Genomic DNA, 41,898 nt, shown 5'->3' on the forward strand with positions numbered 1-41,898 from the left:
TCGTTAGACAGAGACGAAATTTCTGCTAAAAGTTAATTAGATATAGTTATAAAACTGCATTGGCTTTTCAGATCCTTTTCTTGTGGATCAGCCTTGTTTTAATAAAGGAAATCTCATGACAATAAGAACATTGCTTTTAGGCTCGGTGCTTGCTTGCGGTACGTTTGCTGCGAGTGTTGATGCGAAAGTATCGCAAGCTGAGGCCGATAAACTGGGCAAGTCCCTTACGCCGTTTGGCTCTATAATGGAAGGCAATGAAGCGGGTACGATACCTGCTTGGAATGGTGGTCTAAAGACGCCGCCGGCTGGATATGAAGGGGCAGGGCACCATCATGTAGATCCTTTTCCCGATGACAAAATTAAATTCAGCATTGATAAAAGCAACTATCCAGGCTTTGAGAAATATATGACTCCAGGGCAATACGCCTTGATGGAAGCTTATCCAAATAGCTTTTCAATGGATGTTTACCCAACTCGACGCACACATGCTATGCCGGATTGGGTAAATCAAAATACGAAAGAAAATGCGACGACCGCTACCTTGTCAAAGGGCGGTGTGGGAATTAATGACGCATACGGTGGCATCCCATTTCCAATACTTCATGGCAGCAATCAAGACAAAGCTTTGCAAGCGATCTGGAACCATTTAACACGTTGGCGCGGTATTTTTCTTGAAGGTCGCTACACAGAGGTTGCCGTTCAAAGAGATGGCCGATTCACGCCTATAACCAAGCAACAAGAGGTTTTCTTTAACTTCCATAACCCAGAGGGAAGCTTTAAAGAAATGGATAACATCTTGTTCTATTTCTTAACCTTTAACAAAGCGCCTGCGCGACTTGCTGGTGGTGCTTTGCTTGTTCACGAAACATTAGACCAGTCTGAAGATGCACGCCAAGCATGGGATTACAATGCTGGACAGCGCCGTGTGCGTCGTGCTCCAAACTTAGCTTACGATTCTCCGATTGCTTCATCGGATAATACTCGTACCGCTGACGACACAGATATGTATAATGGCGCGCCTGATCGCTATGATTGGGAATATAAAGGCGTTCAGGAAATCTTTATTCCGTACAATAACTATAAGATTGGGCGTGAGGGTGTTAAATACGATGACTTAGTTATGCCTGGGCACTTGAACCCAGAGTATGTGCGCTGGGAATTACACCGAGTGCATGTCGTAGAAGCAAACCTCAAAAAAGGAGCTCGCCACATATACAAGAAGCGAGTGTTTTATATAGATGAAGACTCTTGGAGTATTGCTTTGGTTGATCAGTATGACAACCGTGGTGAGCTTTGGAGAGTAAGCGCTGCAATGCTGAAAAACTATTACGAATTGCCGGGCACTTGGACTACCTCGGATGTTTTTCATGACTTGCAGTCGCGTCGATATAGTGTCAATGGATTGTACTCTGAAGAACGACAGGCCCCTTTGTTTGAAAGCAAGGTTCCTGGTAAACGTTATTTTAAGCCGCAGTCTTTGCGTCGCCGAGCACGATAACCAACTTATAGTTACATGACGCTCCATTAAATGGGGCGTTTGAACGTTTTAAGGATAATAGATGAATTCTATTTTTCATCGCTGTTTTGGTCTTCTAGGGGGACGAAAGCTAGCGCAAGCATTTATAGGGGCGAGTGTTGTAGGTAGCTCGTTTTCGCTTCACGCAATGGATGTATTAAATACTCCTTCCTACCCTTCTGAATTAGCCTCTGAATATTTATTGGTTGATATTGAAAATCTTGGTCAGCGTTTAGTTGCTGTTGGCGCGCGAGGCCACATTATTCATTCTGATTCGCGAGGATCTTCTTGGCAGCAAGCGGATGTTCCTGTATCTGTTTTACTCACTGCTGTTGATTTTGTCTCGTCGGATAAAGGGTGGGCAGTTGGTCATGGCGGAGTCATTCTGCATTCAAATGACGGTGGTTTAAGCTGGGTGAAACAGTTTGATGGTAACCAAGCTAATCAATCCATCATAGAGCAAGCCGAAGCTTACATCGCTGAGTTAGAGTTTGAATTAGATGAAAGTGGTGGCTCAGACGAAGATCTCGAGTATGAACTTGAAGATGCTCAATATGCGCTCGAGGATGCTGAACTTGATGCTGAAATTGGTGCGTCAAAGCCTTTCTTAGATGTTGCATTTTTGACTGACACGCATGGTTTTGCAGTGGGTGCTTATGGGTTTTTGTTCGAAACGACAGATGGTGGTCGCACATGGGAAAATGCCGGCGACCGTCTGGATAACTTAGATCGTTTTCATTTGAACGCGATTAAGGTTCTTGAAGGTGGCAATTTGATCATTGCAGGTGAAGCGGGTGTGTTGTTTACCTCAAGTGATAAAGGTCAATCTTGGGATACGGTAAATAGTCCGTATGAAGGTTCGTTTTTCGGTGTTTTGCCTCTCAAGGATAAAAACAGCGCCTTGGTATTTGGTCTCCGTGGAAACTTGTTTAAGACCGTCAATGCTGGTCGCTCGTGGTCAAAAGTTGATTCGGGCACAGAAAGTTCACTGATGGGCGGTGCGTTAGATGGTAATAAGCAAATTAGCATTACTGGTAATGCAGGGACTGTGATAGTCAGCAATGATGGCGGTGAAACATTCTCTTCGTATTCCCGCGCAGATCGTTTAGGTCATACTGCGATGGTTTACATTACCCGTGATCGTTTGGCGCTCGTGGGTGAGTCTGGCGTGGAGTTAGTTAGTCCATCAGGCAAGAATCTTTAGACAATTTTTACTAGTGATAGTGTAAGAGGATTTACGAATGGCAAATGCCGATCAAAGTTCTGCGGGAACGAACAATAGTGTTGGTTCCGGTACGGTCGCGGAGCGCTTAATATTTAAAAATCGCCCAGTGATTCTGGGGATTTTTCTTCTAATAACCGCTTTTTTAGGCTTTAACGCAGCCCAAATTAAACCCGATGCATCTTTTGAGCGATTGATTCCGTTAGAGCATGAGTTTGTTCAAAATATGATGGACAACCGTTCTGATTTGGAGAATTTAGGAAACTTTATTCGTATTGCTGTAGCAGCGAAAGATGGAGATATTTTTAACAAAGCGTACATGGAGACGCTTAGTGAATTGACTGATGAGGTGTTTTATCTCTCGGGTGTTGACCGATCATCTTTGAAGTCTCTTTGGACGCCAAACGTGCGTTGGGTCGAAGTAACCGAAGATGGTTTTCAGGGTGGCCCTGTTATTCCTAACGGTTATGATGGTTCTCAAGCATCATTGGATCAGTTGCGTGCCAATATATTGAAGTCTGGTCAGGTTGGTAGTTTAGTTGCCGATGACTTCAAATCGACCATCATTTATGCGCCGTTATTTGAAATTAACCCAGAAACTCAAGAGCCTCTCGATTACCAAGCGTTCTCTAAAGAGCTTGAGGAAAAGGTTCGCGAGAAATACCAAGCATCTAATCCAAATATTTCGATTCATATTGTAGGCTTTGCGAAAAAAGTCGGTGACTTGATTGACGGTATTGGTGCGATCGCGACGTTCGCGCTTGTTACTATCGGTTTAACACTTAGCTTCTTGTATATCTATTCTCGCTGTCCAATCGCGACAGTGATTCCAATTGTGACTTCTATTGTCGCTGTTATTTGGCAGCTCGGTTTATTGCGTTTGTTTGGTTATGGGCTCGACCCGTATTCGGTGCTAATTCCATTCCTGGTATTTGCGATTGGTATTAGCCACGGTGTTCAAATTGTAAATCAGATTGCTGTTCAGCAAGCCTCGGGCCTAAATGCGCTTATGAGTGCACGCATGGCATTTCGTAACTTAGTGCGTCCGGGCATTTTGGCTTTAGTGAGTGATGCGATTGGTTTCTTAACGTTGTTCTTCATTGAGATTGAAGTTATTCGTGACCTAGCTGTTGCCGCAGGTCTAGGTGTCGCTGTGATCATTGTGACGAACCTTATTTTGCACCCAGTGATGATGTCTTATACCGGTTTGAGTAAAGGCGGACTGAAGCATGCGAAGAAGGTTGAAATGAGTGATCATAAACCATGGCGTGTACTTTCATTTATGTCTCATCAGAGTATCGCACCTATCTCTATTATGATTGCGATCCTAGGCTGTGTAATTGGTCTGTACTATCAAAAAGATCTAAAAATTGGTGACTTAGATCGTGGTGCTCCGGAGCTAAGGCCAGACTCCAGATACAACCTAGATAATGAATTTATTATTGATAACTACAGTACCAGTGCTGATATTCTTGTTGTGATGGTGAAAACTCCGCCAGAGCAATGTGCTTCGTATGAGTTATTGGACGTAATGGATCGCATGCAATGGCGTCTAGAGAATGTTGAAGGTGTGCAATCTACAGCGTCGCTCGTAACGGTCTCTAAGCTTGTTACTAAAGCATTGAACGAAGGTAGTTTTAAGTGGTTCGAATTATCGCGTAATCAGTCGATTATCAATTCATCTATTCAACGAGCGCCATCGGGCTTGATGAATACGGACTGTAGTATGACGCCAATGATCGTGTATCTCGATGACCATAAGGCTGAGACACTTGATCGTGTGATACAAGAGATGCAGGTCTTAATTGAAGAGTACCCGAGCGAAAACTATGAGTTCCTGCTCGCGGCAGGTAATGCCGGTGTTGAAGCCGCAACTAATCAGGTGATTGAAAAAGCGAAAACTGTGATGCTGCTTTCTGTTTATGCAGTGGTCAGTATCTTGTGTTTGATTACCTTCCGTTCGATTGCGGCAGTTGTGTGTATCATCACTCCTCTAGCCTTAACTTCAGTTCTGTGTGAGGCGCTAATGGCGCAATTAGGCATTGGTGTGAAGGTGGCAACTTTGCCAGTTATTGCGCTTGGTGTGGGTATTGGTGTCGATTATGGGATCTATATTTACAGCCAGCTAGAGACTAAGTTGAAAGAAGGCTTGGTTTTGCAGGAGGCTTATTTCCAAACACTTCGTACGACAGGTAAAGCAGTAAGCTTTACTGGTGTTACTTTGGGTATTGGTGTTTGTACCTGGATCTTCTCTCCGATTAAGTTCCAAGCAGATATGGGAATCTTGTTGTTCTTTATGTTCTTGTGGAACATGATCGGTTCAATGTGGTTGCTTCCAGCGCTTGCGCGTTTCTTGGTGAAAACCAAGAAAACGGCATAAATTCTTGAGTACAGCGTTCGATCTAGATATCGGGCGTTGTTCTCACAAATTATTAAATATGGCCGACTTTTATAGTCGGCTGTTTCATTTTGGAGCGAATCGTATAAAATCCGCTCTCTTTTATTTTTTATACCATCATGTGACCCATTGTAGGGGCCACCACTGAAGCGAGGTTGATGTGCCAGTAATTACTCTTCCCGACGGTTCTAACCGTTCTTTTGATAAAGCAGTCTCCATTTTAGAAGTTGCGCAGGATATTGGTCCTGGTTTAGCTAAAGCGACCATTGCAGGCCGTGTTAATGGCGAATTAAAAGACGCTTGTGATCTCATCGAAGGCGATGCAGAGCTTAGTATTATTACCGGTCGAGATGATGAAGGCGTTGAGATTATTCGTCATTCTTGTGCGCATTTATTAGGTCATGCGATCAAGCAATTGTGGCCTAACACGAAAATGGCAATCGGTCCTGTTATCGAAAATGGTTTCTATTATGACATCGATCTTGAGCACAAGTTAACGGACGAAGATGTCGAAAAACTCGAGAAGCGTATGCTCGAGCTTGCTAAAACGGATTATGACGTTGTTAAGAAAGTGGCAACTTGGCAAGAAGCTGTTGATACCTTCAAAGAACGTGGTGAGACATATAAGTTAGAGATTCTGGAACGTGATATTCCGAAAGATGCGACGCCGGGTCTTTATCACCACGAAGAATATATTGATATGTGTCGTGGGCCGCATGTACCGAACATGAAATTCTGCCATCACTTTAAGTTGATGCGAGTTTCAGGTGCCTACTGGCGCGGTGATTCTGACAACAAAATGCTGCAACGTATTTACGGAACAGCATTCGCGGATAAAAAACAGCTTAAGCAGCATTTAAATCGTTTAGTTGAAGCAGAGAAGCGTGACCATCGTAAGATCGGTAAGAAACTTGATTTGTTCCATATGCAGGACGAAGCGCCTGGATCAGTTTTTTGGCATCCGAAAGGTTGGAAGCTCTTTAATAGCCTTATTGGCTACATGCGTGTGCGTCAAGAGCGTGCCGGTTATATTGAAGTAAATACCCCAGACGTTATGGATCGGAGCCTTTGGGAGACTTCAGGTCACTGGTTTAATTATCGAGAAAACATGTTTACGACTGATACTGAAGATGGTCGTAATTTCGCACTTAAGCCAATGAACTGCCCTGGCTCAGTGCTGATGTTCTCACAAGGTCTCAAGAGCTATAAAGACTTACCTTTGCGCATGGCAGAATTCGGCAAGGTGCATCGCTATGAGCCTTCAGGTTCTTTGCATGGCTTAATGCGCGTTCGCCACTTTACGCAAGATGATGCGCACATCTACTGTACTGAACAGCAGATGGAACAAGAGTGTATTGATGTTGTAGCTCTTGTTTTGGATATCTATAAAGACTTCGGATTTGATGATGTAGTAATCAAATTGTCTACTCGACCAGAAAAGCGTATTGGTAGTGATGAGGTATGGGACAAGTTGGAGGGCGCTTTAAGTAAAGCTCTTGAGGCTATGGACTTGGATTATGTTTTGTACCCGGGTGAAGGCGCTTTCTACGGCCCGAAGCTTGAATTTGTGCTAAGAGATGCGATTGGTCGAGATTGGCAGTGCGGTACCTTACAGGTCGATATGAACTTGCCTGAGCGCTTTGATATTTCTTATGTCGATGAAGAGGGTGAGCGTGGCAAACGGCCGGTGATGTTGCACCGAGCTTTGTTCGGCTCTTTAGAACGTTTTATTGGTATATTGATTGAGCATTACGAAGGTGCGATGCCGTTTTGGTTAGCTCCAGAGCAGGCTGTAATCTTAAATATTACCGATAAACAGTCAGAATATTGTGAAATATTGCGAGAAAAGCTATATACACAGGGCTTTAGGGCTCACTTGGACTTGAGAAACGAGAAAATCGGCTTTAAAATCCGCGAGCACACAATTGCCAAGGTTCCTTATTTGCTTGTTGTGGGTGATAAGGAAATGGAAAGTGGGACCGTGGCTGTCCGAACACGCAAGGGTGAAGACCTTGGTGTGATGATTCAAGATCAAGTACTAGAACTATTTGAAAAAGAGTCTAAAAATAAAGGACGTAGCACAGACACTAGTGAGTAGCGTTTAGCTTACTCACGGCTGTCTTTTTGTTTTTGATTAATTGGAGAATTCGACATTAAGCGAAATAACCAAATGGGGAAGGCGAAGAAGGCCACCATTAATGAGAATATCGTAGCGGACGAAGTACGTTTAATTGCAGAGGATGGCGAACAAGTTGGTATCGTTCCTCTTAAAGATGCTCTTGCAAGAGCGGAAAGCGTGTCTTTGGATCTTGTTCAGATTGCAGATAGCGATCCTGTTGTGTGTAAGATCATGGACTACGGCAAGAAGATATTCGAAGAGAAAAAACAAAAGGCAGCTCAGCGCAAGAAGCAAAAGCAGACCCAAGTTAAAGAAATTAAGTTAAGGCCAGGGACGGAAGAAGGGGATTATCAGGTAAAACTGCGCAACCTGATACGTTTCCTTGAAAATGGGGACAAGGCTAAGGTGACGATTCGTTATCGAGGTCGTGAAATGGCCCATCAGGAGATCGGTATGCAAGCACTTGAAAGGATCGAACGTGATCTTGAAGAGTACGGCACTGTCGAACAGCGACCAAAAATGGAAGGTCGTCAAATGATGATGGTTCTAGCCCCTAAAAAGAGAAAGTAAAACACAGCTGTGGTTACTCGCCACAACTAGGCGCTTTGTTTTACTCAAATATTGATCCAATGCGGAGTGAGTTATTATGCCTAAGATGAAAGTAAAAAGCGGTGCGGCTAAACGCTTTAAAAAGACAGCCAACGGATTCAAGCATAAGCAATCCTTTACTAGCCACATTTTGACCAAAAAGTCGCCAAAGCGTAAGCGTCAGCTTCGCGGTTGCAAGCAAGTTGCAGACGCGGATCAAGCGTCAATCAAGCGCATGTTGCGTATCTAATTGGTTCAAAAAATTTAGTTTAGGAGAACACTATGCCTCGCGTAAAACGTGGAGTTACCGCGCACCGTCGCCACAAGAAAGTATTAAAGCAAGCTAAAGGTTACTACGGAGCTCGTAGCCGAGTATTTCGTGTAGCTAAACAAGCAGTTATCAAAGCTGGTCAATATGCATACCGTGACCGTAAGCAGCGTAAGCGTCAATTCCGTCAATTGTGGATTGCACGTATCAATGCTGGTGCGCGTTTGAACGGTTTGTCATACAGCCGTCTTATTGCTGGCTTGAAAAAATCAAACGTTGAAATCGATCGTAAAGTTCTTGCAGATCTCGCAATGAACGATGCGCCTGTATTTGCAGCGGTTGTTGAAAAGGCTAAATCAGCATTAGCTAACTAAAAGCCGTTTGTGAGGAACTGTTGAAAAGCTAATTTAGATTCAGCAGCCCGCACGAATCGAGCACATTTTAATAGGGGGCTATGCCCCCTATTTTTGTTTTCGGAGAACAATAAATGGAAAACCTAGATCAACTCGTCCAGAGCGCGAACAAGGCGGTATCCGACGCCTCTACTATCGCTGAACTGGATCAGGTACGCGTTGATTATCTTGGTAAGAAAGGCCAAATCACTGCATTACTTAAAGGTCTTGGCAAGCTAGATCCAGCAGAGCGACCAGCAGCTGGTGCTAAGATCAATGAGGCCAAAGAAGCCGTCATGGCTAACCTCAGTACTAAAAAAGATTCTATGGAACAGAAAGCGCTTGAAGCACAGCTCATGTCTGAAGCGGTTGATGTTACCTTGCCTGGTCGAGCTACCGACCTTGGCGGCCTTCACCCGGTAACAAAAACGATGCGTCGAATTGAATCGTTTTTTGCTAAGGCGGGTTATTCAGTTGAAGTGGGTCCTGAGATCGAAGACGACTACCACAACTTTGAAGCGCTTAATATTCCTGGGCATCACCCAGCGAGAGCGATGCATGACACCTTCTACTTCAACGCCAATACTCTTTTGCGTACGCACACTTCACCTGTGCAAGTTCGCACGATGGAAAAGGGTGAACCTCCATTTCGTATGATTTGTCCTGGACGAGTTTATCGTTGTGACTCAGATCAAACGCATACACCGATGTTCCACCAAGTAGAAGGTTTATTGGTTGAGGAAAAAGTTAGTTTTGCCGACCTTAAATCAACGATTGAAGAGTTCTTAAAAGTCTTCTTTGAAAAAGATTTAGAAGTGCGTTTCCGTCCTTCATATTTCCCTTTCACAGAACCATCGGCTGAAGTCGATATCGAATGGGGGCGCAATGCAGACGGCTCTACTAAGTGGCTTGAAGTAATGGGATGTGGAATGGTGCACCCGAAAGTTTTTGAAGCTAGCGGCATTGATGCAGAGAAGTATTCTGGCTTTGCATTTGGTCTTGGTGTTGAGCGTTTAGCCATGCTCCGCTATGGCGTAAATGACTTAAGAATGTTCTTTGAAAACGATCTTCGTTTTCTTCAACAATTTAATTAAAAATAGAAAGTGGAATCTCAATGAAGTTCAGCGAACAATGGCTTAGAGAGTGGGTAAATCCTGCAATTGAAACCGAAGCACTTTTGCATCAAGTTACGATGGCAGGCCTTGAGGTCGATGGTATAGAACGTGTTGCAGGCGAGTTTAGTGGCGTTGTCGTGGCAGAGATCCTTTCTGCTGAACAGCACCCGGATGCTGATAAACTCAGAGTTTGTCAGGTGAGTGATGGCAAAGAAACATTTAATGTGGTGTGCGGAGCTCCGAATGCGCGCGCAGGCATCAAGATTCCTTTTGCTCAAGTTGGTGCGCTATTGCCAGGTAATTTTAAAATCAAGAAAGCGAAACTAAGAGGCGTAGAGTCTTTTGGGATGTTATGTGCAGAAGCGGAACTTGGTTTGGCAGAAAGCTCAGATGGTTTGATGGAATTGCCGCTCGATGCACCTTTAGGTGAATCGGTGTATGAATGGCTAAAGCTCGATGACAACACGATCGAAGTTGATTTGACTCCAAATCGTAGTGATTGTCTCTCAATTGCAGGCCTTGCGCGTGAAGTCGGCGTTTTGAACAAAGAAGCGGTTTCCGCTCCGGTTGTTAATGCACTTAGCGCGACCATTGATGATACCTTCCCGGTCTCACTGACGGCCTCCGAAGCTTGCCCTAAGTATTTAGGACGTGTCATTCGTGGCGTAAATCCAAATGCTGAAACACCATTATGGATGGCAGAGAAACTTCGTCGTTGTGGTCTCCGTAGCATTGAACCCGCTGTTGATGTAACAAATTACATTTTGCTTGAGCTGGGTCAACCTATGCACGCATTCGATTTGAATACATTGAATGGTTCAATCGACGTACGTTTCGCCAAAGCTGGTGAAAAGTTAACGCTTCTAGATGGCCAAGAAGCAGAACTCAGAGATGATACTTTGGTGATTGCTGATGAGAAAGGACCTCTTGCGATGGCTGGCATTATGGGCGGTCAAGACACTGGCGTGACCTCGAAGACTCAAGATGTTTTTCTTGAGTGTGCGTTTTTCTCTCCTTTGGCTATTGCTGGCAAAGCGCGTTCATATGGTCTTCATACTGATTCTTCGCATCGTTATGAGCGAGGTGTCGACCATGAATTGCAACGTACTGCTATGGAACGTGCGACAGAATTACTGCTCCAGATTATGGGCGGCGAAGCTGGTCCAGTTGTTGATACTTCAGATACAGCTAATTTGCCTGAAAAGAGAACGGTACGGTTACGCGCCGAGAAACTTGAGTCTCTGCTAGGTATTTCTATTCCGAGTGATGAGGTTGTAGACATTCTTACTCGCTTAGGTTTGGAGCTTCTTTCAAGTGACGATGTATCGTGGGAGTTTGCGATTCCATCCTATCGTTTCGATATTTCCATCGAGCCAGATTTGGTTGAAGAGGTAGGTCGAATTTATGGTTATAACAATCTTCCTAAAACGACCACTCAAGGCGGATTAAATCTAGTTGCTGATGATGAAGCGACCACGCCGTATCACGTCCTTGAAGATAAGTTGGTAAGTCTCGGTTATCAGGAGGCAATAACGTACAGCTTTGTTGAGCAAACGCAGCAAGATGCATTGGCTACGAATGAAACGGCAATTCCTTTAGCAAACCCAATCTCGACAGATATGGGCGTAATGCGCACTTCGCTCTGGACTGGTCTACTGAATGCCGCTTCATATAATCAGAAGCGTCAACAATCACGAATTAAGTTCTTCGAAACCGGACTCAAGTTTATTGATGTCGATGGTGAGATTGTTCAAACGCGAATGCTCTCGGGCGTTGTCGTCGGAAATGTCGCTGAAGAAAACTGGTGTAACGAAAAACGTGTTGTTGATTTTTATGATGTGAAAGCTGATTTAGAGGCACTACTCTTTAGTATTGATAAATCAGTCGCGTTTGAGAAAGGTCAAAATAGTGCTTTGCACCCTGGCCAGAGCGCTCAGATTGTGAAGCAAGGTGAAATTATCGGTTATTTCGGTAAATTACACCCTAAATTGCAAAAAACTTTCGATTTGAATGGCTCAGTCTTTCTCTTTGAACTACGCTTAGATGAAACAGTAAAAGGCCAAGTGTCTAATTTTACTGAAGTTTCGAAGTATCCTGGTGTAAGACGCGATCTAGCGATTCTTATAAAAAGTGATGTTTCTTACCAGGATATTGAATCAGTAGTTCGCGAAAATGCGGGTGAAGACTTAGTCGATTTGAACGTGTTTGATGTATATGTTGGCGACAACCTAGGTGATGGTTTGAAGAGCATCGCGATGGGGATGAGTTGGCAGCGTGTGGATCGTACGTTGAATGACGAAGAGATAACTCAATCGTTTGACAAGGTTGTCACTGCACTTTCTGCGAGGTTTGATGCAAAAATAAGGAGTTAGAGCATGGGAGCTTTGACCAAAGCAGATATGGCGGAAAGCCTATATGAGGAAGTTGGTTTGAATAAGCGCGAATCCAAAGAGATGGTTGAAGCGTTTTTTGAAGAGATTTGTGATGCCTTGGCCCACAATGAACAAGTCAAACTTTCTGGTTTTGGTAACTTCGATCTACGCGATAAGAAACAGCGCCCGGGCAGAAATCCCAAAACGGGGGAAGAGATTCCCATTTCTGCTCGTCGTGTGGTAACGTTTAGACCCGGTCAAAAATTAAAAGCAAAAGTAGAAGAATATGCTGGAACCCAGTCATAATCACGAATTGCCGGTTATTCCCGGAAAGCGTTACTTCACAATTGGTGAAGTAAGTGAACTATGTGGCGTCAAAGCCCACGTACTTAGATATTGGGAGCAAGAATTCCCTCAGCTATCGCCTGTTAAACGTCGCGGAAACCGACGTTATTATCAGCGCCAAGATGTCTTGATGATCCGACAGATTAGAAGTCTGTTGTATGATGAAGGTTATACCATTGGCGGAGCGAAGCAGAAGTTGGCGAGTGATTCGGATGGTTCTGATAACGAAAAACCAAATCAGCTAATCAAAGAAATGATTGCTGAGTTGGAAGAAGTATTGGAAGTTCTAAACGCTTAAATTTTCGCGCCTCTTACAACATTATAAAAGCACGCTTCGGCGTGCTTTTTTGTGTATCAGGTTTATTTCTTTTTGGGCCTAAGTTATTATTGCGCCGTCTCACAAACGCTCGTTTGTAGTCTCTTCGGGATGTAGCGCAGCCTGGTAGCGCACCTGCATGGGGTGTAGGTGGTCGGAGGTTCAAATCCTCTCATCCCGACCATTTTTCTTTTCTAAAGTTGTTTCTCTTTGAATCGATTTGGAACATCGTAATGGAATTGTTCGATCGCATAATCGGAATACTCGGACCAATCATTTTAATTGTGGGAGTTGGTTTTTTCTTTGCGAAAAAATCACAGCCTGATTTGTCAGTTGTGAATAAGCTGAATTTAAATCTATTTACTCCTTTTCTAATTTTTTCAGTACTGTCGCAAAAAAATATTGAGCTTGATCAGTATTTGCTATTCGCATTTGTTGCGGTGTTGGTTGTACTCCTACCTGGTCTGTTATCGATCCCTTTAACGAAGCGTTTAGGTGTTTCTTGGAGAACTTTTCTTCCTCCAATGATGTTTCGAAACTCTGGAAACTTAGGGTTGCCGACACTGTTACTTGCATTTGGCGAACAGGCTATCGCAGCAGCTGTGATTTTATTTTTGATTGAAAATACACTGCATTTTTCTTTGGGAATGCGGATGTTAAGAACAGAATCATCTTTATTATCGTTACTGAAAATCCCGATCTTGCAAGCAACGCTCGTGGGTGTTGTGGTCGCTCATTTAGATTTTTCTGTGCCGCAACCAGTAGCTATTGGCGTTGAAATGCTAGGTCAGATATCCATCCCGCTAATGCTGTTATCGCTAGGTGCGCGAATGGCCCAAACGCAACTTTCTGATATCCGTCTCGGGCTCGTTTCAGCAATCTGGGCACCACTTTCTGGCTTATTGAGTTTGGCATTGGTGCTCGCAATGGTTTTGCCTTTCACAGGTTTATCGAAAGATCTCATTGCGATGCTTGTGATCTTTGCCGCTTTGCCTCCAGCAGTACTGAATTTTTTGATCGCAGAGCAGTTGAATCAAGAGCCTGATCGTGTTGCATCTATCGTGTTGTTAGGAAATCTATCGGCGCTTATTACTCTCCCGATCGTGTTCACTTTTGTCCTTTAATGAATCTAATTACGCTTTTTAGCGTGACGGTTTTAACCACATGCCTTGTTTTGGTTTTACAGTGGAGCCATCAGATTGTATGAATCGGAAGGGCACAGATTTCATCGTACCTTGGTCGTTGTATTGAATCACAAAGTGTAAATGTGGGCCGGTCGAAAAACCTGAGTTACCAGAGCGACCAAGCAAATCGCCAGCTTTGACTTTATCTCCTACTGCGACATCTATCTTGCCCATTAATAAGTGGCCGTACATGGCATAGGTGCCATCTTCATGAAGTACTTGCACGTAATTAGCTTTGTCTAGAAAAAAGCCGCTATTGGTCCCTGCGTAGGAATAGTTGTTTTTAATGCTGATTACGATGCCATCGCGCGCAGCGCTAATTGGTGTTGCAATGGGCATGGCGATATCCACAGCATGTATTTGAGGTTCCTGTGCATGGCTGAAGCGCCCGTTGAAACCTTGAGAAACCTCTAAAAGGCGGTGGCCTTTGAACGGAACAAGGTAAGTTGCAGTGGCGTCTAGTCTTGTATGTGGATCTCCGAGTATGCACCAGAATTCTATCTCGTTTGTACGCATGTGAGTGCGATCAGTTTGCAAGATAACTGTGTTTGAGAATGCTTGAACAAGGTAAGTGTTAGGTTCTTCCTCGGGTAATTGAACTTCGCAATGAACTGAGGTTAGTAGCTTGTTTTCGATACGAAACTCCGCCTTGTCCCCGGTGATAGTTTTGCTTAATGAAACCTCTGGAGGAGAATCTTTTTTCGTCTTTCTTATGTTGATGGATTGAGCGTTTTTGGCCTCAGGCTTTTTATCTGTAAAAAGCCAGTTTCCATTCGCGTCCTGGTATTTGTATATCTTTGCAACAACATGTTGCGAAACGAGGATAAAGGAAAGAGCAAGAGCGCTAATTATTATTTGCACGTTCTTTGAATCTCTGCGCGTAAGTCTTTTTCGCGTTGTTCCCGTTCTTGTTCTGTTACTTTCACGAATTCACCGTGTTCATCATAAAAAACGACGGGACCTTGAATGTCGGCTAGACGCTTCGCAGCTTCTTCACAATACTTCTTTTTGGCGGCTTGAATTTCGGCATTTTGTTTTTCTAAGAGAATTTTTTGCTCTGCGGCTTGGATTTTTTCAGCACGCCATTGTTCTTTGGCATTCTTAACCATTTCAGGATTGCTGAGATCTGTTGAGATATTAAGAGGCTGGATGTCATCACTGATATTTGTAGCTGATGTTCCAGTTGGAGGTCGATCTCCAAAGTGCGTTTTACCTTCATCATCGACCCACTTATAGACTTGTCCGTGCGCGAAATTAGTCAACATGATGCTAAAAGTGCAGGCTATGAGGTATAGGTTTTTGTTGCGTCGATTTGGCATTTAAAGTCCTTTTAAAGCGTTCTTCCTTAATGAATGAAATATGCTACGTGGCGCAAAAACTTCTAACAAGTCCGATTTCATCAATTATTTGTGATGGGCTAGAAGTATCGTCATTCCTAAATTAGTGTTTACTTCAATCAAGTTACGCATTGACTCGTAAAAAAATAAAAATACGGGGGAGGAAATATGGCTCAGTTCGATATTGCGATCAATCATGGGATCTTGTTTGATGGCTCAAAATCTCATTCAAAGATAAAACATGTCGGGATCAAGGATGGTGTCGTGGCACAGTTGAGTGATCAGCCGATTACGTCAGCAGATAGTGTCATCGATGCTTCAGGAAAATGGGTGACCCCCGGATTTATCGATACACATACACACTATGATGCAGAGTTGATTGCGTCGCCGGGCTTGAAAGAATCTGTTCGCCATGGCGTCACGACGGTCACTATAGGCAATTGTTCCATTAGCATGACGTCATTAGATGCTGAGGATTGCTCTGATCTATTTACGCGTGTTGAGTCTGTTCCCAGAGAACATGTTCTTCCCTTGTTGAAGGAAAAGAAAACTTGGACCAACGTAAGTGAGTACGTTGAATTTCTAGAACAGCATCCTCTAGGGCCAAACATTAGTAGCTTTATTGGTCATTCTGAAATTAGGGCTGCTGTCTTAGGTTTGGGGCGTGCAGTAGATCGCAACGCAGATATTTCAGAGCATGAATATCAAAAGATGGAATCCATGCTGGATGACGCCTTGAAACACGGTTTGCTAGGTATGTCAGCCATGACGACGTCTTGGGACAAGTTAGATGGAGATCGTTATCGTAGCGCTTCACTGCCTTCGACCTATGCTAAGTGGAAAGAATTTCGTCGTCTAAATGCTGTGCTACGTAAGTATGATGCGATTCATCAAGGCGCACCCAACATCGTCACAAAGGTAAATATGTTCCTTTTCTTCTGGGAAAGTATGGGGCTATTTTTCAGAAAGCCACTCAAGACAACCTTGATTTCTTTGATGGATTTGAAAGCCAATCCAATGCTTGTATCGGTTGTTGCGCCAATTACACGTTTGATCAATAAGCTAGGTAAAGCTGATTTTCGTTGGCAATCTTTACCCAACCCGTTTGAGGTATATGCCGATGGCATCGACTTAGTTATTTTTGAAGAGTTTGGTGCAGGTGAGGCAGCCTTGCATTTAAGAGATGAAGTTGAGCGTAATACCTTAATGAAAGATGAAGGGTATCGACGAAGATTCCGAAAAGAATATGACAAAAAATGGGGGCCTCGTGTTTGGCAGCGAGACTTCAATGACGCAACGATTGTTGAGTGCCCAGATCAGAGCTTAAAAGGTATGAGTTTCGGGCAGGTCGCAAAGCAGCGTTCTCTGCATCCTGTTGATGTGTTTCTTGATTTGGTTGTCGAATATGGAACGCAGTTGCGCTGGCATACCGTGATCGCAAACTATAGGCATTCAAAGTTAGAGAAGTTAGTAAGCGAAAAAAGCCTGTTAATTAGTTTTGCAGATTCTGGGGCGCATATTCGTAATATGGCCTATTACAACTTCCCTCTGCGTTTGTTGAAGCTTGTGCGCGATGCAGGGAAAGAGGGGCGCCATATTATGACTATGGAGGAAGCTATTTGGCGTGTAACTGGTGAACTAGCAGATTGGTTCAATATCGATGCGGGCTATATTCGAGAAGGCAGTCGTGCTGATATCGTTGTACTTGACCCAGAAGGACTGGACCAAGAGCTAGATTTATACCATGAAGCGCCTATTGAGGAGTTTGGCAATATAGATCGCATGGTTAACCGTAATCCAGGCTTGGTAGATGCTGTGCTTATTAACGGAAATATAGCGTTTGAGAACGAAGAAATTGTCGAGAGCCTCGGTAAAGAGCGAGCCTTCGGTCAGTTCTTAAGAGCGGCTTCAGGTACTCAGGTGTAAATATGTTTGTTGAAGTTGGCAATGCTCCGATTTATGTCGATGTGGTAGGTGAGGGAGAGCCTGCTTTATTTTTGCATGGAGTTCCCGATTCAGCGGAACTATGGCGGCCTCTTCTAAAAGAGGTGTCGTCTGACTATCGATGTTATTTAACGGATCTTCCCGGTTTTTATCGCTCTGAAATTCCTCAGGATTATCGTTTCGAGTTGAAAGCGTATGGGCAGTATGTAAATCAGCTTGTTGAGACCTTGGAAATTCCTACGCCATTCACGCTTGTCGCACATGACTGGGGCGGGATTTTTGCCTTGTCTTTCGCGTGTCAGTTTCCCGAGAAAGTGAAACGTGTTGTTGGTGGATCTTTCCCTTTTAGTCATCTGTATAAGTGGCACCCTTGGGCGAGAGTTTGGCAAACGCCAATACTCGGAGAGTTATCCATGCTACTGGCGAACAAGCACGTTTTTCGATGGGAAATGAAGCGCGGAGGAGCGTTGCTAACGACAGAGCAGATAGATCACACTTACTCCCATAAACTGTCACAATGGAAGACTAGATCGACCATTTTGAAATTGTATCGCTCTGCCGATCCACGCAAGTTTTTGGTGTTTCAAAATGACCTTGAGCGCTTATCTGCTCGATGCAATATTGAGGCTGTTTGGGGGCAGAAAGATAAATATGTTCCGAGTTACATGGCAGATATGATGCACGCGCATACGAAAAACATATTGCCGGAAGCGGGGCACTGGGTGCCTTTGGAGGCACCCGAAGAGCTAGCGGCAGTATTGCGTTAAAATTTGGAGCACTCTGCCGTTGAGTTTATTAATTTAAGCATTAAAGCTCAGCGTTGTGGTAGACGTTTTGTACGTCATCTAAGTCGTTAAGCATATCTAAGAACTTCTCAAACATTTCAACATCATCACCGCTTACTGGTGTGGTCGTTTGAGGTACAAATTGAATTTCATCAACGTCGAATTCAATTTCGCCTAGTGCGTCAATGAGCGCTTGTTTTGCTTTGAAAGACTCTGTGTGTGGTGCAAATACGGTAATTTTCCCGTCTTCTGCCTCGACGTCATTTACGTCCACATCTGCTTCCATGAGGGCTTCTAATACTGCATCTTCATCGTCTCCAGAAAACACAAGAATGGCGCTATGGTCAAACATATGGTTAACGGCGCCTTGTGTACCAATTTTCGCTTTCGTTTTGGTGAAGCATTGGCGAACATCGCCAAAGGTGCGATTTGGATTGTCAGTTAAGCATTCAACAATGACCATGCAATTGCCTGGACCAAATCCTTCGTAGCGTGCTGGAGAGTAGTCTTCACCACCACCGCCTTTTGCTTTGTCGATAGCTTTATCAATAACATGCGTTGGAACCTGATCTTTCTTTGCGCGATCAATTAAGCTACGAAGCGCAAGATTTCCATCGGGGTCGATGCCGCCCGCTTTTGCGACAACATAAATCTCACGACCATATTTACTGTAAACCTTTGTTTTGGCTGCAGCAGTTTTCGCCATTGACTCTTTGCGGTTTTGAAAGGCTCTACCCATTACCAGATTCCTTAACGTTGATCTAAAAGCGGGCTTATTCTACAGCGATTTGAACCGAAACTAAATTTCTCGTCCACAAATTCGCAAACTTCATTCTAAGTGTCGAAATAATTTACATCTTTGATTTCCTGGTCTTTTCCACTTTTTCTTTAATGCATGAAAAACATCACAAAAATATTAGTTGGCCTCAATCATGCTTGTTTATAGCTATTGTTCTTTATAGTGTGTAGTAATAAGGGAAAAATAATGAAAACGTTAAAAAAGGCATTCGCTGCTGCTGCGCTCTTAGTTGCTTCAACGGCTAACGCGACATTGATCGATTTTACGAACGATGATCATTGGGCGAGTAATGGAGAAAAAACTGCCTCTCACACATATGATAGCGGTCTCGAAGTTACAATCACTTCGCATCCTGGTGCATTTACAAATAAAACCGAAGGCAAAGCATGTTCGACTGCTTTGACTGGGTTGATGTGCCAAACTGACGGCTTAGGTGTTCGTGATGACGAAATTTCCTTTGGGAACGAGTATATCAAAGTTGAATTCAGCCAGTCAGTTGATGTTGATTGGATTGCATTTTTAGACTTATTTATCGAAGGACCTAACCTGAATACACCAGAGCTTGCCAAAGTTCGAGTTAACGGTGATGAAAATTCTGTGTTTGGCTTTGAGGGTGATCAAACTCGAAATACAGTTGGTTGGTTCCAAACAAGCGGCGATAACTTTTTCAGCGGTGTAACCATGTTGGAGTTTTTTGCAGATGCAAATTCAGGCGATGAAATCAGTCCGGGCAATACCGATTTCGCACTAGCAGCGATCAATGTCACTGAAGTTTCTGAGCCAGGTACATTGGCCTTAATGGGGCTAGGTGTGCTGGCCTTAGTTGGTGCTCGTAAGCGTATACGCTCGTAATAGCGAATGATTGAAAAAAACCGGCTTAATGCCGGTTTTTTTGTGCATGTTGTTTTTGATGCTTGTGTATCGATTTGCACAGTACTAGAGTGAGCTAAGCACCATCGCTGGTTGACTATGAGATAAGGAGAGCTCCTTGCGTGTCACGGAAAATAGTTGCTTGGTCATTTTTGGCGCCTCAGGAGACTTAGCCGCACGAAAACTGATTCCCGCCTTACTGCATTTATTTCAAGCTAAATACCTACCAGAAGACCTCTATGTTCTGGGCGTTAGTCGTTCAGATTACGATGATCAACGCTACAGAGAACGTTTGCTTGCTTTTATTGAGCAAGAAACTGAGATTGATCACTCAGTCGTTATCGAGTTTTTGGAGCGGGTTTATTATCACGCAATGGACCCCGCAAGCGAGAGTGCTTATCCATCTCTTAAGCAAAGGCTCAGTCATCTCGCTACTGAGCATAATACTTCGAACAATGTTCTTTATTACCTGGCGACACCTCCTAGCTTATTTCAGGTGATTCCTGAACATCTTTCGCAACATGGAATGACGCAGGCAGAATCTGGCTATAAACGCTTGGTAGTCGAAAAGCCAATAGGATACGACTTGCGTTCAGCAGAAGAATTAGATGCCTCGTTACATCATTATTTTGATGAAGAGCAGATCTATCGCATTGATCATTACCTAGGAAAAGAAACCGTACAAAACTTACTAGTGTTTCGTTTTGCGAATGGCATGTTTGAACCTCTCTGGGGGCGCCATTATGTGGAATACGTCGAAATAACTGGAGCAGAATCTCTTGGTGTGGAGGGACGCGGCGGATATTACGAAAATGCAGGCGCTTTACGAGATATGTTCCAAAATCATTTGCTGCAGGTATTGGCAATGGTTGCTATGGAGCCGCCGATGGCGATTAATGGCGATGCTGTGCGTGATGAAGTGGCTAAGTTGTTGCAAAGTTTGCATCCATTAAGTTCTGACGATTTGGAGAATAATTTGGTCTTAGGACAATATACCGAATCGAAAGTCCGAGGAAATGCGCTGTTGGGATACCGACAAGAAGAAGGCGTTGCTCAAGATTCTCGCACCGAAACCTTCGTTGCTTTAAAGTTGCATATCAATAATTCCCGTTGGAATGGCGTGCCATTTTTTATTCGATCAGGTAAACGTTTGCCAACTCGTGTAACAGAGGTAGTGATTCATTTCAAACCTAGCCCTCACCCTGTGTTCACGGATAAAGCCCCCAAAAATAAGCTGGTCATAAGGATTCAACCTGATGAAGGGATTGTGATGAAGTTTGGTTTGAAGCGGCCTGGAGCTGGCTTTGAAGCAGAGGAAGTCGCTATGGATTTTCATTATCAAGATTTGGGTGAAACCAAGCTGTTGAGCGCTTATGAACGTTTATTGTTAGATGCGCTAAATGGCGATTCCACTTTATTTGCACGCAGTGATGCTGTTCGCGCGTGTTGGAAGTATGTCGAGCCCATACTGCAATATAAATCATTGTCGCCCGCGTTATACGGATATGCTTCGGGTACTTGGGGGCCAAAAGAAGCGTTCGATTTGATGGCAAGAGACGGCTTTGAGTGGCGTTATCCTTGCAGGAATTTAACTGATACTGATTACTGTGAACTGTGAGAACCAATATCGATGTTTGAGATTAAGGTCTACAACGAGGTAGATGAATTACTAGAACACCTTGCTGAGCAATTGATGGCATATAGCTTGCGAAGTAAGCCCTGCCATATTGCTTTGTCAGGGGGCAGCACGCCGAAAGCGCTGTACGCGTTGTTGGCGATGGAGCCTTTTAATAGTGCAATTTGCTGGGATAACTTGCACTTTTGGTGGGGCGATGAGCGTATGGTTGAAAAAGAAAGTGCCCAAAGTAATTTTGGTGAAGCTTATCGTACACTGTTCCAACACGTTCCAATCCCAGAAGAAAACCTCCATCCAATAAATGGTGCAAATGAATTATCGATAGAGCAAGTGCATGCGGAAGAGGAGATTGTTTCCAAGCTTGATAAGCATGAAGGTCGCCCATGTTTTGATTGGGTGTTACTGGGTTTAGGTGAAGATGGTCATACTGCATCTCTATTTCCAGGGCAGGTAGATTACGAAGCACAGAGTAATTGGGTTGCAGCAACACATCCCGAAACAGGAGAGGTGCGCTTGTCATTGTCGGCCGAGACTTTATGCAATGCTCGATCCATTGCCTTTGTCGTGACCGGGGCAAACAAAGCAGAAATCGTGCGAGATGTGTTTGGTGACGAAGAAGAATCTGAGCAATATCCAGCAGCGAATATTTTTGCCTTTGATGGTGAGACGCAATGGTTGCTCGATGAAGCGGCGGCAAGTTTACTGGTCAACGATTAAGAGGCTGATATGAGTGCAGACATTGGTGTAATTGGCTTAGCAGTAATGGGGCAAAACCTCATTCTAAATATGGATAATCATGGCTTTGAAGTGGTGGCGTATAACCGCAGCAAAGACAAAGTCAGCGCGTTTTTATCAGGCGCAGCAAAAGGAACAAACATCAAAGGCGCTCACTCTATCGAAGAGCTAGTGAATGCTTTAAGCACTCCTCGCAAGATCATGCTGATGGTTAGAGCGGGGCAAGTTGTTGACGACGTTATTGCGCAACTAATCCCTCATCTGGAGCAGGGTGACATCATCATTGATGGTGGGAATTCTAATTTCGAAGATAGCTCTCGAAGACTGAAAGAACTCTCAGAACAAGGCATTTTATTTTTGGGCGCAGGCGTTTCTGGTGGTGAGGAGGGGGCTCGTCATGGACCGTCGATTATGCCAGGTGGAAGTCAGGAAGCATGGCCTCACCTTAAACCGATACTGCAATCGATTGCTGCCAAAACCAGAAGTGGTGAGCCGTGTTGTGATTGGGTCGGACAAGGTGGTGCCGGACATTTTGTAAAAATGGTGCATAACGGCATTGAATATGGCGACATGCAATTAATTGCTGAGTCTTATGATTTCTTGCGCATAGTTCTAGGGCTTAATAATGACGAGATTTCTGCCGTTTTAGGACGGTGGAATGAGACAGAATTAGACAGCTACTTAGTTGAAATCAGTCGCGATATTTTGGCGTTCAAAGACGAGCAAGGTAATCATTTGCTTGATCGTATTCTCGATAAGGCTGGTCAAAAAGGGACGGGTAAATGGACTGGAATCAACGCACTAGATTTAGGTGTTCCGTTGACCTTAATCAGCGAGTCGGTTTTTGCACGTTGTATTTCTGCTTTGAAAGATCAGCGCACAATTGCATCTAAGCATTTCTCTAAACCTAGTGTTGAAATTCCTGATAACAAAGATGAGTGGATAGAGATAGCGCGTAAGGCTTTGTTGGCATCAAAGATTATCTCATATGCTCAAGGTTTTATGCTGATGAAAGCAGCGTCAGACGAGCATGGCTGGGAACTTAACTATGGCAATGTCGCATTGATGTGGCGCGAAGGCTGTATTATTCGTAGTGTATTTTTAGAACAAATTCGTGATGCTTTCGCCTCTGATGGTCAGCTCGATTTTCTAGGCTTAGCTCCTTACTTTAATGAGATCTTGCAAGATTGTTTACCTGCGTGGCGAAAGCTAGTGGCCAAGTCGGTTGAGAGCGGAGTACCGGTGCCATGTATTGGCTCAGCGCTAAGTTTTATTGAGGCTTATAGTCGCGAAAAACTACCTGCAAATTTGATCCAAGCGCAGCGAGATTACTTCGGGGCGCATACCTATCAGTTAGACGGTGATGAAACTCAACAGTACTATCACACTGATTGGACTGGGCGAGGTGGAGATACTTCGTCGTCGAGTTATGATGTGTAGCGTATTGGTTGATAAGAATTTCAATCGTTAAGGCAGATATTTAGTCGCCAATTTTTCTACTTCAGGTTTCAGTAATTCAACTTGTTCCGTGTCGATATGGGCATTTAATCGTTTGGCGAAATGTTTCATCGCGTTGATGCGGGCATATCGTTTGTTGTTTGCCGCTACTATATGCCAAGGGTTTTTCTTGCCATCAGTTTTATCCAGCATGTCCTCAAATGCTTGTTGGTAACTGTCCCAGTTTTGTCGATTTAATATATCTTCACTTGTGATTTTCCAGCGCTTCTTAGGGTTTTCTATGCGCTCTTTGAAACGTTTGAGTTGCTCGTCTTTTGAGATGCTCAAAAACAACTTAATGACAATGACGCCGTCATTGATAAGCAGTTTTTCAAACTGAGAAATTTCTTTGTATGCGCGTTGCCATCTTTTGTGGGGGGTGAGGTTGTCAACACGTTCGACGAGAACGCGTCCGTACCAAGATCGGTCAAAAATTGAAACTTCCCCACGCTTTGGAAGTAAACGCCAGAAGCGCTGCATGTAATGTTCTTCTAGCTCATCAATACTTGGTGCCCCAATTGGATGAACACGAACTCCTCTAGGGTCCATAAACTCGGTCATACGGCGAATCATGCCGCCTTTGCCAGCGGCATCAATACCTTCAACTACAACCACGCAGCGCATATTTTGATTGTATAAGTCATGCTGCAGCGTCATTAACTGTAGCTGCAGCTTCTCTAGTTCCTTCTCGTACTCTTTCTTATCCAGCTTCGGATGTTCAAGTTTTTGAAGTTTCATTGCGAGCCTGTTTCACGCTATTGATGTCGCGTTAAGTATGGCATCTTTTTTTGGGACTTCTGCAACGATTACAATTTAGAACAAAGCGCTAAAGCTTGACGATTACACGACCTGTAACATCACCCTTAGTGATACGATCGGCATATTCTGGCACTTGTTTAAGTTCAATTGTCTCACTCGCTTGCTCGTAGAAACTTTGTGGTAAAAGTTCGGTGAGTTGTTTCCAAGCAGTCGTTCGCTTTTCGATAGGGCACATAACTGAATCAATACCCTGAAGTCGCACATTTCGTAAAATGAAAGGCATCACCGTTGTAGGGAGTCCAAAACCTCCGGCAAGACCACAACAAGCGACCACGCCATTGTAATGTGTTTGAGCAATCGCTTTAGCTAGTACCTTGTCTCCAACGGTATCAATGACACCTGCCCAACGTTGCTTTTCTAAAGGTTTTGCGGCTTCTTCCAATTCAGATCGTTCAATTAGTTCAGTGGCACCTAATTGCGTCAGGTGAGCAGTGTTTTGCGCTATTCGACCACTGCATGCAGTGACCTCGTATCCAAGAGCATGAAGTAGAGTGATGGCAGTTGAGCCGACTCCACCGCTTGCTCCTGTGACTAAGATTTTTCCTGACTCAGGTTTGATGCCACCCTCTATCAGAGCATCAACGCAGAGCATTGCAGTTAATCCCGCAGTACCAATAATCATACTTTGAGATGCGCTTAAGCCCTCAGGTAAGGGGACAAGGAGGTTTGCATCTAAACGTGCTTTTTCAGCCAAGCCGCCGCCCCGAGTTTCACCTACACCCCAGCCGGTTAGTACAACTGAATCTCCAACGTTGTAGGCATCGCTTGATGTTTCGATAATTCTGCCTGCGAAATCGATACCCGGAATCATTGGGAAGTCGCGAATGATTCTTCCTTTGCCAGTAATGGCTAGGCCATCTTTGTAATTGATAGATGAATAATCGACCGCGACAAGTGTGTCGCCGTCAGGCAGTTGGCTTTCGTCTATTTGCGCTACGTGTGCAACGGTTGTTTTGCTTTCTTGATAAAGCATCAATGTAGAGAACATCAAAGCACCTTATTGAATTCGAGTATGGGGATTTAAACCGACGCTAATCGTAACATTATCTTTATTGAGTTACTTGCGGAAGCTAAAGGCAGGGCGAACCTGCCTTTGTGGTTTAGAACTTAAAGTTGCCCACTAGATGAGCGAGTGTTTGTGACTGCGAAGAGAGGTTTTCGCATGACATCGCATTCTCTTTTGAACGAGAGTTGGTTTGGTTTGCCATATCGTTGATGGCAACAATATGCTGGTTTAAATCCTCTACAACACTCGACTGTTGTTCCGTTGCCGTTGCAACTTGGAAGGACATGTCAGAAATGCTTTGGATGGCTGTGCGAATCGATTCAAGAGATGCATTGATCTCTTGAGAGCCGGTAACAACCAGTTCGCAGCGTTGTTTGCCCGCTTCCATTGCCTGAACAGCATTGCTCGAGCCCTGTTCAAGTCGAGAGATCATCTCATTAATCTCTTCGGTCGATTCTTGCGTGCGTTTTGCAAGCATTCGTACTTCATCTGCAACGACAGCAAAACCACGACCTTGTTCACCTGCTCGAGCTGCTTCTATTGCCGCGTTAAGAGCAAGTAAATTAGTTTGCTCTGAAATGCCCGCAATGACTTCAAGCGTAGAACTGATTTTATGTATGTCTTCCGCTAACTCTGAAATAACATTGGATGCATCTGCTAGCTCTCCATCCAAGCTTTGAATTTCGCTGACTGTTTGGCTCACTGCAGATTGGCTTTGGTTTGCTTCATTTGCTGAATTGCTGCTGGCATCTGCTGTGTGTGTGGCGTTTTGAGCGATCTCTTTTACCGTTGCTCCCATTTCGGTAATGGCAGTGGCAACCATGTTCACGCTCTGTAATTGCTCGCTCGAGCCTTGTTCGGTTTGACGGGCAGAATTCGACACATCTATGGCAACCTGATTAACGGTGGATGACGTTTGAGATATTTGTTCAACGAGGGAAGCCATCTTGTCCATGAATTGATTAAAAGACTGCGCGAGCTGGCCGAGTTCGTCGCTGCGATTACTCTCAAGACGTTGCGTAAGATCTGCATCACCGTCGGCGATGGAGGCAAGTACCTCAGCGGTGGTTCTAATAGGTTTACTCAATGAATTTGCGATCAGGGCGATGATCGCGACGATGATCGCGATCAGAATTACATTCAAAATGATCATAGCGTTGGTTGTGTTACTGATGGCTGCATACACTTCACTGCTTGGGATTTCGGCAATAATGTACCAGTCTAAACTCGGAATATAACGTGAAGCGAGAATCGTATCAGAACCGGTTTCAAGGATGATTCGCCCTTCCTTGTTTAGGAGAGATTCTGAGAAGTTCTTTGTCTGTTCTTGCGTGCTTAGGTTCGCACTACCGGCAAGCGATGTCTCAGGATGAACACGAACTTGGCCCTCTCCATCGACTAAATATACAAACCCATTTTCGCCGATTGAATAGTTTTGAATCAGCTTCGATAATTCCTCAACAGTAATACCGACGCCCGTCACCGCCTTGCCAGACTGAACACGATAGTTGACGAACAGGGTGAAGATTCCTGTGGTAGTATCTTGGTCTAAATCTAGGCTGAAAGTGTTTGGAGAGTCTAGGAAGCTATAAAGCCAGCCATCGTTTGCGCGACTAACGGATCGTAGAATACCTCCGCCAGTGTAATAGTTTTCAGATTCCGCTGAGACTAAGAAGCTAAATTTAGCGCCTGTGCTGGCTTGGATTTGCGCTAAATAGTTTGCCAGATCAGGTTGGCCATCAGCGCTTTCGCCTTGTTTTATCCAGTCATTAATATAGGCATTACTGGCCATATTTTTTGCTGTATTCAGCGGCAGGGCAATTTGAAGCTCAAGCTCGTTCGATAAACTAGATAATATGGCGGGGATTTCAGTTTCTCCGACGCGCTTTGTAGTACTAGAGCTCACCAAATAGTTGGTGATGAGCATAGATATTGCCATCGAAATAATAAGCGCTGAGCTCATGATAAGTATGAGCTTGTTTTTTATATTAAGTTGTTTCCAGCTGAACATTTTTTGTTCCTCATATTGTTCAACAGAAAGTATAGATGCATTTCAAAATTGAGAGAGCTAGATGCATATGAATTTTTCTATCGGATTGCGCTATATGCTTCTGAGCGCTGTGGGGTTCTCGTTGATGGCTGTTTGTGTAAAGCTGGCATTCGAGGATGGTATTCCAGTGCTACAAATTGTGGCAGCGCGAGCGCTGGTGTCTCTGCTCCTTAGCTACTTTTTTGCCAAGCGAAAAGGCTTGTCTGTTTTAGGGAGTCATCGAGGTCTATTGTTTGCGCGAGGTTTTGTTGGTGCAGTGGCCTTGCTTGCTGTATACAGTGCATTGACTCGTCTTCCTCTTGCCGAAGCCACGATGCTTCAATATTTACACCCTGTTTTCGTCGCAGTACTAGCTTTGTTTTTTTTAGCCGAGCGTTTTCATGCGTCTTTGTTGGGGAGCATCGTTTTGAGTCTTGTCGGCTTAATTTTGGTTGTTGAGCCAAGTTGGGTGCATGGAGGTAGTCTTACTCAACTCGATCAACTAGGCGTTATTTTTGCCTTGATTGGAGCATTCGGCAGTGCCATTGCTTATGTGCTGGTGCGAAAACTTAGTCACCTTGAAGACAGCTCCGTCATTATTTTTTATTTCCCCTTAATCGCTTTACCGTTTTCTCTTGTTGTATTAGGGAACGACTTTGTGGTGCCAGAGTCTTGGACAACGTATTTTGTTTTATTGGCCGTGGGGATATTTACTCAGATCGGTCAAGAGGGCTTGACAAAAGCGATGAAAACAGAAACTGCTGCGAGGGCAACAGCATTTTCTTATGTGCAGGTTGTTTTTTCCGTTATTTTTGGTTGGATGTTTTTTGCTGAAGTGCCGAGCATACTTGCAGTAGTCGGGGTTGTTTTGATTATGCTCGGTGCATTGTTAAATGTGATGCATAAGACCAAGGTTAGTTAAAGGATTTGTAGTGCGTTTGCATTCGATAGCCTTGATGGCAAAATGAGATGCATATTTTTAATGAAATCGAAATTTGGTGAGTAAGTTGAGAGATATTTGGAAGACTACTTCGAGACCTGAGGAAGTAGCGGATACGGCCTTTTTACGCGCATTGCCGAAGGCGGAATTGCATCTGCATATTGAAGGTTCTCTTGAGCCAGAACTTATGTTCAAACTCGCTGAACGTAATGCTGTGGCTCTGCCATACAATTCTGTGGAAGAGGTTCGTGAAGCGTATCAGTTTACGAACCTTCAAACGTTTCTAGATATCTATTATCAAAGTGCGGGAGTTTTATTAAACGAACAAGATTTTTATGATCTGACTTGGGCTTACTTACTTACCTGTCACGAGCAAGGTGTTGTGCATACGGAGTTGTTTTTTGATCCTCAAACGCACACCGAACGTGGGATCGATATAGGTGTGGTGTTTGATGGAATAACGCGGGCACTGAGCGACGCGGCAACACAACTTGGCATAACGAGCGGATTGATTTTGTGCTTTTTGAGGCATCTCAGTGAGCAGGATGCATTCGAATGCTTTGAGCAAGCCAAGCCATATTTGCATCATATTCTCGGAGTAGGGCTTGATTCATCGGAAGTTGGGCATCCTCCTTCTAAGTTTGAGCGTGTTTTTGCACAGGCTAGAGACCTTGGGCTGAAGGCTGTCGCTCATGCTGGTGAAGAGGGACCGCCGTCATATATATATGAGGCTTTAGATTCACTCAAAGTTGATCGTATTGATCACGGCGTTCGGTGTTTGGAAGACGAAGCGCTTGTTGAACGGCTAGTGGAAGAGGGTATTCCTCTGACGGTTTGTCCGCAAAGCAATGTGCGTTTGAAAGTGTTTGAGAAGATGGCTGATCACATAATCCTTCAAATGCTCGATCGGGGGTTGATGGCGACTGTTAACGCAGATGACCCGTCATTCTTTGGAGGATACTTGTTAGATAACTTTCAATTCATGGCAAATGATTTAGCGATGACGCGAGCTCAAGCCGCGCGTCTTGCTGAAAATAGCATTCGAAGTAGTTTTATATCTGGAGACTTGGAAAATAATTATCTAGAAAAGCTTAAGAAAGTTATCGCATAGAGGAAAATATAAGATGAAGCATCAAGGAAGTTGCCACTGTGGTCCGGTCAAGTTTAACTTTGATGGACCTGAAATCGAGAGCGGTTTGCTATGTATTTGTTCAATCTGTCGGCGCAAAGGGGCTGTCATGATGCCCCTCGCGATTGCTGCAAATGATCTGTCTATTGAAACGAGTGTTTAAGTAGCTACCATTTTGGTACTGAGGTGGCAGAACATTTTTTCTGTAATAAATGCGGTATTTACACTTTTCATGAAACGCGCAGGGAGCCTGGTCAATTTAGAGTCAATGTAGTCTGCTTAGATGATGTCGATGCTCGCGCGTTAGAGATTACTGTATTTGATGGTGCTTCTCTGTAATCCAGTATTTAGAAGGTGTCGTTGCTACTTTCTTTAACTGCATCTCTAATTTTCTGCTGTTCCTCAATCAATTGATAAGCGATAAAGTATTTTGAAATGTTGGCGACGTAACTCACCGTTTCTCTGCCTACATGTCTAGCAACGGCATGCTCTACGTTACCAAACCATTTGTTTGGGTCTAAACCAAGTTTTTTTGTTGTTCTTCTCAATCGATGAATTCTTGTTGGTCCAGCGTTGTAAGCAGCAAATGCGAACAGTACCTTATTGGCGTCTGAAATTTTGGGGTCGTTGAAGTAGTGATTGATAATCTTTCTTAAATACTTCACTCCAGCGTGCACATTATTCTCTAGTTCTTTTATGTCTCCCACTTTCATTGATGAACCGGTTTTGGGCATCAATTGCATAATACCAATGGCGCCAACAGGGCTTTTCTTCGAATGATCTAGTGTTGACTCTTGATAGCCTTGAGCGAGTAACATGAGATGATTGAAATCATACAAGTCGGCATATTTTTCAAAAATACCTACCACCGTTTCAAACTTCTCTCTGCTGTCCTCTGTAAGAGCCTTCTTGGCCCAGTAAGGGTTTTCTAAGTACCTATTTTTTACGATATTGCCGAACAGTGTTCCGCTTCGGTGACGCTTGAGAAAACGATTTACTTCATAAATAAGGTTTGGCGTATTCTTTCGGACAGCCCAAGCAATACTCCCGCCAGTATTAATTGCAAGTCCCGGATAAGAGGTGACATCGTCAAATATTTTTAGCCACAAATTTGCAATATGGTCATCTGCAACGGTGTATTGAATGAGGTTGGCGTTGGCCATCTCTATGAGATCTTCGACTTCTAAATGTTCATCGGCATGAATAACGATGACAGGAGGAATTCCTTTCGCGACAAATGACTCATTAAGTTCGAGTAAATGTTGATTGAAGCTGCTGCTCTCCCGAACGAATACGGTTTTTCCAGAGAGGTCATCAATGCTTTTTAAAATGGGAGCGCTCTTATTGGCGACAATGACTTCTTTAACTTGTTTGATGGTAGGGATTGAAAAATCTGCGAATTGCTTGCGTTCAGGTGTAATAGTTAAGTTGGCAATGGCGAGTTCGGCTTGCCCTGACTCTAATTTTTCAAAGAGTTCATCACGCGTTACGGGGATTGCAATCACTGACAATGCGCGTCCTTTACGACGTTTCTTGTAACGCTTATTTAAGTACTGCTCAAAGGTATTGAGCATCTCGTAACTGAGACCGTGCTGGCGCGCTTTATCAAGAAAAAAATGTGTTTTGCTATAGGTAACGAGAACACGGATTGAGCCGCGCTCAATAATTTCAAACAGGTCATCGTGATGCACTGCGCTCAGTGCATCACGGAATTCGGCGTTCGCGACTGAATATAAATCTTCGGTTTCAGGCGTATCCTCTGAAGTAGCTTTTTCTTCGGCGTCAACGGGTGTCTGGACATCGCCTGCGCTTGTGACGCTAGAGTCCGCATAAGACAAAGGGGCAATCAGATGAAGGCTAATAAGAATAAGGAATATAAAGCTGTGTATGTACAAGAGAACACCTAAAAAGCTTACTCGTTTCTGCGTAAAGCGTAGCTCATCTTTTTTGTGACGCGAAATCTCACAAAAATTATCTGTACTTTTGTTTCAAACACTATACTGTGCGCCTCTGTATTACATTGCGTTAGGTAGTTTTTGACGATGCTGAAGTTGGTTCGAATTATTTTGTTTTCGCTGTATTTTGTTGTGGTTGCGGTGTTGGGTGTATTCGTTTGTCTATGCCGTCCATTCAATCTCGATAATAACCGAATTATGGCAAAAGCATTTAGCTATGGTGGTTTGAAGCTTTTGGGTGTTAATGTTGAAGTGCGTAACGAAGAACGTTTCAAGAAACTTGAACCAGGCGTCATCGTTTCGAATCATCAGTCCAATCTTGATCTTTATGTGCTTGGCTGCATTGTACCGTACGGTACAGCTAGCATTGGGAAGCGTTCATTGAAGTGGATTCCTTTTTTTGGTCAATTGTATTGGCTGGCAGGCAATGTTCTCATTGATCGCAGGAATGCAAAAAGCTCAATCGATGCATTAGGTCAGGTTAGTGAAGCAATTAATGACCAAGGTCGCTCAATATGGGTCTTTGCTGAAGGAACGCGAAACCTAGGAAAGGGCTTAGGAGAGTTTAAGAAAGGGGCTTTCCATATCGCAGTCCAAGCTCAGTGTAAGATAACTCCCATTGCTGCAAGCACCTATGCGGGGCGTTTAGATTTAAATAAATGGTGTTCAGGAAAGGTTTTGATAGACATATTGCCTGCCGTTGACGCCGCAGGGAAAACCGAAGACGATATACCCCAATTATGCGCCTCGATGCATGCGCAGATTAGAGAAGAAATTGAAAAATTAGACGCTGAATTAGCTCAAATTTAATGGTCGCTAATTGACCGATTTGGACAATCAATCACAGTTTGATACGATCACACTCGTATAATGTTTTTTCTTAAAAAAGTTGTATAGAAAAAGTTTGTAAAGAGACGCTGCAACGCGCTTGTTGCTAAAAGATATTGAGGCTAAATATCGCTTACTAAACGCCTCAGATACTCAAAAAACTATAAATAATATAGCGGAACAACCTAAAACATTGATGTTTGGTGATGTGTTCCGAAAGTGCAACTAGGGAAAGCCAAGGTATGTTCATCAGCATGTTTATTCACGTGCTTGAGGCCTCATGTGGTCTCTTGCTCGCATTACTGGGTGTTCAAGTCGCTCGACAGTATCGTATTGCAACGAAAAAGCAGAACGATGAACACGTTACGATCAAGCAATCGATTGATTCGGAAGAAATCATTGTTGATCGTTTCTCTCGCTCATTAGAAGGTAATGCTCCTTCACAGCCTGAATCTGCACCCATTTCAGAATCTTCAAATACAACAGCTTCGCAAATTCTTGATGATTACATCGGTGGTTTTTTTGACGATGTAGAGCCTGCACAAAATGAGATCAAAGCTTTTCGTGCAGCTGACGTATCGGAAACTAGTAATTTTCTAGATTCTGCTGCCGAGAATGATCATGTTGAAGCAATCGCTCCAGCGGTTGATTTAGCGAGCTATAAAGTTAACCCTCCGAAAGAAGAATCTATTCCTACTCTTCATCGTCCTATTCCTGAAAGCATGATGACTGCAAAGTTCTTGCAACAGGTAAATGAACTTGATGAAGAGGTTATTCTCGTTGAAGGAGATGACGAACCTTCTATGGCAAATCCAGTTATGTCGGATAAAGTTGTCTTGGCTATGCTGGATGAAGCGAAATTGGTTAGCTCTCACTAATTTAATTGTTTCTTTACTATGTGCTCAAATATGTAATCGCATGGTAAGTATTTCCTCTATCTAACTGCTCTGTGCACTGATAACCTCTGCCGCAAAAATACAATGGTTTTTTCGGCATGCTTAATACCTATATCCATCTCGGATCTTCTGAGTCTTCTTCATTTGAATTAAGTGACTATGGTGTATGGGTTTGTGTTGATTCTGGTTTTGATATATCCGCGCTGAACGAGCGAATTCAGAATGGTCTTGAGTGTGGTTTAAGCCTTTTTGAGACTTTGAAAGCTGGCCTTGGTGTACTTGACGAATTTCAGCGTGATGGTGCAAATATTCTTCTATGCCGCTTTGATTCGTTCCATTATGAGTTGTGTTGGATCGGCGAGATGGGAGCTGCCTTACTCCATGGAGATGAGGGCGTATTGCCTCTAATTTCGGAATCTTCTCATAAGGTTGAGCGAATTATCGGCGACCTTCATACTGATGAAATATTGGTGTTTGGCAACTCTTTATTATTGCCTAATGTTTCTAAGATAGGTGATGCTTTGGATCTGATGCTGTCTGAATCACCTAACTCTGTTGAGGGCGCAGTCAAAAATATCGCGAGAAGCAGCGACTACAATCAATGTTTAGACGGTGCGGTCTTTATACATTATCCATTGAACGAGCCAAGTTCATTACTAAAAGATTTGCCACAGTTAAGAGCTAGGCGTCGAGTACGTAACAAGCTGCTTGCTATCACGAAGCCTGTTTTAGCATTGGTGTTAGTAGGGTCACTTCTTGGTTGGTTGCTAACGAGTCAAGTAGCTTTGTCTTAGCAAATGTCCTTTCCATGCTTTAAAAAGAACAAAAATAAAGCCAATACAAAACGCTCCAACGACTAAACCTAAGGCGCTATGTTCGACAGTGTTAGCAGAATCTGGCGTTGAGGCGAATACATAGTCATAAAATAGAAAGAAGCATAGCAACAGTCCTATGACACTCGTTGCTGCTTGACTAATGAGTATCCCATGCGCGGGAATCGTGTCATGGAAATGGCACTTCACGCATAGATAGTTTTCGGTGTACTCCGGCTCACCTTCTTGAACGGCTGGTATCATAGAACCTTCGCCACATTTGATACATGTGTATGGCGACTTCAAGGTATCCATATGCTCGTTCGATACGACCTGATTAGGCGACATATCAGTTCCTTAAGCCTATGGTTATCGTTTTAATTGTGATGATTAGCCTAGCAAAATTACCAAGCGCCGTAGTGATATAGTCGAGATTTCAGAGCGCAGCAAATTCTATTATTGCTTGTTGTGTTTGCAATCACACTGCAAATAGTCGCTTGGCTGCATTTAACATATCTTTTTTGTGGCACTGCTTTTATGATGGTTGCTCTTCGTAAGTCCACCAATAATAAATAGAGAGGGGTTCATGGGAGCAAATAACGGATTTTTATCGCCACTCGCTTACGCCTATAAGTGGGAAAAAGCAAAAGCTGATGACTTATATCTGACACAGCCGATGGGCGGGGATCAGGTACAAGAATACACTTGGAATCGAGCGGTTGGTGAGGCGAGAAGAATGGCCTCCTATTTAAAGTCTCTAGACCTCCCTCCCAAAAGCAAGATTGCTATTTTATCGAAAAACTGTGCGCACTGGATCATGTCAGATTTGGCTATTTGGATGGCGGGGCATGTCACTGTACCTCTGTATCCGACATTAAACGCAGAGACCGTTCGATATATTCTAGAACACAGTGATTCAAAACTTCTTTTTGTTGGTAAATTGGATGACTGGGATGAGATGAAAGCTGGTGTTCCAGATGATCTTCCCTGTTTATCTTATTCACTTAGCCCGCCAAATGATTTCCAAACTTGGGAGCAAATTGTTGCCGACCATAAACCGCTTATGGAAGAAACGGTTCGTGATGCCGATGAGTTAGCAACGATTGTTTATACCTCGGGGAGTACTGGCAAACCTAAAGGTGTCATGATTTCTTTTGGGGCTATGAGTATGGCAGCGAAAGGTGTTTCTGAGGCACTTGAGATGAAAGATTCAGAACGCATGCTTTCTTATTTGCCTTTGGCGCACGTATTTGAGCGCTATGCCGTAGAGCAGGCGTCTTTGTATGTGGGTTTTCATCTTTTCTTTGCAGAAGCGCTTGATACATTTGTTCAGGACTTAAAGCGTGCGCGACCAACGGTCTTTATCTCTGTGCCGAGATTATGGGCGAAGTTCCAGCTCGGTGTATTCCAGAAAATGACACCTGAAAAACTGAAGTTCCTTCAGAGTATTCCGATCATATCTTCTCTTGTAAATAAAAAAGTATTGAAGAACTTGGGCTTAGATCATTGTCACTTTGCTGTGAGTGGCTCAGCTCCTTTGTCAGAAGATATTATTAATTGGTACCGAGGCTTAGGACTGGAATTGATGGAAGGGTATGGCATGTCGGAGAATTTTGCTTATTCACATATCAGTATGCCTGGTCGCGCTAGAGTTGGGTATGTCGGCGAGCCATTGCCTGGGGTTCAGCAGCGAATTTCTGAAAAAGGTGAGATAGAAATTAAAAGCCCTGCTGCGATGATGGGCTACTACAAAGATGATGAGAAAACCAAAGAAAGCTACACCGAAGATGGTTTCTTATTGACGGGAGATAAAGGCGAGATTGATGAGTTAGGTCGATTAAAGATTACAGGTCGAATTAAAGAAATCTTTAAGACCAGTAAAGGTAAATACGTTGCGCCAGCGCCTATCGAAAATAAGTTGATGGTCGATCAAGCGATTGAAGTTGTTTGCGTTGCGGGTGCAGATTGTGCTCAACCATATGCTGTGGCTGTTTTGCCAGAGCATTTGCAGGCTATGCATGGTGATCAAGCATTTCGTGACAAAACCTCGGAGAGCCTTAAGGGATTAATCAAGTTTGTTAATGCAACCTTAGATCAGCATGAGGCAATTCAGTTTATTGTTGTGGTGAGTGATGTCTGGGGGATTGAGAATAATTTCTTAACACCAACGATGAAAATAAAAAGAGATGTGATTGAGTCACATTACGCGCCGAAAGTTGAGACTTGGTTTGAAGCGAAAGAATCTGTCTTATGGGATTGACCGTAGGAATTTAGGGTTTATATAAGCAAGGCTAATTTGCGCTATCGGGACTGAGTTTAAATTGTTGTTTCAATTTGAACTCAGTCCTTTTATCATTCAAAAATATTGTCAAAAAATTAATGAAACACGTTTTCTAAAATACGAATAAAAGGCGATCGAATAATTATGAGTGCAGTTCAGAATGTGACGCTTCCTTTAGAGTCTGTTTATAAGTGGGAAAAACAAAGAGCTGATAAAGTCTATATGACTCAGCCAATGGGTAATGGTGTAGTGCAAGAATATACTTGGGCACGTGCCATGAACGAAGCCCGACGTATGGCGAACTACCTCAAAGCTCAGAACTTCCCTCCGAAAAGTAAAATCGCGATTCTTTCAAAAAACTGTGCCCACTGGATCATGTCAGATCTAGCAATCTGGATGGCAGGTCATGTGACGGTTCCTCTTTATCCAACATTGAATGCTGACACGGTTAGCTACATTCTTGAACACAGTGAAGCGCAAGCTTTATTCGTAGGTAAGCTCGATGATTGGGAAGATATGGCTCCGGGCGTTCCAGCTGACATGCCTTGTATCTCTTATCCTTTAAGCCCAGAAAATGATTACCCAACGTGGGATTCATTAATTGCTGAAACAGCTCCTCTTGAGGGTGAAGTTGAGCGTTCAGCAGATGAGTTAGCGACTATTGTATACACCTCAGGTAGTACCGGTCGTCCTAAAGGCGTTATGTTGTCGTTTGGAGCAATGGGTGTAGCTGCTTCCGGTGCATCTCAGGCTCTTAAATTATTCACTGAAGATCGCATGCTTTCATACTTGCCACTTGCGCACGTGTTTGAGCGTTATGTTGTTGAGCAGTCGTCGTTCTACATTGGTTTCGAACTTTATTTTGCAGAAGCGTTAGACACCTTCTTGCAAGACCTTCAGCGAGCACGTCCGACAGTATTCGTTTCAGTGCCGCGTTTATGGTCTAAGTTCCAGCTAGGTATTTTCAAGAAAATGCCTCCTAAGAAACTTAATCGTTTATTAAAAGTGCCAATTCTGTCAGGCATTGTGAAGAAGAAAGTATTGACTGGACTAGGCTTGGAGCATTGTCGGTTTGCTGGTAGTGGTTCTGCTCCGTTGTCTGAAGAAATTATCAAGTGGTACCGCGGTCTTGGCCTTGAGCTGCTTGAAGGCTATGGCATGTCAGAGAATTTTGCTTACTCGCATATTTCACTACCTGGCCGTTCGCGTGTTGGTTATGTTGGTGAGCCCTTACCCGGTGTTCAGCAGCGTATTTCTGAGATTGGTGAAATCGAAGTGAACAGCCCTGCAAATATGATGGGTTATTACAAAAACGATGAGAAAACCAAAGAAAGCTTCACCGAAGATGGTTTCTTGCTAACTGGTGACAAAGGTGAGATCGATGACATGGGTCGCCTTAAAATTACTGGTCGTATCAAAGAGATCTTTAAGACGAGTAAGGGTAAGTACGTTGCTCCGGCGCCAATTGAAAATAAAATCATCAGTCACGATGAAATTGAAATGGTATGTGTTGCTGGTGCTGAGTGTCCGCAGCCTCACGCATTGATTCATCTTTCTGAAGAGGCATTGCCAAAACGCGATGAGCCAGATTTTCGTGCAAACTTAGAGAAGAGTTTGACTGAGCTAATGGCATCGGTGAATGCAACGGTTGATCCGCATGAAGCTTTGCAGTTCATGGTTGTTGTAAAAGATTTTTGGGCGATTGAGAATGGCTTCTTAACGCCAACAATGAAGATCAAGCGTGATGTTGTTGAAGGACAGTACAAAGATCAAATTGATGGTTGGTATGCTGGTAGAGCTAAAGTAGTTTGGGAATAAGTTCCCAGCGATAAAAAAAGCGACCCTTGGGTCGCTTTTTTTATGTCTCAACATTTCAGATAAGTACTACGTTCGATTGATTGAGCGGCTAAGTAAAATCACAGGAATAATTCCCACAATAACAATTACTAAAGCTGATAATGCGCATTGTTCTATCAGTTCATCTGACGCAAATTGATACACATGCGTTGCCAGTGTTTCAAAATTGAATGGGCGCAGTATCAGTGTTGCAGGAAGCTCTTTCATACAATCTACAAACACGACAAGCATGGCCGTTAATGCGCCTGGTTTTATGATCGGTAAGTGAATGCGTATTAGCGTTGTCAGGCTGCTCTTTCCAAGAGATCGAGAGGCCATGTCCATCGATGGTGTAACTTTCTCAAGGCTTGAATCTATAGCTCCGGTTGCGACGGCTAAGAAGCGCACAGTGTAGGCAAAAAGTAATGCCGCAATACTTCCACTCAATAATAAGCCAGTGCTGAATCCGAAATGGCTGCGAGCGATGTTATCAAGCCAGTTATCAAAGCCCGCGAGCGGAATAATTACGCCGATTGCCAAAACGGCACCTGGAATTGCGTACCCTAGGCTAGATACTTGTGTCATAGAGCGGGTGAATTTTGAGTTATCTAAGCGCTTCGTATAAGCCAAAATACATGCGATGACTAAAGTGATGAATGCGGCGCTAAAGCTCAGAGAAAAACTATTAAATGCGTAGGTAAAAAATTGCGTGTTCCAGCTTTTGTCAAAGTAATGAATCGAATAGTCGGAAAGAATGATGACCGGAATTAAGAAACCAAAAACAATTGGTGTTGATGCGAGTAGAGTAGCGAAGAAAGCCTTTTTTCCAGTCAGGTGTTGAGTTGGCAGAGGACGTGATTGAGTTTTGCTAGAAAACGACTGCTGTTGGTCCCTAGATTTTCTCTCCATCATGATTAAAAACACGACAGCTAACATCATCACGGTAGCAATTTGAGCTGCACCGCCTAAATTGCTCATATTCAGCCATGTGTCATAAAGGCCTGCAGTCAGCGTTTGAATTGCGAAGTAATCAACGGTACCGAAGTCATTCAGTGTTTCCATCAGAACCAAAGATAAACCGACGACAATTGCAGGTCGCGCAATCGGTAATGATACGCGGAAGAAAAAGCCAAAAGAATTCGAACCCAGGCTTCTAGCGGCGTAGTAAAGAGAAACTGATTGTTGCAAAAATGCGGCGCGAGCCAGCATGTAGATATAAGGGTATAGCGTTAGTGACATGAGGATAATGGCGCCCCCCATGCTTCGGACTTCGGGGAAGTAGTAGTCTCTGCTCGATTGCCAGCCAAATATCTCTCTAAGCATTGATTGGAGAGGGCCAGCATATTCAAGAAAGTCAGTGTAGACATAAGCAATCACATACGCAGGCATCGCAAAAGGGAGTAATAACGCCCAGGTGAAAAAACGTTTGCCTGGAAAACTATAATGGCTTATTAACCATGCAGCACCAATGCCTAAAGCGGTACTCAGACATCCAACTCCGAGCATTAATATTAGCGTGCTTTTAATATAGGCAGGAAGTACTGTCTCAGATAAATGAACCCAAATGTTGTCGTCTGGAAATGCGGCTAAATACAAAACGGCCAATACTGGTAGGCAGATGATGCTGGTCGTTAAAAAAGCACTGAGCTTCCAGTAATGCTCTGATCGCCAAAAAGATTTAACGGGATATGTCGGGCTATTAGTGCGCAAAGAGAAATGATTCGGTTGTCTTAAAGAAACTTAGTATAAACAAAAAAAGCGGCTCTAGGCCGCTTTCTTTATGAGTCGATGCATTATTGATCGAATGCTACTTTATCTACTAGCTTTGCAGCAGCTTTGCGTAAACCGGCAATGTCAGCAAGAGGTAGTTGATCTGCTTTGAATTCACCCCAAGATGCAACGAGTTCACTTGGTTGAACTGCTGGGTTAACTGGGTATTCAAAGTTTTGCTCAGCATACATTGTTTGAGCTGTTTCGCCTGTTAAGTATTCCATTAGCTTAATGGCGTTTGCTTTGTTTGGTGCGCTCGTTGTCAATGCCATGCCGCTGATGTTTACGTGAGTACCGCGATCTGCAGAGTTAGGGAACAGAATGTTAACGGCATTTGCCCATTTTGTTTGCTCTTCATCTTGCAGCATTTTGCCTAGGTAGTAGTTATTGCCTAGTGAAAGGTCACATACGCCTTCATAAATAGCTTTTACTTGTGCGCGATCATTGCCTTGTGGTTTGCGAGCAAGGTTTGCTTTAACGCCCTTCAACCATGTTTCCGTTTCTGCTTCGCCGTGATGAGCGATCATTGAAGCGATCAACGCTAAATTATATGGATGTTTGCCGCTACGAGTACAAATACGACCTTTCCATTTTTCATCGGCAAGCTCTTCATATGTTGTGATTTCGCCATCTTTTACACGTTCGTTTGATGCGTAGATAGAGCGAGTACGAGTCGTAAGACCAAACCACAGTCCTTCTGGATCACGATATTGGCTAGGAATATTGCTGTTAAGAGTATCTGAGTTAACAGCCTGAACTAAATCCATTTCAACAACTTCATTTAGGCGGCCAATATCAACAGTGAATACTAAGTCAGCCGGAGAGTTAGCACCCTCACGCTTAAGGCGCTCTGCTAGACCTTTCTTGGCAAATACCACGTTTACCTTGATTCCTGTCTCTTCAGTGAAGCCTTTGAATAATGGTTCTACCAAAAATGGTTGGCGGTATGAGTAGACATTGACTTCTTCTGATGCAATCGCACTGCTGCTTACTGAGGTAAATAGCATTGCGGCGAGTAGTGACTTAATTCCAAAACGCATGGTTTATCCTTAATGAAGTTAATAATGAGAACGATTTCAATTTTAATATCGAGAATGCATTAAGCAAGCTTTTTATGCAAGTAAATAACTTGTCTTGATCTGGGCCAATATGCGTATTCCTTGCTAGTCTTAAGACAAGTTCTACAAAAAGTTTGTATATAAATGACTTTATTGAAAATTTTCTCGGTCTTTCTGCTTGGTTTCAGCTTGCTTTTGCAAGGCTGTGCAACGTCAAGAACCACAACGCATTACGGTTTTTTTGAGGCAGAGAACTCGCAAGGCGAGTTGAGACAGTTTCGTGTTCATTGGGAAACTATTGACGTACAAGGGTTCAACTCCCGAGAACGCTATTCAACTCCTCTCGTATTACAGGCTCAGTGCTCGCAGCGCGCTGTGCGCTTCTATGATGCTAATTTTCGGGCGCAAAGAGCGTGCATTCCTAATGATCAGTTAGGGATTGCTTACTGTGGGTCTGAGCGCAAAGATCTAGATCACAGGGCGTTACCCATAGAAAAAGGTAAGGCTTGTGCTTATGTTGTCGACGCGAAAGGAGCTGGGGAGATCAAATATTTAGGTGATGAAATCCAGATAATCATGCGTTGTCAGCCTAAAGAGCCTCAGGTAAGGGTTGGTAGGAAGTGGGTAAACCGTGATTATCTTAAGCCATCGAGTATTCCCTATGTGGTTGCGACTAAGACCGTACCTGGTAGTGATAAGGATGGGCACGTACCTCAATTATGGAATCATTCGTCGGTATGTGACCCAACGCAGGGTCGTTAATTACTATACGTTACAAAGGCTTACAGGCTTTAGTGGTATCAATTTTTGAGTGAGTCATAATAACGAGAATTGTGCGTGTTAACGGGTAAAGAGAACGAGATATGAGTGTTGAACGTGTCAAAACAGCGGTATCGAATCTGCAAGAAGGGATGTTTGTTGCAGGCCTAGATCGTCCGTGGCACGAAACGCCGTTTCCGCTTCAGGGTTTTTATATACGGGCCGAAGACGATAGAAAAGCGATTGCTCAATTTTGTAGCCACGTCTTTATCGATAGTAAAAAAACGCGAGTAAAAAATGCTCATGCAGAGCATGCTGCATTTAATCCTAGTAAGGCATCAT

37 protein-coding genes and 1 tRNA gene are annotated in these 41,898 nt (G+C 43.6%); 28 read left to right on the forward strand and 10 right to left on the reverse strand.

Going from position 1 to position 41,898, the window contains the following annotated elements; genetic code table 11:
* Positions 1 to 115: 115 nt before the first annotated feature.
* From A3762_RS02240 to A3762_RS02300, 13 genes are all read left to right on the forward strand, one after another.
* The gene (locus tag A3762_RS02240) at positions 116 to 1,498 is read left to right on the forward strand and encodes a DUF1329 domain-containing protein (RefSeq protein ID WP_068476621.1); all 1,383 of its coding nucleotides are present in this window, start codon (positions 116 to 118) and stop codon (positions 1,496 to 1,498) included.
* Positions 1,499 to 1,559: 61 nt separating this feature from the next.
* Entirely contained in the window at positions 1,560 to 2,720 is a 1,161-nt protein-coding gene (locus tag A3762_RS02245) for a YCF48-related protein (protein WP_068753903.1), read from the forward strand.
* A 37-nt stretch (positions 2,721 to 2,757) separates the two neighbouring features.
* Positions 2,758 to 5,118: an RND family transporter gene (locus tag A3762_RS02250; RefSeq protein ID WP_068753905.1), complete on the forward strand. Its 2,361-nt coding sequence runs from the start codon at positions 2,758 to 2,760 to the stop codon at positions 5,116 to 5,118.
* Positions 5,119 to 5,296: 178 nt separating this feature from the next.
* Positions 5,297 to 7,234 (forward strand): threonine--tRNA ligase, encoded by a 1,938-nt coding sequence (gene thrS, locus A3762_RS02255; protein WP_068753907.1) that lies wholly within the window; start codon positions 5,297 to 5,299, stop codon positions 7,232 to 7,234.
* Positions 7,235 to 7,306: 72 nt separating this feature from the next.
* On the forward strand, positions 7,307 to 7,825 hold the full coding sequence (infC, locus tag A3762_RS02260; protein ID WP_068476613.1) for a translation initiation factor IF-3: 519 nt from the start codon (positions 7,307 to 7,309) through the stop codon (positions 7,823 to 7,825).
* A 76-nt stretch (positions 7,826 to 7,901) separates the two neighbouring features.
* Positions 7,902 to 8,093: a 50S ribosomal protein L35 gene (gene rpmI / locus A3762_RS02265; RefSeq protein ID WP_068476610.1), complete on the forward strand. Its 192-nt coding sequence runs from the start codon at positions 7,902 to 7,904 to the stop codon at positions 8,091 to 8,093.
* Between the two features lie 32 nt (positions 8,094 to 8,125).
* Positions 8,126 to 8,485, forward strand: a complete 360-nt coding sequence (gene rplT, locus A3762_RS02270; protein ID WP_068476609.1) for a 50S ribosomal protein L20 — start codon at positions 8,126 to 8,128, stop codon at positions 8,483 to 8,485.
* A gap of 113 nt (positions 8,486 to 8,598) precedes the next feature.
* Positions 8,599 to 9,597, forward strand: coding sequence for a phenylalanine--tRNA ligase subunit alpha (gene pheS, locus A3762_RS02275; protein WP_068753909.1), 999 nt, complete (start codon positions 8,599 to 8,601; stop codon positions 9,595 to 9,597).
* A 20-nt stretch (positions 9,598 to 9,617) separates the two neighbouring features.
* Positions 9,618 to 11,990 (forward strand): phenylalanine--tRNA ligase subunit beta, encoded by a 2,373-nt coding sequence (gene pheT, locus A3762_RS02280; RefSeq protein ID WP_068753911.1) that lies wholly within the window; start codon positions 9,618 to 9,620, stop codon positions 11,988 to 11,990.
* Between the two features lie 3 nt (positions 11,991 to 11,993).
* Positions 11,994 to 12,296: an integration host factor subunit alpha gene (gene ihfA, locus A3762_RS02285; RefSeq protein WP_068503101.1), complete on the forward strand. Its 303-nt coding sequence runs from the start codon at positions 11,994 to 11,996 to the stop codon at positions 12,294 to 12,296.
* On the forward strand, positions 12,277 to 12,633 hold the full coding sequence (locus A3762_RS02290; protein ID WP_068476600.1) for a MerR family transcriptional regulator: 357 nt from the start codon (positions 12,277 to 12,279) through the stop codon (positions 12,631 to 12,633). Before ihfA ends, A3762_RS02290 begins: the two co-directional genes overlap by 20 nt.
* Positions 12,634 to 12,758: 125 nt before the next feature.
* Positions 12,759 to 12,835 (forward strand) — tRNA-Pro (locus A3762_RS02295).
* 49 nt (positions 12,836 to 12,884) lie between these two features.
* The gene (locus A3762_RS02300; protein ID WP_068753913.1) at positions 12,885 to 13,775 is read left to right on the forward strand and encodes an AEC family transporter; all 891 of its coding nucleotides are present in this window, start codon (positions 12,885 to 12,887) and stop codon (positions 13,773 to 13,775) included.
* A gap of 18 nt (positions 13,776 to 13,793) precedes the next feature.
* Here the strand turns inward: A3762_RS02300 and A3762_RS02305 are convergent, their stop codons facing one another.
* Positions 13,794 to 14,696 carry a M23 family metallopeptidase gene (locus tag A3762_RS02305; RefSeq protein ID WP_068753915.1) on the reverse strand — a complete coding sequence of 301 codons (903 nt, stop codon included), beginning with the start codon at positions 14,694 to 14,696 and terminating at the stop codon, positions 13,794 to 13,796.
* On the reverse strand, positions 14,687 to 15,154 hold the full coding sequence (locus A3762_RS02310; RefSeq protein ID WP_068753917.1) for a DUF4124 domain-containing protein: 468 nt from the start codon (positions 15,152 to 15,154) through the stop codon (positions 14,687 to 14,689). The genes A3762_RS02305 and A3762_RS02310 overlap by 10 nt, the downstream gene beginning before the upstream one ends.
* Positions 15,155 to 15,340: 186 nt before the next feature.
* On the opposite strand from A3762_RS02310, the gene A3762_RS02315 reads away from it, so the two are divergent.
* Together A3762_RS02315 and A3762_RS02320 are read left to right on the forward strand one after the other, a co-directional pair.
* Entirely contained in the window at positions 15,341 to 17,098 is a 1,758-nt protein-coding gene (locus A3762_RS02315) for an amidohydrolase family protein (RefSeq protein ID WP_068753918.1), read from the forward strand.
* Positions 17,099 to 17,100: 2 nt separating this feature from the next.
* Positions 17,101 to 17,883: an alpha/beta fold hydrolase gene (locus A3762_RS02320; RefSeq protein ID WP_068476589.1), complete on the forward strand. Its 783-nt coding sequence runs from the start codon at positions 17,101 to 17,103 to the stop codon at positions 17,881 to 17,883.
* 40 nt (positions 17,884 to 17,923) lie between these two features.
* Here the strand turns inward: A3762_RS02320 and A3762_RS02325 are convergent, their stop codons facing one another.
* On the reverse strand, positions 17,924 to 18,640 hold the full coding sequence (locus A3762_RS02325) for a YebC/PmpR family DNA-binding transcriptional regulator (RefSeq protein ID WP_068753920.1): 717 nt from the start codon (positions 18,638 to 18,640) through the stop codon (positions 17,924 to 17,926).
* A 246-nt stretch (positions 18,641 to 18,886) separates the two neighbouring features.
* On the opposite strand from A3762_RS02325, the gene A3762_RS02330 reads away from it, so the two are divergent.
* The 4 genes from A3762_RS02330 to gnd all read left to right on the forward strand — a co-directional run bounded on the left by A3762_RS02330 (position 18,887) and on the right by gnd (position 23,381).
* The gene (locus tag A3762_RS02330; protein ID WP_068753922.1) at positions 18,887 to 19,552 is read left to right on the forward strand and encodes a PEP-CTERM sorting domain-containing protein; all 666 of its coding nucleotides are present in this window, start codon (positions 18,887 to 18,889) and stop codon (positions 19,550 to 19,552) included.
* Positions 19,553 to 19,688: 136 nt separating this feature from the next.
* Positions 19,689 to 21,188 carry a glucose-6-phosphate dehydrogenase gene (gene zwf / locus A3762_RS02335; protein ID WP_068753924.1) on the forward strand — a complete coding sequence of 500 codons (1,500 nt, stop codon included), beginning with the start codon at positions 19,689 to 19,691 and terminating at the stop codon, positions 21,186 to 21,188.
* A 12-nt stretch (positions 21,189 to 21,200) separates the two neighbouring features.
* Positions 21,201 to 21,923, forward strand: a complete 723-nt coding sequence (pgl, locus tag A3762_RS02340; protein WP_068753926.1) for a 6-phosphogluconolactonase — start codon at positions 21,201 to 21,203, stop codon at positions 21,921 to 21,923.
* A gap of 9 nt (positions 21,924 to 21,932) precedes the next feature.
* Entirely contained in the window at positions 21,933 to 23,381 is a 1,449-nt protein-coding gene (gnd, locus tag A3762_RS02345) for a decarboxylating NADP(+)-dependent phosphogluconate dehydrogenase (RefSeq protein ID WP_068476580.1), read from the forward strand.
* A gap of 27 nt (positions 23,382 to 23,408) precedes the next feature.
* Here gnd and A3762_RS02350 read toward each other — a convergent pair whose 3' ends face one another.
* The 3 genes from A3762_RS02350 to A3762_RS02360 all read right to left on the reverse strand — a co-directional run bounded on the left by A3762_RS02350 (position 23,409) and on the right by A3762_RS02360 (position 27,274).
* Positions 23,409 to 24,176 (reverse strand): polyphosphate kinase 2 family protein, encoded by a 768-nt coding sequence (locus A3762_RS02350; RefSeq protein WP_068753928.1) that lies wholly within the window; start codon positions 24,174 to 24,176, stop codon positions 23,409 to 23,411.
* 88 nt (positions 24,177 to 24,264) lie between these two features.
* Positions 24,265 to 25,245, reverse strand: coding sequence for an MDR family oxidoreductase (locus A3762_RS02355; protein ID WP_068753931.1), 981 nt, complete (start codon positions 25,243 to 25,245; stop codon positions 24,265 to 24,267).
* Positions 25,246 to 25,357: 112 nt separating this feature from the next.
* Positions 25,358 to 27,274, reverse strand: coding sequence for a methyl-accepting chemotaxis protein (locus A3762_RS02360; RefSeq protein WP_068753933.1), 1,917 nt, complete (start codon positions 27,272 to 27,274; stop codon positions 25,358 to 25,360).
* Positions 27,275 to 27,335: 61 nt separating this feature from the next.
* Here A3762_RS02360 and A3762_RS02365 point away from each other — a divergent pair, with 61 nt between their 5' ends.
* Positions 27,336 to 28,214, forward strand: coding sequence for a DMT family transporter (locus A3762_RS02365; RefSeq protein ID WP_068753935.1), 879 nt, complete (start codon positions 27,336 to 27,338; stop codon positions 28,212 to 28,214).
* An 85-nt stretch (positions 28,215 to 28,299) separates the two neighbouring features.
* Positions 28,300 to 29,343, forward strand: a complete 1,044-nt coding sequence (locus A3762_RS02370; protein ID WP_231878703.1) for an adenosine deaminase — start codon at positions 28,300 to 28,302, stop codon at positions 29,341 to 29,343.
* 365 nt (positions 29,344 to 29,708) lie between these two features.
* On the opposite strand, the gene A3762_RS02380 is transcribed toward A3762_RS02370, so the two are convergent.
* Positions 29,709 to 31,256, reverse strand: a complete 1,548-nt coding sequence (locus tag A3762_RS02380; RefSeq protein WP_156493148.1) for a lytic transglycosylase F — start codon at positions 31,254 to 31,256, stop codon at positions 29,709 to 29,711.
* 147 nt (positions 31,257 to 31,403) lie between these two features.
* On the opposite strand from A3762_RS02380, the gene A3762_RS02385 reads away from it, so the two are divergent.
* The 3 genes from A3762_RS02385 (at position 31,404) to A3762_RS02395 (ending at position 33,834) form a co-directional block, all read left to right on the forward strand.
* On the forward strand, positions 31,404 to 32,126 hold the full coding sequence (locus A3762_RS02385; protein ID WP_068753939.1) for a 1-acyl-sn-glycerol-3-phosphate acyltransferase: 723 nt from the start codon (positions 31,404 to 31,406) through the stop codon (positions 32,124 to 32,126).
* A gap of 260 nt (positions 32,127 to 32,386) precedes the next feature.
* Positions 32,387 to 33,022 (forward strand): hypothetical protein, encoded by a 636-nt coding sequence (locus tag A3762_RS02390; RefSeq protein ID WP_068753941.1) that lies wholly within the window; start codon positions 32,387 to 32,389, stop codon positions 33,020 to 33,022.
* 116 nt (positions 33,023 to 33,138) lie between these two features.
* On the forward strand, positions 33,139 to 33,834 hold the full coding sequence (locus tag A3762_RS02395; protein ID WP_068753942.1) for a hypothetical protein: 696 nt from the start codon (positions 33,139 to 33,141) through the stop codon (positions 33,832 to 33,834).
* Here the strand turns inward: A3762_RS02395 and A3762_RS02400 are convergent.
* Positions 33,808 to 34,200, reverse strand: coding sequence for a hypothetical protein (locus tag A3762_RS02400; protein ID WP_068476562.1), 393 nt, complete (start codon positions 34,198 to 34,200; stop codon positions 33,808 to 33,810). The two genes, A3762_RS02395 and A3762_RS02400, sit on opposite strands and share 27 nt — an antisense overlap.
* A gap of 238 nt (positions 34,201 to 34,438) precedes the next feature.
* Here A3762_RS02400 and A3762_RS02405 point away from each other — a divergent pair, with 238 nt between their 5' ends.
* Positions 34,439 to 36,112: an AMP-binding protein gene (locus A3762_RS02405; RefSeq protein WP_068753945.1), complete on the forward strand. Its 1,674-nt coding sequence runs from the start codon at positions 34,439 to 34,441 to the stop codon at positions 36,110 to 36,112.
* Positions 36,113 to 36,277: 165 nt separating this feature from the next.
* The gene (locus A3762_RS02410; RefSeq protein WP_068753947.1) at positions 36,278 to 37,951 is read left to right on the forward strand and encodes an AMP-binding protein; all 1,674 of its coding nucleotides are present in this window, start codon (positions 36,278 to 36,280) and stop codon (positions 37,949 to 37,951) included.
* Positions 37,952 to 38,017: 66 nt separating this feature from the next.
* Here the strand turns inward: A3762_RS02410 and A3762_RS02415 are convergent, their stop codons facing one another.
* Both A3762_RS02415 and A3762_RS02420 read right to left on the reverse strand, forming a co-directional pair.
* Positions 38,018 to 39,679, reverse strand: a complete 1,662-nt coding sequence (locus A3762_RS02415) for an iron ABC transporter permease (protein ID WP_068753949.1) — start codon at positions 39,677 to 39,679, stop codon at positions 38,018 to 38,020.
* Positions 39,680 to 39,762: 83 nt separating this feature from the next.
* A complete protein-coding gene (locus A3762_RS02420) occupies positions 39,763 to 40,779 on the reverse strand; it encodes a Fe(3+) ABC transporter substrate-binding protein (protein WP_197468953.1) in 1,017 nt (338 codons plus the stop codon).
* A 162-nt stretch (positions 40,780 to 40,941) separates the two neighbouring features.
* Between A3762_RS02420 and A3762_RS02425 the strand changes: the two genes are divergently transcribed.
* Both A3762_RS02425 and A3762_RS02430 read left to right on the forward strand, forming a co-directional pair.
* Positions 40,942 to 41,559 carry a hypothetical protein gene (locus tag A3762_RS02425; protein WP_068753951.1) on the forward strand — a complete coding sequence of 206 codons (618 nt, stop codon included), beginning with the start codon at positions 40,942 to 40,944 and terminating at the stop codon, positions 41,557 to 41,559.
* A 101-nt stretch (positions 41,560 to 41,660) separates the two neighbouring features.
* Positions 41,661 to 41,898: DUF3391 domain-containing protein (locus A3762_RS02430; RefSeq protein ID WP_156493149.1), on the forward strand; the 238-nt coding region annotated here is incomplete at its 3' end.

The organism is Oleiphilus sp. HI0125 (assembly GCF_001635355.1).

Coding starts and splice junctions, on each gene's coding strand:
- A3762_RS02420 (WP_197468953.1), bottom strand. CDS start 40,779: ATGCGTTTTGGAATTAAGTCACTACTCGCCGCAATGCTATTTACCTCA.
- gnd (WP_068476580.1), top strand. CDS start 21,933: ATGAGTGCAGACATTGGTGTAATTGGCTTAGCAGTAATGGGGCAAAAC.
- rpmI (WP_068476610.1), top strand. CDS start 7,902: ATGCCTAAGATGAAAGTAAAAAGCGGTGCGGCTAAACGCTTTAAAAAG.
- pgl (WP_068753926.1), top strand. CDS start 21,201: ATGTTTGAGATTAAGGTCTACAACGAGGTAGATGAATTACTAGAACAC.
- pheT (WP_068753911.1), top strand. CDS start 9,618: ATGAAGTTCAGCGAACAATGGCTTAGAGAGTGGGTAAATCCTGCAATT.
- ihfA (WP_068503101.1), top strand. CDS start 11,994: ATGGGAGCTTTGACCAAAGCAGATATGGCGGAAAGCCTATATGAGGAA.
- A3762_RS02310 (WP_068753917.1), bottom strand. CDS start 15,154: ATGCCAAATCGACGCAACAAAAACCTATACCTCATAGCCTGCACTTTT.
- A3762_RS02385 (WP_068753939.1), top strand. CDS start 31,404: ATGCTGAAGTTGGTTCGAATTATTTTGTTTTCGCTGTATTTTGTTGTG.
- A3762_RS02405 (WP_068753945.1), top strand. CDS start 34,439: ATGGGAGCAAATAACGGATTTTTATCGCCACTCGCTTACGCCTATAAG.
- A3762_RS02315 (WP_068753918.1), top strand. CDS start 15,341: ATGGCTCAGTTCGATATTGCGATCAATCATGGGATCTTGTTTGATGGC.
- A3762_RS02250 (WP_068753905.1), top strand. CDS start 2,758: ATGGCAAATGCCGATCAAAGTTCTGCGGGAACGAACAATAGTGTTGGT.
- A3762_RS02355 (WP_068753931.1), bottom strand. CDS start 25,245: ATGTTCTCTACATTGATGCTTTATCAAGAAAGCAAAACAACCGTTGCA.
- A3762_RS02365 (WP_068753935.1), top strand. CDS start 27,336: ATGCATATGAATTTTTCTATCGGATTGCGCTATATGCTTCTGAGCGCT.
- A3762_RS02300 (WP_068753913.1), top strand. CDS start 12,885: ATGGAATTGTTCGATCGCATAATCGGAATACTCGGACCAATCATTTTA.
- A3762_RS02425 (WP_068753951.1), top strand. CDS start 40,942: ATGACTTTATTGAAAATTTTCTCGGTCTTTCTGCTTGGTTTCAGCTTG.
- pheS (WP_068753909.1), top strand. CDS start 8,599: ATGGAAAACCTAGATCAACTCGTCCAGAGCGCGAACAAGGCGGTATCC.
- A3762_RS02410 (WP_068753947.1), top strand. CDS start 36,278: ATGAGTGCAGTTCAGAATGTGACGCTTCCTTTAGAGTCTGTTTATAAG.
- A3762_RS02395 (WP_068753942.1), top strand. CDS start 33,139: ATGCTTAATACCTATATCCATCTCGGATCTTCTGAGTCTTCTTCATTT.
- A3762_RS02290 (WP_068476600.1), top strand. CDS start 12,277: ATGCTGGAACCCAGTCATAATCACGAATTGCCGGTTATTCCCGGAAAG.
- A3762_RS02360 (WP_068753933.1), bottom strand. CDS start 27,274: ATGTTCAGCTGGAAACAACTTAATATAAAAAACAAGCTCATACTTATC.
- A3762_RS02390 (WP_068753941.1), top strand. CDS start 32,387: ATGTTCATCAGCATGTTTATTCACGTGCTTGAGGCCTCATGTGGTCTC.
- A3762_RS02325 (WP_068753920.1), bottom strand. CDS start 18,640: ATGGGTAGAGCCTTTCAAAACCGCAAAGAGTCAATGGCGAAAACTGCT.
- A3762_RS02330 (WP_068753922.1), top strand. CDS start 18,887: ATGAAAACGTTAAAAAAGGCATTCGCTGCTGCTGCGCTCTTAGTTGCT.
- A3762_RS02240 (WP_068476621.1), top strand. CDS start 116: ATGACAATAAGAACATTGCTTTTAGGCTCGGTGCTTGCTTGCGGTACG.
- rplT (WP_068476609.1), top strand. CDS start 8,126: ATGCCTCGCGTAAAACGTGGAGTTACCGCGCACCGTCGCCACAAGAAA.
- A3762_RS02350 (WP_068753928.1), bottom strand. CDS start 24,176: ATGAAACTTCAAAAACTTGAACATCCGAAGCTGGATAAGAAAGAGTAC.
- infC (WP_068476613.1), top strand. CDS start 7,307: ATGGGGAAGGCGAAGAAGGCCACCATTAATGAGAATATCGTAGCGGAC.
- A3762_RS02400 (WP_068476562.1), bottom strand. CDS start 34,200: ATGTCGCCTAATCAGGTCGTATCGAACGAGCATATGGATACCTTGAAG.
- A3762_RS02320 (WP_068476589.1), top strand. CDS start 17,101: ATGTTTGTTGAAGTTGGCAATGCTCCGATTTATGTCGATGTGGTAGGT.
- A3762_RS02245 (WP_068753903.1), top strand. CDS start 1,560: ATGAATTCTATTTTTCATCGCTGTTTTGGTCTTCTAGGGGGACGAAAG.